Here is a 52,977-nt window from a genome sequence, read left to right on the forward strand (position 1 = left end):
GTGCCCGGCAACGAGGTGCTGACGTTCAACGCCGAGGACGCCAAGGCCAAGTGGGCCGAGGCCGACAAGATCTCCAAGTGGAGCGGCAAGTTCCAGCTCGCCTACAACAACGACGGAGCGGGCAACAAGGAGTTCTCCGAGGCGATGGCCAACCAGATCAAGAACACGCTGGGCATCGACGCTTCGCCGAAGGCCTACCCGACGTTCGACGAGCTGCGCACGGTCGTCACCGATCGCACGATCAAGACCCCGTTCCGTACCGGTTGGCAGGCCGACTACCCGTCGATGCTCAACTACCTGGCACCGATCTACGCCACGGGCGCCGGCTCGAACGATGGTGACTACAGCAACAAGCAGTTCGACAAGCTGATCCAGGACGCCTCGGCGGCCAAGGGTGACGAGCGCTACAAGCTCATCAGCCAGGCGCAGTCGATCCTGCTCAAGGACCTGCCCGCCATCCCGCTGTGGTACCAGAACGCCACCGCAGTGACCACGGAGGACCTCAAGGGCTTCGTGTTCAACTGGAAGCAGAAGCCGGACTACTACGCACTGACGAAGTAGCTCGACCCGCACCACCGGCCGCGGGGGCAGCCCTCACCAGGGCTGCCCCCGCGTGTCGCTTTCAACCTCGGTGGCACCATGGCTCTTGGACCAAGAGCAGGTCGCTCCGGATCCATTCTTCCGACATCCCAGGAGGCCTCGTGTGGTGGTATGTCGCCAAGCGACTGCTCCAGACCATCCCGGTGTTCCTCGGGGCAACGCTGATCATCTATGCATTGGTGTTCTTGCGCCCGGGTGACCCGATCAACGGACTGATCGGCAACAAGCCGGTCTCCCCCGAGGTCAGGGAGGCGATCCGGGACCAGTACCACCTCAACGACACGTTCATCGTGCAGTGGCTGTACTTCCTCAAGGACGTCCTGACCTTCAACCCCGACTTCGTGGGCCTCGACGGCCAGCCGGTCTTCGAGAAGATCAAGAACGCCCTGCCGGTCACCGCGACCCTGGCCGTCATGGCCCTCGCGATGGACGCCGTCATCGGCATCGTCGTCGGCACGATCGCCGGCCTGCGTCGCAACGGCTGGTTCGACTCCGTGACGCTGGTCATCTCGCTGATCCTGCTGTCGATCCCGATCTTCGTCGTCGGCTTCGTCCTGCAGTTCCTGTTCGGTGTCAAGCTCGGGATCTTCCCGGCCACCGTGGGCGGTGACTGGCAGGTGACCGACCTGATCCTGCCGGCCTTCGTGCTCGCGATCGCCAACATCGCGACGACGACCCGGTTGACCCGTACGTCGGTCGCCAACAACCTGAGTGCCGACCACGTGCGTACGGCCCGGGCGAAGGGGCTGTCCAACGGCTCCGTCATCCGCAACCACGTGCTGCGCAACTCGCTCGTCCCGGTCGTGACCTACATCGGGATCAACCTCGGCTCGCTGATGGCCGGTGCCATCATCACCGAGGGCATCTTCAACGTGCAGGGGATCGGCAACCTCGCCTTCTCCGCGGTCAACCGCGGCGACGCCCCTGTCACCGTCACGGTCGTCGCCGTCATGGTCATGATCTACGTGTTCATGAGCCTGATCGTCGACCTGCTGTACGCCGTTCTCGACCCGAGGATCCGTTATGTCTGAGACACGTGAGGGGCAGGAACGCTTCGTCGCCCCGCTGGACGAGACGCCGCTGCGCGCCATCGACGCCGTCGATGTCGACGCGGTGCCCGAGAGCCAGTGGAAGGAGGCCTGGAAGCGGCTGCGCAAGTCGCCGCTGTTCTGGCTGGCCTCCGTCATCATCCTGGTGCTGGCAGTCGTGGTGGCCTTCCCGGGCCTGTTCACCAGCGCCGATCCCACCGCGGCCAAGCTCGGCAACCAGTTCGACCCGCCGAGCGAGGGACACCCCTTCGGCTACAACTTCCAGGGCGCCGACATCTGGGCCCGCACGGTCTACGGTGCGCGGGCGTCCGTCGCGGTCGGCGTGCTCGCGACGTTCCTGACGATCCTGCTCGGCATGGTGACCGGGGCGATCGCCGGCTTCTACGGCGGGTTCACCGACACGATCGTCTCGCGCCTCAGTGACATCTTCTTCTCGATCCCGCTGCTGCTGGCCTGCATCGTCGTCATCTCGGTCATCAACAACGTCTGGGAGGACCGGGGCTTCTGGGGCTCGGTCTTCGTGGTCGTCATGGCACTGGCGTTGTTCGCCTGGCCGCAGATCACCCGCCAGATGCGTGGCGCGGTCCTCGAGGTCAAGAACCTCGAGTTCGTCGACGCCGCCACCGCGATCGGCGCGTCCAAGCTGTCGAACCTGCGCCGGCACATCGTCCCCAACTCCTTGTCGCCGGTCATCGTGTCGGCGACGATCATGCTCGGCGTGTTCATCGTCTCGGAGTCGGCGCTGTCGTTCCTGGGGCTCGGTCTGCCGCAGAACATCGTGTCGTGGGGCAACGACCTGTCCGACGCGCAGAACCAGGTGCGTTCGGGGACCCATCTGGTCGTGATGTGGGTGCCGGCGACGGCCCTGGCCGTCACCGTGCTGGGCTTCGTCCTGCTGGGTGAGGCCGTCCGCGAAGCACTCGACCCGAAGGCGAGGAAGTCATGACCCTGGTAGCCACCAGCACGCACCCCCTGCTCGAGATCAAGGACCTGCGCGTCGGGTTCCGCACCGGCAAGAAGACGGTCCTCACGGCCGTCGACGGTGCCAGTCTCAGCATCTTCCCCGGCCAGACCATCGCGATCGTCGGTGAGTCCGGCTCGGGCAAGTCGACGCTGGCGCACTCGGTCATCGACCTGCTGCCGGGCTCGGGCCACGTCATGGGCGGGCAGATCCTGTTCGAGGGACACGAGATCTCGCACGCCGACCGCAAGGCCGTGCTCGCGCTGCGCGGCTCGTCGATCGGCCTCGTGCCGCAGGACCCCATGTCCAACCTCAACCCGCTGTGGAAGGTCGGCCGCCAGATCAAGGAGGCGCTCGTCGCCAACGGCGTCGCGACCGGCGCGGCGGCGGACAAGCGGGTCGTCGAGCTGCTGGAGGAGGCGGGGCTGCCCGACGCCGAGCGTCGCGCGCTGCAGTACCCGCACGAGTTCTCCGGCGGCATGCGCCAGCGGGCGCTGATCGCGATGGGCCTGGCGGCCCGGCCCAAGCTCCTGATCGCCGACGAGCCGACCTCGGCGCTCGACGTCACGGTGCAGAAGCAGATCCTGGACCACCTCGACACGCTGACCGGCACCCTCGGTGTCGCCGTCATGCTGATCACGCACGACCTGGGGCTGGCGGCCGAGCGGGCCGATCACCTCGTGGTCATGTATCGCGGCAAGATCGTGGAGTCCGGACCGGCGCTGGAGATCCTCCAGGACCCCCGGCACCCCTACACGCAGCGGCTGGTCTCGAAGGCGCCGTCGATCGCCTCGCAGCGGCTGTCGTCGGTCCAGGCACGTGCCGAGGTGCGCGAGCTGGCCGTCCAGACGGCCGCGGAGATCGCCGAGGGGATCGCCCACAGCGACGCCCAGCTCGGCGAGGGCAGCAACGACATCATCGTGGCGCAGAACCTCACCAAGGTCTTCACGCTCCGCGGCGCCAAGCCGTGGCAGAAGGTCGACTTCGCCGCGGTCGACGACGTGTCGTTCCGGTTGCGTCGTGGCACGACGACGGCGATCGTGGGGGAGTCCGGCTCGGGCAAGTCCACCGTGGCCCGCATGGTGCTGGACCTGCTGCCCCCGACGTCAGGCAACGTCGTCTTCGACGGCAGGAACATCCGGGAGCTGCGGTCCAAGGCCGAGAAGCTCCGGCTGCGCCGCCTGATGCAGCCGGTGTTCCAGAACCCGTACGCCTCGCTGGACCCGCTCTACTCGATCTACCAGTCGATCGAGGAGCCCCTGCGCACGCACGACGTGGGGACCAAGAAGGAGCGCGAGGCCAAGGTCCGTGGCCTGCTCGACAAGGTCTCGCTGCCGACGACCGTGATGTCGCGCTATCCCGGCGAGCTGTCGGGTGGCCAGCGCCAGCGCGTCGCGATCGCCCGGGCACTCGCGCTCGATCCCGAGGTCGTGATCTGCGACGAGGCGGTGTCGGCGCTGGACGTCCTGGTGCAGGCGCAGATCCTCGAGCTGCTCAACGACCTGCAGGCCGAGCTGGGCCTGAGCTATCTGTTCATCACGCACGACCTCGCGGTCGTGCGGCAGATCGCGGACGACGTCCTGGTGATGCAGAACGGCAAGGTCGTGGAGGCCTCGACGGTGTCGGCGGTGTTCGACAACCCGCGCGAGGAGTACACGCGCAAGCTGCTCGACGCGATCCCGGGAGGATCGATCTCCCTCGGCGCCTGAGCTCGCCGACGTCCGCCGGCGGGGTCCCGCGCGGCCCTTCCGGGGGCCGTCGTGGGGCCCCGCCGCGTGGCGTCGGGCGAGGGTCCGGGAGGGTGACGAAGTAGTTCCGGTGGCGGATTGACTCGATCGAACATCTGTTCGATCATGGAGCAATGACCGTTGCCGTGGCCCCGTCCCTCAGTGAGCTGCGCGAGCGCGTCAACCAGATGCAGGGCCGCCCCGCCGCCCAGCCGGTCGCGACCCACTCGGCCTTCGAGGGACTGCTGCAGCTGCAGACCGGCTCGAGCTACAGCGTCGACTCGGCCAGCCTGGCGATGGCGCTCATGGCGGGCCCGTCGGCCGACGGCGCGTGGTGCGGTGTCGTGGGGATGCCGGAGCTGGGCCTGGAGGCGGCCGCCGCTGCCGGCGTCGAGCTGCGGCGCACGATCCTGGTCCCGGATCCCGGCGACGCGTGGCTCGAGGTCACCGCGGCGCTGATCGACGTCCTGGGTGTCGTGATGCTGTCGGCCCCCTCGGTGCCCACGGCCAAGGACGTCAGCCGGATCGGCGCCCGCCTGCGGCAGCGGGGCAGCGTCCTGATCGCGCACGGCGACTGGCCGCGCAGCGAGGCGCGGGTCGCGATGCGCGAAGTCGAGTGGGTCGGGGTGGGGCGCGGGCACGGCCACCTGCAGGCCCGCCGGGTGACCGTCGAGGTCCGCCGGGGGACGGCGCCGGCGCGCACCGGCCGGTTGTGGTTCCCCGACGCGGACCAGGTCATCCGCCGGGTCGAGGCCGCCCCCGCGGTCGAGGTCCCGACCCGGCTGCGGAGCGTGTCATGAGCCGCACGATGGTGCTCTGGGCGCCCGACTGGCCGATCGTCGCGATCGACGTGCCGGCCACGACCCCCGCCGCGGTGCTCGACAAGGGGCAGGTGCTGGCCTGCTCGCAGGCGGCCCGGGCCGAGGGCGTGCGCCGGGGGATGCGTCGGCGCGATGCCCAGTCGCGGTGCCCGGGACTGGTCCTGCACGATCACAACGCGGATGCCGAGGCGCGGGCGTTCGAGGCGGTCCTCACGGCGATCGAGGAGCTCAGCCCGGGGGTCGCACCGCTGCGACCGGGACTGTGCGCGATCTCGGTGCCAGCCCGGTTCTACGGCGGCGAGGCCGAGGCGGCGGCGGTCATCGCCGAGCGGCTGGTGGGCCTCGGGGTCTGGGACGTCCGGGCCGGGATCGCCGACGGGCTGTTCGCCGCCGAGCAGGCCGCCCGCCGGGCGCTGGCCCAGGACAGCCTCGTGGTCCCCGCCGGGGGATCGGGGCAGTTCCTGCGGGACCTGCCGATCGACGCCCTGGACGACGCGGACCTGGTCGGGCTGCTGCGCCGGATGGGCCTGCTGACGCTGGGCGACTTCGCCTCGTTGCCGGCCGCCGACGTGCACACCCGCTTCGGCACGCACGGGGCCCTGCTGCACCGCCTCGCCCGGGGCGATGACGCCCAGCCGATCAGCCGCCGGCAGGTGCCGCCGGAGTTCGAGGCCACGCTGATGCTGGAGCCGCCGCTGGAGCTCGTCGAGCCGATCGCGTTCAGCCTGCGCACGACGGCGGAGGGATTCGTCACCGACCTGGCCGGCCACGGGCTGGTCTGCACCACGGTCCTGATCGAGGTCGACTCCGACGGCTCGCTCGCGACGTCGCGGCGATGGATGCACCCGCGCTGGTTCGGGGCGACCGACCTGATCGACCGGGTCCGCTGGCAGCTCCAGGTCGACGGTGCGATCCGGGCCCCGGTCGACGCGGTGCGTCTGATCCCCGAGGTCACCGAGCCGCTGGGCGATCACGCCGACGGCCTCTTCGGCGGCGGCCCGGACGAGCGTGTCGAGCGCGGGGTCGCCCGGGTGCAGAGCATCGTGGGCCACGAGGCGGTCGTGTCGGTCACGGTCCAGGGCGGACGTGGCCCCGCGGAGCGCCGGCTGCTCACGCCCTGGGGCGAGCGGCCGGTGGCGGCCCGCGCGGCGGGGCTGCCGTGGCCCGGGAGCCTGCCGCCCCCCGCGCCGGCGACGGTCTATGCCGAGCCGCGCCAGGCCATGGTCGTCGGCGCCGAGGGGCAGCCGATCGGCGTCACGGGGCGCGGGATCGTGACGGGAGAGCCGGCCCGCTTCCGCGCCGGGGCGACCCAGGACTGGCAGCCGGTCGCGTCGTGGGCCGGCCCGTGGCCCGTCGACGAGCAGTGGTGGGACGAGGCCGCGGCCCGGCGGATCGCCCGCTTCCAGGTCGTCGGCGTCGACGGCAGCGCCTTCCTGATGATCGTGGAGGGCGGCCACTGGTGGGTCGAGGCGTGCTATGACTGACCACCCGAACCGCGAGTGGCGCAATTCGAAGGTTTTGGGACGGCGTGTCGTCCAGATCTGCGCCACTCGGGGACGGGTTTGCGCCACTCGCGGGGGTGGCGTCCCGTGAACTGGAACAACCCGGACATGCCGTGGCGGGAGCTCGAGCGACGGTTGTCGGGACGCACCGAGCCCGACGGCGGCGACGCGCCCGGCTGGTCCCGCAAACGTACGAAGACCGGTCCCAAGGAGATCGAGGGGCCGGCCACGCCGGTCGTCCCCTACGCCGAGCTCCACTGCCACAGCCACTTCAGCTTCCTCGACGGCGCGAGCGGACCGGACGCCCTGGTCGAGGAGGCCATCGGGCTGGGGCTGCACGGCCTGGCGCTGACCGACCACGACGGCTTCTACGGCGCTCCCCGGTTCGCCGAGGAGGTCAGCAAGTACCCCGACCGCGGGCTCCGTACGATCTACGGCGCCGAGCTGTCGCTGGGCCTGCGCGCGCCCCAGAACGGGGTCGCCGATCCCGAGGGCTCCCACCTGCTGGTGCTGGCCCGCGGGGTCGAGGGCTACCACCGGCTCGCCGCGGCGATCACTGACGCCCAGCTGCGCGGGGACGAGAAGGGGCGCCCCGTCTACGACCTCGATGAGCTCGCCGACCGGGGCCGCGACCACTGGGTCGTGCTGACCGGCTGCCGCAAGGGGCACGTCCGCCAGGCGCTCGCGGCCGGCGGGCGGGAGGCCGCGGCCCGCGAGCTCGACCGGCTCACCGGGATGTTCGGCATCGACAACGTCGCGGTCGAGCTGATCGACCACGGCTTCCCGGTCGACAGCGCCGCCAACGACGCCCTCGCCGACCTGGCCCGCGACCACGGCCTCGGGACGATCGCCAGCAACAATGTCCACTTCGCCCGCCCCGCGGCGGGCCGGCTCGCCGCCGTCATGGCGGCGGTGCGCGCCCGCCGCAGCCTCGCCGACATGGACGGCTGGCTGCCGGCCACCGGCGCGGCCCACCTGCGGTCGGGGGCCGAGATGCGCCGGGTGTTCGCCCGCTACCCGGGCGCCGTCGGACGTACCGTCCCGCTCGCCGACGAGCTGGCGTTCGACCTGCGCGCGGCGACCCCCCGGCTGCCGCGCCGTGGCATCCCCGAGGGGCACACCGCGATGAGCTGGCTGCGGGTCCTGGCCGAGCGCGGCATCAAGGACCGTTATGCGTACGACGAGGAGCTCGCGCGCGAGCGCATCGAGCGCGAGCTCGCGGTCATCGAGGAGAAGGACTTCCCGGGCTACTTCCTGATCGTCCACGACATCGTCGCCGAGGCCCGCCGTCGCGGCATCCTGTGCCAGGGCCGGGGCTCCTCGGCCAACTCCGCGCTCTGCTACGCCCTCAAGATCACCGCGATCGACTCGATCAAGTTCGACTTGCCGTTCGAGCGCTTCCTCGCCACGACCCGGGAGGAGGAGCCGGACATCGACGTCGACTTCGACTCCGACCGGCGCGAGGAGATCATCCAGTGGGTCTACGACACGTACGGCCGGCACAACGCCGCGCAGGTCGCCAACGTCATCAGCTATCGGCCGCGCTCGGCGATCCGGGACGCGGCCAAGGCGCTGGGCCACTCGACGGGGCAGCAGGACGCGTGGTCCAAGCAGATCGACGCGTGGGGGTCGATCGGCGCCGAGGACGTCGCGGGCGTGCCGGGACCGGTCGTCGGGATCGCCCAGCAGCTGCTGACGGCGCCCCGGCACCTGGGCATCCACTCCGGCGGGATGATCCTGACCGAGCGACCCATCGGCGAGGTCTGCCCCATCGAGCGCGGCCGGATGGACCGCCGCACGGTCCTGCAGTGGGACAAGGACGCCTGCGAGTACATGGGGCTGGTCAAGTTCGACCTGCTGGGGCTCGGGATGCTGGGCGCCCTCGACCACACGATGCGGATCGTCACGGAGCACCTGGGCGAGCAGTGGGACCTCGACTCGATCCCCAAGGAGGAGGCCGGTGTCTACGACATGCTGTGCCGGGCCGACTCGGTCGGGGTGTTCCAGGTCGAGAGCCGGGCGCAGATCGGGACGCTGCCGCGGCTCAAGCCCCGTCGGGCGTACGACCTGGCGATCGAGATCGCCCTGATCCGGCCCGGCCCGATCCAGGGTGGTGCGGTGCACCCCTACATCCGCCGCGCGATGGGCAAGGAGCCGATCACCTATCCGCACCCGATCCTCGAGAAGGTCCTCGCGCGCACCAAGGGCATCCCGCTGTTCCAGGAGCAGCTCATGCAGATGGCGATCGCGATCGGCGACTGCACGGGCGACGAGGCCGACCTGCTCCGCCGGGCGATGGGGTCCAAGCGCGGGGTCGAGCGGATCGAGTCGCTCGAGCAGAAGCTCTACGCCGGGATGCAGCGGCACGGGCTGAGCAAGGAGGAGTCGGACGTCATCTATCTCAAGATCAAGTCCTTCGCCAACTTCGGCTTCGCCGAGAGCCACGCCCTGAGCTTCTCGCTGCTGGTCTACGCCAGCTCGTGGCTCAAGCTGCACTACCCGGGTGCCTTCCTCGCCGCGCTGCTGCGCAACCAGCCCATGGGGTTCTACTCACCGCAGTCGTTGACCGGCGACGCCCGCCGCCACGGGGTCAAGGTCCTGCGGCCCGACATCGTGCACTCCCGGGCGCAGGCCGACCTCGAGCCGCTCGGCGACGGGGGAGCGACGGGGCGCGACGCGTGCCTCGAGCGGGACCAGCCACCGGTGCCCGACTTCGTCCCCGGCACGCCGGACCCGACGCCGGAGCACCGACGCGACGGCGCCTTCGCCGTACGTCTGGGGCTCGACGAGGTGCAGGGGATCGGGCCGGAGGTCGCGCAGCGGATCGTGGCGGTGCGGGAGGAGCGGCCGTTCCGGGACATGGCCGACGTGTCCCGGCGGGCGGGGCTGTCGGTCGCCCAGATGGAGTCACTGGCGACGGCCGGTGCGTTCGACGCGTTCGGGCTGTCCCGACGACAGGCGCTGTGGAGCGCGGGCTACGCGCAGAGCATCGACCAGCTCGAGGGCACCGCGGTCGAGGCGCCCCCGCCGATGCTGCCGGGCATGAGCGAGGTCGAGATCACGATGGCCGACCTGTGGGCGACCCGGATCTCGCCCGAGACCCATCCGATCGAGCACCTCCGGCCGCTGCTGCAGGGGGAGGGGATCCTGTCGGTCGCCGACTCGTTCGTCGCCGAGCCCGCCCGCCGGGTCAAGGTCGCCGGGCTCATCACCCACCGGCAACGCCCGGCGACGGCCGTGGGGGTCACATTCCTCAACATCGAGGACGAGACCGGGATGCTCAACGTCGTGTGTTCCGAGGCGTTGTGGAAGCGCTACCGGACGGTCGGGCGCAATGCCGCCGGGATGGTCATCCGGGGGATCCTCGAGCGCAGCCCCGAGGGGGTCACCAACCTGGTGGCCGACAAGCTCATGCGGATCGAGGAGGTCTATCCCGAGGCCGGCCGGGCCATCCCCGCCAAGCACCGCGGCCGCGACTTCCAGTGACGGTGACCCCACGCATGGGTCTGCGGACCTGGTCCGCGGTCGACGACGTGTCGATGAAGGTGTCCTACTTAGGGTTGACGTGACTTTAAGTCGCCGCTAGGCTGCCTTAGAGTCACTGTCACCTTAAGTCCGGGAAGGACGGCGTACGACGATGCAGACCTCGATCGACCAGCGGGTGTCCCTCGCGGTCTCGACCGTCATCTTCGCGCTGCGCCCGCATCCCGACACCGGGCTGACGACGCTCTGGCTGCCGCTGGTGCGCCGGATCCGCGAGCCGTACGAAGGGCAATGGGCCCTCCCCGGCGGCCCGTTGGAGGCCCACGAGGACCTCGCCGCCAGCGCCCGCCACACCCTCGAGCGGACGACGGGACTGACCCCCAACTACCTCGAGCAGCTCTACGCCTTCGGCAACGTCGACCGCTCGCCCGACGACCGGGTCGTCTCGATCGTCTACTGGGCGCTGGTGCAGCCGCACGAGGTCGCCCGGGCCGTCGACGGCGAGAACGTCGAGTGGTTCGTCGCCGACGAGCTGCCCCCGCTGGCGTTCGACCACTCCGCGATCGTCGACTACGCCCTGGCCCGACTGCGCGCCAAGATCACCTACACACCCATCGCGCACGCGTTCCTGCCACCCGAGTTCACCCTCGCCGACCTGCGAGCCGTCCACGAGGCCGTCCTGCGGACCACGCTGGACCCGGCCAACTTCCGCCGGCAGGTGCTCGCGACCAAGACCCTCGTCCCCACCGGCACGTGCCTGCAGGGCACGAGCCACCGTCCCCCCGCGCTGTTCCGCTTCGAGGCCGGCGCCTCCATCCCCGCCCCCGAGGAGCGCAGATGAGTTCCGTCAACACCCAGATCGTCGACCAGCCCGCCCAGAGCTGTGACGTCGAGCTCGCGAAGGGGCCGTGGGAGTTCGACACGTTCCCCGGCTACGGCCCCGGCGCGTCGGAGGACGATGTCATCCCCGAGCCGGTCGTCCGTCCCGGCCAGCTCCCCGCGGCCTACCAGCGCATGAGCGACGAGGAGCTGCACGCCAGGATCGTGGCCGCCAAGGAGACGCTCGGCGACCGGCTGGTCATCCTGGGGCACTTCTACCAGCGCGACGAGGTCATCCAGTACGCCGACTTCGTCGGGGACTCGTTCCAGCTCGCCAACGCCGCGCTGACCAAGCCGGACGCCGACACGATCGTGTTCTGCGGCGTGCACTTCATGGCCGAGACGGCCGACATCCTGGCCCGTCCCGACCAGAAGGTCATCCTGCCCAACCTGGCGGCCGGCTGCTCGATGGCCGACATGGCCGACGAGGACTCGGTCGAGGCGTGCTGGGAGGAGCTGACCGAGATCTACGGCAGCGAGCCGGACGCGGACGGCAAGCAGCCGATCATCCCGGTGACCTACATGAACTCCTCGGCCGCCCTCAAGGCGTTCTGCGGCAAGCACGGCGGCATCGTGTGCACCTCGTCGAATGCCGCCACGGTCCTGGAGTGGGCCTTCGAGCGTGGCCAGCGCGTCCTGTTCTTCCCCGACCAGCACCTGGGCCGCAACACCGCCAAGGCGATGGGCATCCCGCTCGAGCTCATGCCGATGTGGAACCCCCGCAAACCGCTGGGCGGCAACACCGAGGCCGAGATCGCCGACGCCCGGGTCATCCTGTGGCACGGCTTCTGCTCGGTGCACAAGCGCTTCACCGTCGCGCAGATCGACAAGGCCCGCGCGGAGCACCCCGGCGTCAAGGTCATCGTCCACCCCGAGAGCCCCATGCCGGTCGTGGACGCCGCGGACGCGGCCGGCTCGACCGACGCGATCCGCAAGTTCGTCATCGCCTCCGAGCCCGGCGACACGATCGCGATCGGGACCGAGATCAACATGGTCAACCGGCTCGCGGCGGAGTTCCCCGATCGGACGATCTTCTGCCTCGACCCGGTCGTCTGCCCGTGCTCGACGATGTACCGGATCCACCCGGGCTACCTCGCCTGGACCCTCGACGGTCTCGTCCAGGGCGAGGTCCACAACCAGATCGTCGTCCCCGACGCGATCGCCACCGACGCCAAGGTCGCGCTCGAGCGGATGCTCGCCGCGCTCCCGAAGTAAAGGACGGCACCATGACCAGCATCATCGTCGTCGGCAGCGGGATCGCGGGCATGACCGCGGCCCTGGAGGCCGTGGACTCGTACGACGTCACGCTCCTGACCAAGGCCGATCTGGCCCAGAGCAACACCAGGTACGCCCAGGGGGGCGTCGCGGTCGTGATCGACGCGATGGCCGACCCGGGCGCGCCCCGGCTGGGCGACACCGTCGAGTCGCACGTCGCCGACACGCTCGTCGCCGGTGCCGGGCTGAGCGATCCCGAGACGGTCCGCATCCTGTGCGAGGAGGGGCCCGAGGTCATCGACGAGCTGGTCGCCCGCGGCGTCCAGTTCGACCGCCGCGACGGCGAGCTGTCCCACGGCCTGGAGGCCGCGCACGCGTACGCCCGCATCCTGCACGCCGGCGGCGACGCGACGGGCGCGGGCATCGCGTACGCCCTGATCGACCGCGTCCGCGAGAGCCGCGTTGTCGTTCGTGAGCAGACCACCGTCGTCGACCTGGTCGTGGAGCGCGGCACTGTCGTCGGTGTCCGGCTGCTCGGCGGCGAGGAGCTCCGGGCAGACGCCGTCATCCTGGCGACCGGGGGAGCGGGGCAGCTCTACCCCTACACGACCAACCCCGAGGTCGCGACGGCCGACGGCCTGGGCATGGCGCTGCGGGCCGGGACGATCGCGGCGGACCTGGAGTTCTACCAGTTCCACCCGACCTCGCTCGATGCTCCCGGCAACTTCCTGGTCTCCGAGGCGGTCCGTGGCGAGGGCGCCGTGCTGATCGACGCCGACGGCAAGCGGTTCATGCTCGACGTGCACCCCGACGCCGAGCTCGCGCCGCGCGACGTCGTCGCCCGTGGCATCGCGCAGCAGATGGCTCGCCAGCCCGGCATCCCGGTGCGCCTCGACGCGACGGCGCTCGGTGCCGAGTTCCTCGCGAAGCGGTTCCCCAACATCGACGCCGCCTGCCGTGCACAGGGCTACGACTGGGGTGTCGTGCCGATCCCCGTCACCCCGGCGGCGCACTACTACATGGGTGGCATCCGCACCGACGAGTGGGGACGCACGTCGGTCCCCGGGCTGTACGCGATCGGGGAGGCCGCGTGCAACGGGCTCCACGGCGCCAACCGGCTGGCGTCCAACTCGCTGCTCGAGGGGGCCGTCTACGGCACCCGGGTCGTCGAGGCGATCAGGGACCCGAAGCCCGTCGTGCCCTTCGCCGACGACTGGTCGGCCCCGCTGGACCTCGACCTGTCCGAGGACCCCGGCGCCGAGGACGTCAGCCGCGCCGACCTGCAGCAGATCATGTGGGACGCCGCCGGACTGGCCCGCACCGGCGCCGACCTCGAGCAGGCCGCCGCCGAGCTCTGTCGGTGGAGGTCGCCCGCGGTGACCGACGCCAAGGCCGCGGAGGATGCCAACCTCCTGGTCGTCGCCCGCGCCGTGATCGCCAGCGCCCTGGCCCGGCAGGAGTCGCGCGGCGGCCACTACCGGACCGACTTTCCGCAGACCGACCCCGCCCGGGCCAACCACTCCTCGATCGCCTCGACCGGAGGCCGGACCCATGCTTGAGCGCCGGCAGATCCAGCGCGTCGTCGACGCGGCCCTCGACGAGGACGCGCCGTTCGGCGACCTGACCTCCCAGACCCTCGTACCCGCCACCGCCGTGGCGCGCGCCGAGCTCGTCGCCCGGGAGCCCGGCGTACTCGCCGGCGCGGACGTCTTCGAGGTCGCGATGACGACCCTCGACCCGGCCGTCAAGGTCACGCTCGAGGCTCGTGACGGCGACAGCTTCGACACGGGGGCCGTCCTGGCCCGTGTGGAGGGGCCCGCCCGCGTGGTCCTGCAGGCCGAGCGGGTCGCGCTCAACCTCGTGCAGCGGATGACCGGCATCGCGACGCTGACCCGGACGTACGTCGAGGCGGTCGCGGGCACCGGGGCGCGGGTCGTCGACACCCGCAAGACCACGCCGGGGCTGCGCGCCCTGGAGCGGCACGCCGTGCGCTGCGGCGGCGGCCACAACCACCGCTACTCGCTGTCGGACGCCGTCATGGCCAAGGACAACCACCTCGCGGTCATCCCCGACATCACCGCGGCGCTGCGGCAGGCCCGGGTCGACCTGCCGCACACGACCCACATCGAGGTCGAGGTCGACCGGCTCGAGCAGATCGACGCGGTCCTGGCCTCCGAGGCGGTCGGGACGATCATGCTCGACAACTTCAGCCTCGACGACCTGCGCGCGGGGGTCGAGCGGATCGCGGGTCGCGCCCTGGTCGAGGCCAGCGGCGGCATCACGCTCGACACGATCGCGGACGTGGCCCGCACCGGGGTCGACGTGATCTCGGTCGGCGCGCTGACCCACAGCGTCCGTGCCCTCGACCTCGGGCTCGACATCACGGTCTCGTGATCTACCTCGACGAGGCCGCCACGACCCCCGTCAAGCGGGAGGTCCTCGAGGCGATGTGGCCCTATCTGGGACCCGAGTTCGGCAATCCCTCGAGCCACCACGAGGTGGGGGAGGCGGCCCGCGAGGCGCTGGAGCGGGCGCGCGCCGACGTCGCGTCGGTCCTGGGCGCCAGGGCCTCGGAGATCACCTTCACCTCGGGCGGCACGGAGTCCGACAACGCCGCGGTCAAGGGCATCGCCCTGGCGTCGACGGGCCGGCACGTCATCGTGTCGGCGGTCGAGCATCCGGCGGTCCTGGAGTCGGCGGCCTGGCTGGGGAGGATCGGCTACGACATCACGGTCCTGCCCGTCCGGCCGGACGGAGGAGTGGAGCCCAGGACGCTCGCCGAGGCCCTGCGGGACGACACCGCGGTGGTCAGCATCCAGCTCGCCAACAACGAGGTCGGCACGATCCAGCCGATCGCCGAGCTCAGCCGGATCACGGGGAAGCGGGGCGTGCCGTTCCACACCGACGCGGTCCAGGCCGCCGGATGGCTCGACCTCGACGTCGACCGACTCGGCGTGCAGGCCATGAGCATCTCGGGCCACAAGCTCGGCGCCCCCAAGGGGATCGGGATCCTCTACGTACGTCGGCGGGTCCCGTGCGAGCCGCTGCTCCACGGCGGCGGTCAGGAGGCCGGACGCCGTTCCGGCACCGAGAATGTCGCCGCGGCGGTGGGCATCGCCGCGGCGCTCCGTCTGGCCGGTGGCCTCGCGGACGACGTCGTGCGGCGCCGGGACGCCTTCATCGCCCGGGTGCTGGCCGAGGTCCCCGGTGCGGAGCTGACCGGCCACCCGGTCGCCCGGCTGCCCGGCAGCGCCTCGTTCGTCTTCCCGGGGCGCAGCGGCGAGTCGATCCTGCTCGACCTCGAGCGTCGCGGCATCGTCAGCTCCAGCGGCTCGGCCTGCGCGGCCGGCAGCGACGAGCCGAGCCACGTGCTGACGGCGATGGGATGTCCCGCCGAGATCGCCCAGACCGCCGTGCGGTTCACCTTCGGCCGCGGCACGACCGCCGAGGAGCTCGATCGCGTGGCCGACGAGCTGGCCGCCCTCGGCGCCTGACACCGGCGTCATCGCGAGGCGAACGCGGAGTGCGACCGTGGCCGGTGCGGCTCGTGCCGGGATGCGACGGGGATCGCCCGACATGCCGTAGGGCCCTTGGTCCCCCTACACTGATCGCGTCTGTGTCAGCCGCGGGGGCGACGATCATCCGGGATCCGGGTGGACGTGTCTGCGCACACCAGGGGGAAGTGCTCGATGGTCAAGGAATCCACGCGCGATTCAGGTGTGTCCGTGCAGGATCGTCAGCGAGATCGCGCCGCCCGCGGAGTGCGCTCACGGTCGGCCGTGGCCTCGATGACGTCCGAGCGTCCCTCCCCGCCGCGACGCCGACGCCCGGCCCTCGCCGCGCTGGCCGTGCTGCTGATCGTGGGCGGTGCCGCCCTCGCCGGTCTGCTGGCCCTGCGGCTGGACTCGCGTGAGCCCGTGCTGATCCTCAAGCAGGACGTGTCGGCCGGTGCCAAGATCACGGCGGACATGCTGGGCACGACCCCCGTCGCGAGCGAGGGTCTGGCCCTCGTCCCGGAGAGCCAGGCGGACTCGGTCATCGGTACGTACGCGCGCTCGGCCCTGTCGAAGGGCCAGCTGCTCGACACGACGGTCCTCACGACGGCGGAGCCGTTCGGCACCAACCAGGTCCAGGTCGGCGTGCCCCTCGTCGACGGGCAGATCCCCCCGGGACTGCGCTCGGGCGACGAGGTCCGCATCGTCCGGCTGGGTGACGGCAACACGCCGGTGCAGCCGCTGGCGGTCGGACTGGTCCTCGGCGCGTCCGGCAGTGAAGAGGGCGGCCTGGCCAGCGGCGGCACCACGACGTCGACCGGGACGGTCCTGGTCCCGGCGCTCGCCGCCGACTCGGTCGTCGACGCCTCGGGCAACGAGCTGCTCGGCATGTCCCTGATCCGCCGCGGTGTCGCCGTCGACGACGCACGCCTCCAGGTGCTCGGGGGCCGCTGATGAGCCTCATCGCCTTCGCCTCGGCCAAGGGCTCGCCGGGCGTGACCCAGACCGTGACCGGGCTCGCCTCGGTGTGGCCGCGTGAGGCCGTCGTCGCCGACCTCGACCCGGTAGGAGGCGACGTGGGGCTGCGCCTGCGCCGCGACGACGGGCTGCCGCTCGACCACGACAACGGCCTGCTGTCCTACGGCGCAGCCCTCCGCGGCGGCAAGGACGCCGCGCTCGACGAGCACCTCCAGGTCGCCGAGAACGGCAACCGCGTGCTGGTCGGCGTGGCCGGTCCCGGCCAGGTGCAGGGTCTGGGACCCGCCTGGCCCTACATCGGTGCCGCACTGCGCGGCTCGACCCCCGACGTGCTGGCCGACTGCGGCCGTCTGGGCCCCGGATCGCCCGTGCTGCCGGTCGTCGAGCGCGCCTCGGCCCTCGTCATGGTCGCCCGGTCCGACGTCGCCGCCCTGTCCCACCTGCGGGAGCGCCTCGTGTGGCTGTCGGAGTCGCTGCGCGCCGGCGGCGGTGACCCCGTGCCGACCGGCGTGCTGCTGGTCGGCGACGCCGGCGACCAGCGCAGCGTCGACGACCTCGCCCGCCTGCTCGCGTCGGGCGGCATCGACGCCCCGGTGCTGGGCACCGTGGCGTACGACCCCAAGACCGTGCGCGCGCTGCTGACCGTGGGGGAGCGGACCCTGCGCCGCTCGCTGTTCGTCCGTTCGCTGCTCGACGTCGCGTCCCGCGTGCAGGCCCTCGTGGCCGTGCGCGAGCCGGTGTGGACCCCCGAGACGGCGCAGGTGGTCTGACGATGGACCAGCTGCTCCTGCGCCGCCTGCGTGAGGACGTCGCCGACAGGCTGTCCCGTCAGCGCCGGGACGATGCCGCCGCCGGGCTGCCCGGCATGACGAGCGAGGACGAGCGGCAGTTCGCCCGCGCCGTCATCGCCCGCGTCCTGGAGGGCCACGCCCGCGCCGAGATCGCGGCGGGTCGCACGCCCCCGGACAACGCCGAGGAGGCCGAGCTCGCCGACGGCATCCACGCCGCGCTCTACGGCGTCGGTCGCCTGCAGCCGCTCCTGGACGATCCCGAGGTCGAGAACATCGACATCAACGGCTACGACAACGTCTTCGTCGGCTATGCCGACGGCGAGGAGCGTCGCATGCCCCCCGTCGCCGAGAGCGACGACGAGCTCGTCGAGCTCGTGCAGGTGCTGGGCGCCTACTCGGGTCTGACGAGCCGTCCGTTCGACACCGCCAACCCGCAGCTGGACCTCCGGCTGCCGGACGGCAGCCGCCTGTCGGCGGTCATGGGCGTCACGCAGCGTCCGTCGCTGTCGATCCGTCGAGCCCGGCTCAGCCGGGTCTCCCTCGAGACGCTGGTCGACAACGGCACCATGACGCCGGACCTGGCGTCGTTCCTCTCGGCCGCCGTCGGCGCGCGCAAGAACATCATGATCGCGGGGGCGACCAACGCCGGCAAGACGACGCTGCTGCGCGCCCTCGCCAACGAGATCGACCCGAGCGAGCGCCTCATCACGGTGGAGCGGGCGCTCGAGCTGGGCCTCGGCGAGTTCGAGGACCTGCACCCCAACGTCGTGTCGTTCGAGGAGCGTCTGCCCAACTCGGAGGGCCGCGGACACATCGGCATGGCCGACCTGGTCCGCCGCTCGTTGCGCATGAACCCCAACCGGGTCATCGTGGGTGAGGTCCTCGGTGACGAGATCGTGACGATGCTCAATGCGATGAGCCAGGGCAACGACGGCTCGCTGTCGACGATCCACGCCAACTCCTCGCTCGAGGTGTTCAACCGCATCTGCACGTACGCGATCCAGTCCGCCGAGCGTCTGCCGGCCGACGCCACGATGATGCTGATCGCCGGCGCGATCGACTTCGTCGTGTTCGTGGAGCGCCGCAACGAGTTCGCGTCCGGTGGAGAGCTGCGCCGCGTCATCACGTCGGTCCGCGAGGTCAACGGTGTCGACGGCCGGGTGCTGTCGAGCGAGGTGTTCGCCGAGGGCCCCGAGGGCGATGCCGTCGCCGCCGCGTCGATCAGCTGCATGGACGACCTGATCCGGGCGGGCTACCGGCCGGCGCTGTTCCACGGGCAGGACGCCTGATGATCTCGACCGACCTGCTGCTCCTCGTCCTGATCGGCGCGGTGATCGGCGCTGCCGTCCTGCTGCTGGTGTGGGCGCTGACGCCGCAGGAGCCGTCGCGGATCGTCGTGCCGTCGACGCTGCTGCCCAGGGTCAAGCGGCTCGGTGCGCGCGTCCCGTTGGCGATCATCGCGGGCCTGGTGCTGCTGGTCCTGACCCGCTGGCCCGTCCTGGCCGTGGCCGGCGGGCTGCTGGTCTTCTTCGGGCCGATGCTCTTCGGCGGCGCGGCCAGCGAGAAGCGGTCGATCTCCCGCCTCGAGGGCCTCGCGGCGTGGACCGAGTCGCTCCGCGACACCATCGCGGGCGCTGTGGGCCTGGAGCAGGCGATCCCGGCGACCGCCTACGCCGCGTCCCCGGCCGTCGCGCCCCAGCTCATCGCGCTGTCGGACCGTCTGCGCGTCCGCACGCCGCTGCCCGTCGCCCTCCAACGGTTCGCCGACGACCTGGACGACCCCAGCGCCGACCTGATCGTCGCGGCGCTGATGCTCAACGCCAAGCTGCGCGGGCCCGGCCTGCGCGACGTGCTGACGTCGCTCGCCGGCTCGGCGCGCGAGGAGCTGGAGATGCGCCGGCGCGTCGTCGCCTCCCGCGCCAGCACCCGGCGCAGCGTCCAGATCGTCGTCGGGATCTCGGTGTTCTTCGTGCTGGGCCTGAGCCTGTTCAACCGTGACTACGTCGAGCCGTACTCGTCGGCGCTGGGCCAGGTCGTGCTGCTGATCGTCCTGCTGCTGTTCGCGGCCGGCTTCGCCTGGATGCGCCGGCTGTCCGTCTTCGAGCTGCCGGCCCGGTTCCTGTTCACCGCCCCGCCGACGACGGTCGGGGGAGTACGCCCGTGATGCTCCTCGTGCTCGTCGCCGGTGCCCTCGCGGGCCTCGGCGCCCTGACCCTGGTCCGCCAGTTCGACCACGGCACCGGCACCGCGGCGTCCGAGCTGGCCCGTCTCGACGCCGCCCGCATGCGTACCCGCGTCCAGGACTCGCTGACCTCGGACCGTCGGCACAGCGAGGAGTCGCCCCGGCTGCGGCGCCTCGGGTCGTCGGTGTGGACCCTGCTCGAGTCCCGCGGCTGGCGGATCCCCGCCGGCGTGCGCGCCAATCTCGCGGTCATGGGCCGGTCGGTCGAGGCGCACCTCGGCATGACGGTGCTGGCCGGCGTCGCGGGGCTGTTCGCCCCGGCCGTGATGCTCGCGCCCGCCGTCGCGATGTTCGGGATGAGCCCGACCATCCCGCTGTGGCTCGCGTTCGTCGGTGCGCTGGGCGGGGCCGTGCTGACCACGGCGCAGCTCGCGACGCAGGCCGGTGAGCGCCGCCGCGACTTCCGCCACGTCGTCGGCGCGTTCCTCGACCTCGTGTCGATGAACCTCGCCGGCGGTCGGGGCGTCCCCGAAGCGCTCGCGTCGGCGTCCCAGCTCAGTGACGGGTGGGCCATGGTCCGCCTGCGCGACACGATCGAGGCGGCCCGGCTGCAGGGCATCACCCCGTGGGCCGCGCTGGGCGACCTCGGCGAGGAGATGGCCGTCGACGAGCTCCGCGACCTCGCCGCCGCCCTGGCCCTCGTGGCCGAGGACGGGGCCCAGGTGCGCGACTCGCTGTCCGCCCGGGCGGCGTCGATGCGTCAGCGCGAGCTGGCCGACACCGAGAGCCGCGCCGCGCAACGGTCCCAGTCGATGCTCGTCGCGCAGCTGCTGCTGTGCGTCGGCTTCCTCATCTTCCTCATCTATCCCGCCATCTCCGAGATCGTCGGCATCTGATGCCACACCCCCACCCAGGAGGAACACCCATGATCACCTCGACGTCCCCGCTCGGCTACCTGCTGCTGCTGCTCGACGTGCACAAGACACGTGCCGCCAAGTCGGAGCGAGGTGCGTCCGCCGTGGAGTGGGTCATCATCGCCGCGATCGTGGTCGGCATCTGCATCGTCATCGCCGGGATCCTCAAGTCGGCTCTCTCGGACGAGGCGAACGAGATCGGCAACGAGATCCGGAACCAGTAGTCATGCGATCGCGACAGCGTCGACAGCGGGAGGAGGGCACCAGCGCCATCGAGCTGGTGCTCTACATGCCGCTGCTGATGGTCGCGATCATCCTGACGGTCCAGTTCGCGCTGGTCTACCTCGGCAACCAGGCGGTCTCCGCTGCCGCCCGGGAAGCCGCGCGCACCGCACGCGTGACGGGTGACGCGGCGGCCGGGCAGGCCCGCGGCTACGACTACGCCCGCGACCTCGGCCGGGGGCTGCTGGCCCGCGTCGACGTGCAGGTCGACCCCGTCGACGACAACACGCAGATGCGCGCGGTCGTGAGCGCCGACGGCGAGCAGCTCCTGCCGTTCATCAGGTCGCCGCGACTCAGCGAAGAGGTCCAGGGGCCCATCGAGCAGTTCATCGAGGACGACGGATGACCCGCCGGCGTCCCCGCACCCGGGCCGACGAGCGCGGCTCGATGGCGGTCGAGGTCGTGCTGCTGGTCCCCGTGCTCTTCCTGTTCCTGCTGCTCGTCATCGTCGGGGGCCGCTACGTCTCGGTCCGCGCCGACATGGAGGCGGCGGCCCGGGACGCGGCCCGCGCCGCGTCCCTCGAACGTACGCAGGGGGAGGCCGAGTCGGCCGCCAGCGCGGCGTCCAGCGCCGCACTCGACGGATTCGCGACATGCAGCATGTCGGACTTCGACGGGCCGTTCGTCGCCGGCGGGTCGGTCGAGGTCGAGATCGCGTGCGACGTGCCCAACGACGGGCTGGGGCTGCTCGGCCTGTCCGGCAGCGTGCGGATGACGGCGTCCGGCGCCGCCCCGCTCGACACCTACCGGCGGACCGGATGAGCGCGCGTCGTGACGAGCGGGGCTCGGCGGCGATCTTCGTCATCGGCATGTCGCTGGTCCTGATCGTCTGCGCCGGGCTCGTCGTCGACGGCGGCCTCGGGATCAACGCCCGGATGCGGGTCGCGGACGACGCCGAGCAGGCGGCACGGGTGGCGGCCGACTCGATCGACGTCGACCTGCTGCGTTCCGGCGGCGGCCTCGTCATCAACGAGCAGCTGGCCCGTCAGCGCGCGGCGTCCTACCTGGGCCGCCGGGGCTACGGGGCGGGCCAGTACGCGATCGACGTCGACGGCAACCAGGTCGACGTCGAGGTCCGGGACACGACCGAGACGACCCTGCTGAAGCTCATCAACGTGGACTCGTACGACGTCCGCGCGACGGCGAGCTCCGTACCCCAGACAGAAGCCGACTAGGCGCGCCCGGCGCGCCCACAGCACACGACCCACAGGAGGATCCATGGACGACGACACCACGGTGCGCGACGACTCCGAGCGATCGACCGACCCGACCAGGTTCGCCACTGCCAGACCCCACGCCAAGGTGGAGCGACACGTCGGCGAGATCGTGGGCTCGGGTGCGGCGCTGCTGGCCCTGCTCATCGGCCTGCCCGTCCTGCTGCTGGTCCTCGCCGGGGCGCCGCCGATCCCGACGAGCCTGCCCACGGTGCGGGACTTCGCCCAGCAGCTGAGCTTCGAGGACCTGCTGACGATCCTCGTGGGGGTCCTGTGGCTGACCTGGCTGTGGTTCGTCGTCTGCGTCGTGGTCGAGGTGCTGGCCGCCCGCCGCGGCGGCCTGGCGCGATCCGTGCCGCTGGCCGGCCCGCTGCAGCGGCTGGCCCGGGTCCTGGTGGGCGCGCTGCTGCTGACCGGCATCATGGCCGGCCAGGCGCAGGCCGTGACCCCCGAGGCGCCCGCCCACACCGGCAGCGTCTCGAGCACCATGACATTCGCCGACGCCGAGCTGCCGACGGTGGCCGTCGCGGACTCCGCCGACACGCCCGCGGTCGCCGACGAGGCTGACCAGGGGATGGTGGGCAAGAAGGTCTACACCGTCAAGGCGCCGAAGAACGGCTACCACGACAACCTCTGGGACATCGCCGAGAAGCACTTGGGCGACGGACGCCGCTACCACGAGATCTACGAGCTCAACAAGGACCACCTGCAGGCCGACGGCCTCAAGATCCAGCTGGCCCGGCTGATCCAGCCCGGCTGGGAGCTGCAGATGCCCGACGACGCCGTCGGCGTCGAGCGGGTGCAGGCGCCGGCCGAGACCCCGGCCGCCCCGGCCCCGGTCGCGCCCGACCGGACGCCCGACCAGGTCGCCGACAACGGCTCGGGCGAGGTCGCGGACGTCGCGGCCGACGACCAGCGCACCGGCTGGATGGTCGGGATCGGCCTGCTGGCCGCGTCGGTCATCGGCGCCCTCGTGGTGCAGCGACGCCGCGGCAACGGCCGCCGCCCCGACGACGAGGCGCTCGAGCTGGAGGGCGGCCTGACGGTCGCGGCGTCGCCCGCCCGCGTCGAGCGTCTCGACCACGTCCTGCGGACCCTGACGGCCACGTGCCGGCAGGCCGGGGTCAACCCGCCGCCCGCCTACGGCGCGATCATCGACGACGAGTCCGTCGAGCTGCTGCTCAGCCCGGCCCAGACCGAGCCGGTCGCCGGCTGGGAGGCCCACGACAACGGTCGCCGCTGGCGGACCGAGGCGCCGGTCGACGGCCCCACGCCCTCCGAGGCCGTGCCGTACCCCGCCCTCGTCGGCCTCGGCATCGATCCCGACGGTCGCGACGTGCTGGTCGACCTGGAGTCCGCCGGCGGCATCGTGGCGGTCACGGGCGATCCCGGCGTGGCCGAGCAGGTCGCGGCAGCGGTCGCGGTCCAGGCCGCGACGGCGCCGTGGTCCGACACGGTCCGTGTCGTCGTGTCGGACCTCCCCGACGGGATCGCCGAGGTCGGCGACGCCCGGCTGCGGGTCGCCGACCTGGCCGACGAGCTCGACGGCTTCGAGCAGCAGATCGACCTGTGGCGTGACGGTGTCCTGACCGGACGCGTCGGCCGCCGCAGCTCCGCCACGACGCAGCTCGTCGTGAGCGGCCGGGTCCCGAGCCCGGAGATCGCCGAGCGGCTGGGTGCCCTCACGGGCGCCGGGCGTCAGGCCTTCTCGGTGCTGGTCGCCGGGGACCACGCCGGCGCCCGCTGGCGCCTGCAGGTCGACGAGCACGGCACCCTGACGGTCCCGCTGCTCGGCCTGACCCTGACCGCCAACCGGGTCAGCCCGGCGCAGGTCGAGGCCGTCGCCGAGCTGTTCGCCGCGGCCCGCGAGGTCGACCACCCCGACGAGGGGGACCGGGTGTCGATCACCGAGCCGCTGCGCGGTCACGACGACTCCGCCTGGGCGGCCGCCTCGCGCCGGGTCGGCGTCCTGGGCGTGCTCACGGTCCAGGGAGCCGGGGCGCTCGCCGACGAGCGCAGCGAGCTCGCCACCGAGCTGGTCGCCTACCTGGCGCTGCACCCCGAGGGCGTCCACCCCACGGTCCTGGCCGGTGCGCTGTGGCCCCGCGGTGTCACGGCGGACGTCCGGGACGCGACGATCGAGCGTACGCGCAGCTGGCTCGGCACCGCCGTCGACGGCTCGCACGTGCTGCGGGCCGACGCCGACGGCCGGCTGTCGCTGTACGACGGGGTCGTGTGCGACTGGGACTGCGCCCGCAACCTCTTCCTCCGGGCCCGACGCGCACCGGCCCACCGTGAGGAGGCCGAGCTCCTGCGTCGCGGCCTCCAGCTCGCGCGGGGCCACGCGTTCGCGCAGGTGCCGCCCGGCCGCTACGGCTGGGTCGCGCAGGAGGACATCCCGCGCACCGTCACCCGGGTCGTCGTCGACGCGGCGCTGCGCCTCGTGGACCTGCTGGCCGAGGGCGAGCCTGACGGCGCCGCGCAGGCCGCCCTGGCGGGGCTCCGGGTCAGCCCCGGTGACCAGCGCCTGTGGCGGGCGCTCGTCCGGGCCCGCTACGACGTGTCGGGCGTCGCGGGCGTCCAGCAGACGCTCACCGAGATGGCCGACGGGATCCGCAGCGCGCCGCTCGAGGCGGAGACCGAGGCCCTGATCAACGAGCTCATGCCTGACGTCGGAACCCTCGCGACCGGCAGCTGACGCGGGGGTTGCGCCCGCTGACGCGCGACTCCCCGAGGGTGACGCGTGGGTCGCGCCGGGTGACGCGTGGGTTGCGTCCCCGCGCAACCCACGCGTCAGCGTGCCCAACCCACGCGTCAGCGGGCGTAACCCACGCGTCAGCGGGCGTAACCCACGCGTCGGCGGGGGTCAGGAGGGGAGGGGGGCCTGGATCGTGCGGAGGACGCCGTCGCCGAGGTTGGTCAGGACCCGGCCGGCCTGCGTCTGGGCGCCGATCGAGCTGCGCGGCATGCGTACGCCGATCAGCTCGCCGTCGCTGGTGCCCTGCGGCGAGATGACGACGCCCTGGCGGCCCTTCATCTCCACCTGCCACCCGCTGAAGCCGCTGCCGACCTCGCCGGAGTCGCCACCCAGGACGATGCCGCGGCCGATGTCGCCACAGATGCGCTGCAGGGACTTCAGGTAGTCCTTGGCGTCGATGTCCTTGAGCAGCTCGCCGTCGTCGATCAGCAGCACGACGGGACCGTCGCCGTCCTCGATCAGCGGCTTGAGCTCGGCCTCGGTCAACGCGCTCGACGTCAGCACGGTGCGTACGCCGTCGCGTCCCGCGAGGTCGCGAAGCGGTGAGGGGCGCGGCGCCGCGATCACGAGCTCGGTGCCACCCCGCAGGAGCGACTCGGCGACCGACAGCAGCACCGTCGAGCGGCCGGACCGCGGTGGCCCGGCGACGATTGCGACAGGGGTCCGCGACAGGTCCAACCCGACGGCCGTCAGCTCGTCCCCGCCGACGCCGACCATGGCCCACAGGGGCTGCGGCTCGGTCGTCTCCCGCATCGTCCAGGCCTCGTCGAACGTGATCCGCGTCGGCAGGACGTCGACCCGGAACGGTCGGGCCGACCGCGGGACGGCGGCGTGCCGCTCGACGGACTCGGCGGCAATCGCCCGGAGGTAGCCGGCCTGGGCCTGACCGCTGGTGTCCTCACCGAGCAGCGCGAACTGCAGCTCGAGCCCCGTCTCGGAGCGGAAGCCGCGGCCCTCGGGGATGTCCTCGGGCATCTTGCGAGGCTGCAGCCCGAGCAGCGAGTAGTCGGCGCGATCGGGCAGGCGCAGGCCGATCTTGTCCTCGATCAGCGAGCCCATCCGGGTGTTGGACAGCTGCCGGTCGCCCGTGATGACCAGGTGGATACCGGCGGAGGCGCCCTCGCGGAGGAAGTTCTGCACCTGCTCCAGCAGGGTGCCGCCCTCGAGCTCGGCGAGCCCACCCAGGAAGCCCTCCCACCGGTCGAGCAGCACGACGATGTGCGGCGGCCGCTCCGCCTCGTCGACGGAGGACCGGAGCTCGCCGAGGTCGGCGTAGCCGTGCGCGGCGAGCATCTCCTGACGACGCGCGAGCTCGGCGGTGAGGCGGCCGAACAGGCGGGTCGCCCGGTCGGTCTGCGTGCGCTGCACGATCGCGCCGCAGTGCGGCAGGTCGGCGAGCGCCAGCAGCGCGCCGTTGCCGCAGTCGAGACCGTAGAGGTGGACGTCGGCGGGGCTCACGAGCTGCGCGATCGAGCCGGCCATCGTGCGCAGCGCCTGGGAGCGCCCGCTGCGGGGGCCGCCGACGATCGCGAGGTGCGAGAACGTCGAGAAGTCGATCGCGGCGTGCCGGCGGGCCTGCTCGGCGGGCAGGTCCTCGATCCCGAACGGGATGACTGGCAGCCGCGGCGCGGTGGCGGCTGCGGCCTCGGCGACCAGGTCGTCCAGCTGGACCGTCGTGGTCAGGGCGGGCAGCCACGGGCTGTGCTGGGGCGGCAGGGCGAGGTCGGTGTTGGCCTGGCGCACGGCCTCGACGAGCACCGTCAGGTCGGTGACCTCGGCGTCGTCGACGACGGCGGCGCGCGGACGGACGGGAATCGCCTGGGGCAGCTCGCCGAGCCCGAGCTGGGCGATCCACGGGGGTGCGGTCGCCGAGCTCACCGCGCCGGGACGGCGGCCACCGACGCGGCCCGACTGGAACGGCACGAGCGAGTTGGCGCCCAGTCGTACGTACGCCCGGCCGGGGGTCGCCTTGGAGATGTTGCCCGCGTCGGGGGCGTCGATGACGTCGGAGCTCTCCGAGCCGTCCGTGACGCGCAGCGCGATGCGGAGGTTGGTGTTGGCCCGGATCTCGGGGGAGACGACGCCGCCGGGGCGCTGGGTCGCGAGGATCAGGTGGATGCCGAGCGAGCGGCCACGTTGGGCGATGTTGACCAGGCCCGTGACGAAGTCCGGCAGCTCGCGGGCCAGCGACGCGAACTCGTCGATCACGATCAGCAGGCGGGGCATCGCGGCGAGCTCGGGCCGCTTGGCCTGCAGGTCGACGTAGTCCTCGATGTCCTTCGCGCCGGCACCGGCCAGCATGTGCTCGCGGCGGTTGAGCTCGGCGCCCAGGGACACCAGCGCCCGCTCGACCAGGTGGGTGTCGAGGTCGGTCACCATCCCGACGGTGTGGGGCAGGTCGACGCAGTCCTTGAACGCCGCGCCACCCTTGTAGTCCACCAGCACGAACGTCATGCCGTCCGGCCGGTTCGCGACCGCGAGCGAGGCGACGATGGTCTGCAGGAGCTCGGACTTGCCGGCTCCCGTCGTGCCGGCGACCAGGCCGTGCGGTCCGTCCCGTCGCAGGTCGATCGAGAACGGCCCGTCGAGCGAGATGCCGACGACGGCCTCGGTCGAGCGCGGGCTGAGCGACCACCGGGCCCGGATGAGCTCGGCAGTGGGCGGCTCGATCGCCATGACCTCGGTGAGGCGGCACGCCGCCGGGAGCACGGAGTCGTCGTCGCCCCCGGAGATGTCACGCAAGGGCGCGAGCGACCGGGCGACCCGGGAGAGCCACGCGGGCTCGACCAGGTCGGGGATGATGTCGTCCACGACCGTGACCCGCTGCTGGCGCAGCGTCACGCCGCGCGGGGTCTCCAGGACGACCGCGGCGGCCTCCTCGGGCAGCAGCCGCTCGTCGGTGTCGAGGCAGATCGCGTAGATCCCGTGCGCGGGTCCCTGCTTGAGCAGCGCCACGACGCCCGGCAGCGAGCGGAGCCGGCGGGCGCCGTCGAAGACCACCACGATGTCCGGGCCCAGCCGCGGCCTGGAGGAGCCGGACTTGCCGGCCGCGGCACCCTGCCGCGCGGCGAGCGCAGCGGACAGCTCGGCGATGCGGCGGGCGCACGTCTCGGTGTCGACGCCCAGGGTCACGACGGTGTCCTGGCCGAACTGCGGCCGGGCGTGGGGGAGCCAGCGCAGCCACTCCCACGCGGGTGCGCCCTCGGCGTCGGTCAGGACGTACACCTGGGTGTCGCTGGGGCTCTGCAGCGTCGCGAGCTGCGCGACGGCCCACGTGCAGATGCGGCGGGGCAGGTCGCCACGCCCGGCGATGCCGACGACACCGCGCTCGGCCAGTGGCAGGGCGACCGGGACGTCGTACGCCGGCCGCACCGTCCGGCGCTTGTGCTCCATCTGCTCGGGGTCGTCGACCGTGACCTCCGACTCCAGGTCGCCGACGCCGATGCGCACCGAGAGGTAGTCGGGGTCGGTGATGCGACGCTCCCACAGCCGGGCGCGAGGACCGCTGGCGATCAGCAGCGTCAGTGCCGGGTCCGGCGCCTCCATGCGGCGGGCGACCCGCTCGTCGACGACGGCCTGCTCGATGTCGCCCTCGACCTGCTCCTTCTTCTGCTTGTAGTCGGCGAGCTGCTGGCGGTGCGTCTGCTTGCCCTGCTTCTTGCCCTGCAGGTAGGAGCCGAGCATCATCATCGGCGAGAACGCCGCCATCGTCAGCATGTACCAGCGGCCCGTGATCACCGCGAGGCTCACGCCCATCACGACCGGGAGCATCATCGTCAGCCAGGGCAGGCCGCTGCGGTTCTGCTCGCGGGGCGTTGCGGGAAGCTTGAACGACGTGGGGCGCTCGGGCGGCAGCAGGCGGGGCGGCCGGTTGTAGTCGATCCACCCCGGCTCGGGGCTGTCCTCCAGCGCCGCGTCGGGCACGTCGATCGTCTCGAGCTCGAGGCGTACGTCCCCGATCGTCAGCTGCGAGCCGACCGGCCAGGCGGTGTCCACCTCGGGCAGGACCTCCCGGTCCAGCGCCAGTGGCGGGTCGGCGTGGGGGATCGTCTCGGCCAGCGCGTCGGCCGCCCCGCCCATGGCCCGGACCGTCACGGCACCGTGGATGTCGACGACGACGGCCGCGACCAGCGGCGGGACCCGGTCGTCGTGCAGACGGATCGTGCAGCCCGGGTCGGTGCCGACACCGGCCTCGCCGACCGACAGCCGGTGCACCGCTCCGGCTCCCGAGCCGGACACCACGCGGATCTCGACCAGGCCCTCGGGCTCGTCCACGACCGACGCCGCCCGGTCGTCGATCGTGATGAACGAGCCGCTCTTGATCCCGGAGTCGGCCACCGGGACGGCCGGGTCGAGCGCCTGGCCGCGCAGGTAGAGCACGTGCCGCGGGGCGTCGGTGACCGCGACGACGCGGCTGTCCCGGCGCGAGGCCAGCGAGATGACGTCGGAGTCGAGCACCGCCGGGGCGACGGGCTGCGCCGTCAGTGCGTCGACCAGGTCCGACACGGGCGCCGCGTCGTCGGCGTCGATCACGACGTGCCGGACGTTGCCGGAGTGAGGGTTGGCAATGGTCACTTCGACACGCATGCGAGCCAGCATAGGTTGGCGCGTCGGTGCAGCACGAGTCGACGAGCCCGCTTCGTGACAGCCTGACGATTGCCCCGTCTCCACGGGATGACCCGTCGCGCGATGTCCGTTAGGGTCATACCCATCAAGCCGGGTGTTGTTCCGGAGGCCCGCAGCGGCCGTCGGGGGGCCGGCATCCCTAGCGAAAGGCAGTTCCATGGCGAACGTCAACGTCACCTACGAAGACATGCGCGGTGCAGCGACCAACCTCAAGGGTGGTCAGCACGAGATCGAGGGCACGCTCGACAAGCTCAAGTCCCTCGTCGAGGAGCTGGTCAGCGGCGGATACGTCACCGACAAGTCCTCCAAGGCGTTCAACACCTCCTACGAGGAGTTCAACAAGGGCGCACGCCAGTGCATCGAAGGTCTGACCGGCATGGGCGAGTACCTCACGAAGGCCGCCCAGGCCCTCGAGGACACCGACGAGCAGCTCGCGTCGGCCCTCAACGGCTGATCCCAGCACTGCCGCCGACGGCACAAGCTCGACGAGGGCACCCGGGGACTCCCGGGTGCCTTCGTCATTCCCGCCCCACCGTCGGCAAGCAGACACCGGGCACCGGTTGCCCTACGTTGGGCACATGGGTATCGGGGGAGATCCGCAGGACGTCCGCGCGGTGGCACGACGCATACGGTCGTGGGCCGACGAGGTCGACGACGACGCGACCTCGGTCCGGCAGGCCAAGCAGATCGACTGGAAGAGCACGGCGGCGTCCTCGTTCGTCGAGAAGATCGAGACCCGGTGCGACGAGGTGACGGCGGTCGCCGAGTCGATGCGGGACGCTGCCGACGCCGTCGACCACCTCGCCGACGTCCTCGAGGACCGGCAGGACACCCTGAACGACCTGCTGGAGAAGGCCGGCAAGACGCTGGCCGACGCCGAGGACATGGTGCGTGACGGGGTCACCGACCTGATCGGCGGTGTCACCTCGCTGGCCGACGAGGCCAGGAAGAAGGCCGAGGACCTCAAGGACGGGCTGGTCGACGGCGGCAAGAAGCTCCTGGGAGGTGTGCTGTGAGCCCCACCTTCAGCCGCATCGACGGCGTGCCGCGCGTCCGGCTCGACGAGCCCGACTGGGCGTCGGTCGTCGCGGCAACGGGCGTGCCGGCCGCCGCGCTGGGCGCGCTCACCCCGTTGACCGCCGACGACGCCGAGGCCGACCCGACGATGGTCGCGGCCGCAGCGCTGGCGCTGGGCTCGGCCCGCGTGCGCGTGGACGTCACGACGGTGTCGGGGGACCGCGGCGTCGTGGCGAGCCTCGGCAGCGACGGGACGACATCGGCCATCGCCAACCGCATCCTGGTCCTCCCCGGTGGCGGTGAGCCGACCCGGCTCGCGCCCGGCGTGGAGCTCAGCGTGCTCGACCAGCGGCACCTGCTCATCGAGGTCATGCGCCTGGTGCCGCCCGACCCGCCGCTCGCCCCGGACGACCCGGGACCGGTCGTGGCACTTCCGCACACCGACGCCCTGGTGCTGACCGAGGCCGTCCGCTCCGGCGACGACGCGGTCGCCCGCCAGGTCGCGACGGAGCAGGGCTGGGACGAGGTGCCGCCGGTGCTCGAGGCGCTCGCGGACGAGGTGCGGGCCAACGTGACCGTCGCGCTGCGGGTCGAGGGGCGCGAGACCGTCGTGCTGCGCCGCTGGCTGCAGACCGAGCTCGGCTGGGTCGGTCTCGCGATCACCGACGGCGAGGCGGTCCACACGCCCTGCACCCGGGAGGGCCTGGCCGACGAGCTGCTCTACTCGCTGACCGGCGCGTTCGAGACGGCACTGGCAGGAGCTGGTCTGGATGGGTGACGGCGGCGGCATCGAGGTCAGTGGCGGAGCCGGTGGCGTCACGGCCCACTACGACGACATGTTGAGCTACGCCGACGTGCTGGACACGGCCGGCGACGGCCTGCGCACCGCGAGCGGGCGCGTGGGCGGTCTGATCACGAGCGGCGACATCGCGCAGGCGGTCGTGCTGTGCCCGGTCGAGGTGGCCCAGGCCGAGGGCGCGATGGTCGCCGCGGCGACCGGGTCCTCGGGCGCGCTGTGGGCCGGCGGTGAGCTGGAGGTCACGGCCCGCTACCTGCGTACGTCGGTCAGTGCCTACCGGCTCGTCGACGAGAAGCTGGCGCAGCTCGAGGAGCTCGGTGCGGACGCCGCGGGGTTCGCCCTCGGCGTGGCGTTGCCGGGACTCGCGCTGCTGGGCGGCGCGGGCTACCTCGCGGTCAAGAGCAATCCGCTGCTGCAGGCGTTGCTGGACGCCGCGGGGGTCGAGGAACCGACCCTCGCCGACCTGCAGGAGACCCTCTACGACAACCCGTGGCTGCTGGAGGCGTTGACCCGCATGGCCCCGAGCCTGATCCAGGGCACGAGCTTCACGCTGGCCGGGCTGCTCGGGCCGGCCGGCACCGCCGCGTTGATCGCGGCCTCGGGCGGCAACTGGCCCTCGACGGACTATCCCTCCGCGATCGCGGGGCTGCTGTCGATCGCGGGGCTCGCGGGCATGTTGGAGGACACCGGCGAGTTCACGGTCGACCGGGTGCCGGGTGATGCCGGCCAGGTCGACATCACCCAGGAGAACATCGTCGCCTCGATCTTCCGCGGGCAGAGCGAGGCGAGCAACGAGCCGGGCCAGGTGCAGGTCATCGAGGTGCCCCAGCCCGACGGCTCGTCGTCGTACATCGTGCAGATCCCCGGGACCCAGGAGTGGGACCCGGCCCGCGGCGACAACCCGATCGACCTGACGACCAACGTCAACCTCATGGCGATGCAGGGCAGCACCGTCATGGAGCAGCAGGTGGCCGACGCGATGGAGGCAGCCGGGATCAAGAAGGGCGATCCGGTGATGATGACGGGGCACAGCCAGGGCGGCATCACCGCCGCCGCGATGGCCAGCGACCCCGACATCCAGGCGCGCTACAGCATCACGAGCATCGTGACGGGGGGATCCCCGATCGGCCGGTTCGACATCCCGGACGGTGTCTCGGTGCTGTCGCTGGAGCACGACCAGGACGTCGTGCCGATGCTCGACGGCGTCGAGAACCCGGACCGCCCCAACTGGGTCACGGTCAACCGCGAGCTCAGCGATGCCGAGGGGACCGACGAAGGGGTGCGCGGAGCGGGTGCGGCCCACTCCGTGCCCAACTACACCAAGACCGGCACCGAGGTCGACGCCTCGAGCTCGGCGACCCTCGAGCAGTGGCGCGAGGACAACGCCCAGTTCATGGGCGAGGACGCCGAGATCACCCGCTACCAGATCTCCCCGGTGGGTTGAGGATGCGGACCACGATCATCGCCGTCCTGCTGGGGCTCCTCCTGGCGGTCTCGTCGGGCGGGTGCACGAAGGACGATGATGGTCCCGTGAAGCCCGACTACACCCCGCTCGCCGACACCGAGCTCGTCCGGCAGATCGAGGCGGTCCCGGGCGTCGCCGCGGTCGACGTGAAGTTCCGGAAGTCGTTCACCGACGGCACCGGCTACTACGGGACGATCACGGTCGACGAGGACGCCGACGCCGCCGCTGCCCTCGACCACACCTACGCGATCCTGCGACAGGGTCGTTTCGACGTCGTGATCACGGTGTCCGCCCGGCAGGGCAGGAAGGTCGTCTTCAGCGATGCCTTCGGCCTGGCCGCGGGCGTCGAGCCCGACCTGACGGAACGCTACGGACCGCAGCCCGGCGACGGGAAGCCGCCGGCTTCCGGCGGTTGAGCCGCGCTCGGGGGCGGCGACTACGCTGGGAGGGCGATGACCGAGCCACGCCCCACGACGTACCTCGACCATGCGGCGACGACGCCCATGGTCCCCGAGGCGATCGCGGCGTTGGCCGCGCAGATGGCCGTGACCGGCAACGCCTCGTCGCTGCACGCCTCGGGCCGCGCCGCCCGGCGTACCGTCGAGGAGGCCCGTGAGCTGATCGCCGAGCGGTTCGGCGCCCGGCCCAGCGAGGTCGTGTTCTGCTCCGGCGGCACGGAGGCCAACAACCTGGCGATCAAGGGTCTCTACTGGTCGCGGCGGGCCCAGGACCCCGCCCGCCGGCGCATCGTGTTCAGCTCGATCGAGCACCACGCGCTCCTCGACCCGGTCACGTGGCTCGCGAAGCACGAGCACGCCGACGTCGAGATGACCCCCGTCGACAAGCACGGCCGGATCCTGGTCGACGACCTGCGCGCCGCGGTCGAGCGGGACCCGGCGAGCATCACGGCCGTCACGACGATGTGGGCCAACAACGAGATGGGCACGATCCAGCCGATCGCCGACGTCGTGGAGATCGCCCAGGCGTACGACATCCCTGTCCACAGCGACGCCGTGCAGGCCGCCGGCTACCTGCCGCTCGACTTCGCCGCCAGCGGGCTCGACGCCATGACGATCACGGCGCACAAGCTCGGGGGACCGGTCGGTGTCGGCGCCCTCGTCATCGGCCGGGAGATCGACGCGACCCCGCTGCTGCACGGCGGTGGGCAGGAGCGGGACCTGCGCTCCGGCACGGTGAGCGTCCCGCTGATCGCCGCGTTCGCCGCCGCCGTCGACGTCACGCTGGACCGGCAGGCCGAGATCGTCGCGCGGATCGAGTCGCTGCGCCGCCGCCTCGTCGAGGGCATCGTCCGGGTCGTCCCCGACGCGATCGTCAACGGTGACCCCGAGCCGGGGCCCGAGCACCGCCTGCCCAACATCGCGCACGTGACGTTCCCGGGCTGCGAGGGCGACGCGATGCTGATGCTGCTCGACGCGCAGGGGATCGAGTGCTCGACCGGCTCGGCGTGCGCTGCCGGCGTGCCCCAGCCCAGCCACGTGCTGCTCGCCATGGGCTACGACGAGGTCGCGGCACGCGGATCGCTGCGGTTCAGCCTCGGCCACACCTCGACCGAGGCCGACGTCGACCGGGTCCTCGCGGCCCTGCCGGCGGTCCACCAGCGGGCCCAGCGGGCCTCGCTGGTGCGGAGCTCGTCGTGAGGGTCGTCGCCGCCATGTCGGGCGGGGTCGACTCCGCCGTCGCTGCCGCGCGGGCGGTCGACGCGGGGCACGATGTCACGGGCGTCCACCTCGCGCTGAGCCGCAACCCCCGGTCGTACCGGTCCGGCGCCCGCGGCTGCTGCTCGATCGAGGACGCCGGCGACGCCCGACGTGCCGCCGACCAGCTCGGGATCCCGTTCTACGTGTGGGACATGAGCGAGGAGTTCGCCGACAACGTCGTCGACGACTTCATCGCGGAGTACACCGCCGGACGCACGCCCAACCCGTGCCTGCGCTGCAATGAGAAGATCAAGTTCGCCGCAGTGCTCGACCGGGCCCTGGCGCTGGGCTTCGATGCCGTCGCGACCGGCCACTACGCCCAGCTGGAGACCGCCGCGGACGGCACGATCGAGATGCACCGGGCGATCGACATGGGCAAGGACCAGTCCTACGTCCTGGGCGTCCTGACGCAGGAGCAGCTGGCGCACTCGCTGTTCCCCCTCGGTGACACGACCAAGGACGTCGTGCGCGCCGAGGCCGCGCGCCGGGGCATCCAGGTCGCGACCAAGCCCGACAGCCACGACATCTGCTTCATCCCCGACGGTGACAACGCCGGCTGGCTCGGCGAGAAGCTGGGCCCGAAGCCCGGGACGATCGTCGACGAGGACGGCACGGTCCTGCGCGAGCACGACGGGGCGTACGCGTTCACGATCGGTCAGCGCCGCGGCCTGCGCCTCGGGATCCCCGCCGACGACGGCAAGCCCCGGTTCGTCCTGGACATCGAGCCGGTCAGCGGCACCGTCACGGTCGGCTCCCGCGAGGCGCTCGCGGTCGACGCGCTGGAGTGCATCAAGCCCCTGTGGTGCGGGGCCGCCCCGACCGGGACGCTCAACTGCACCGTCCAGCTGCGGGCCCACGGCGACGAGCACCGGGCCCGGGTCATGGTGTCCGGCCCCGACGTCCGGGTCGAGCTGATCGACCCCGCCTCCGGCATCGCCCCGGGCCAGGCCTGCGTCATCTACGCCGGCACCCGCGTCGTCGGCTCCGCCACGATCTCCGCCACGACCCGGGTGGCGGTGCACTAGCGTCCACCTCGGGCTTCCTCGGCGTCGGCGCGGTGCGCTGGCGTCCAGCTCGGCGGCAGAAGTGGATGCCAGTGCACCCGCCCCCACGGGTCGGTGGACGCCAACGCACCACCCACCCCACAGACAGGACCTCACATGGCGCTCGCCACCGGCATCGGCTCGATGCCCGGCACGGACTTCGCGGAGTCGCTGCGCCTCGTGCTCGACACCGTCGGGGACCTCCCGTACGTCCCCGAGCTCCCGGCGCGTGGCGTGCACGCCGGGATGATCGGCCGGACCCTGGCGGTCCTGGACGGGCTCCACGCCGACCTGCAGCCGGACGGCTGGCGGATCGGAGTGGGGGAGGGCGCCGACCTGCGCCGGGCCCGGTCGCTCCTGGCCCAGGACCTGGACGTCGCCGAGGAGCTCGCCGGCACCCGGCAGGGCCCGCTCAAGCTCCAGGTCACCGGCCCGATGACGCTGGCCGCGACGGTCGAACGGCCCCGCGGTGACAAGATGCTCGCCGACCACGGCGCCCGCCGGGAGATCAGCGAGTCCCTCGCGCAGGGGCTGCGGACCCACGTCGCGGACGCCCGTCGCCGGTTCCCGGGCGCCGACCTCGTGGTGCAGGTCGACGAACCGGCGATCACGGCGGTCCTCACCGGCGGGATCCCCACGGCGAGCGGGTTCTCCCGTCACCGCAGCGTCCACCCGCCGGAGGCCGACGCGCTGCTGCGCACCGTCGTCGAGGCGATCACCGACTCCGGTGCCCGCGCCGCAGTCCACTCCTGCGCGCCGGACGTGCCCGTCGAGCTGCTGGCCGGGGCCGGGTTCAGCGCGATCTCGTTCGACCTCGGGCAGGTCCGCCCCGCCGACGTGTGGGCGGAGTCGTTCGAGCGGGGCGTCGACCTGTGGTTCGGTGTCGTCCCGTCGACCGACACGACGGGCGTCACCGGCAAGGCCCTGGCCGAGCGAGTCGCGACGTTCTTCGGCCACTTCGGCTTCGACCAGGAGACGTACGCGCCCCGGCTCGTCGTGACCCCCACGTGCGGCCTGGCCGGGGCGTCACCGGACTGGGTGCGCGCCGCGCTCGGCGGGGCGTACGAGGTCGCGGAGCGCCTGTCGGGCCACTGAGGTCGTGACGCGTCCGGCCGAGCAGGAAACCGTCGCGGGTCGAGGATAAAGTCGAGGCATGGCGAGCGACGACGACCTCCGGCAGCAGCACAAGCAGCTGTCGGAGACGATCCAGGAGCACCGAGAGCGCTACTACGTCGACGACTCGCCGACAGTGTCGGACGCCGAGTACGACCAGCTGATGCGCGAGCTCGAGGGGCTGGAGGACCGGCTTCCCGAGCTTCGCACCCCGGACTCGCCGACCCAGACCGTCGGTGGGTGGGCCTCGTCCTCGTTCGAGGCCTACGAGCACCGCGAACGCCTGCTGAGTCTCGACAACGCCTTCTCGGTCGAGGAGCTCGAGGCGTGGCACGCCCGCATCGTCAAGGAGGGTGTGTCGGACGCCGAGTTCCTGTGCGAGCTCAAGGTCGACGGGCTCGCGATCTCGCTGACCTACGAGAACGGTCGGCTGACCCGGGGCGTCACGCGAGGTGACGGCCGGGTCGGCGAGGACGTGACCAACAACGTCCGCACGATCAAGGTCATCCCGCACGAGCTGACCCCCTCGGACGACTACCCGGTCCCGGCCTATGTCGAGGTCCGCGGCGAGGTGTTCTTCCCGACGCAGGAGTTCGAGGACTTCAACCGGGCCTGGGCCGAGTCCGGGAAGACCCCGTTCTCCAACCCCCGCAACGCCGCGGCGGGCACGCTGCGGATGAAGGACGCCTCGGTCACCGCGGGGCGTCCGCTGTCGATGGTGTGCCACGGGCTGGGCTACCGGGAGGGATTCACGCCGACCCGGCAGAGCGAGGCCTACACCGCGCTCAAGGCCTGGGGGCTGCCGACCAGCGACCGGGCCAAGGTCGTCAAGGACCTGGCGGCGGTCGAGGAGTTCATCGAGCACTACGGCGAGCACCGGCACGACGTCGTCCACGAGATCGACGGCGTCGTGGTCAAGGTCGACCAGGTCGATCGGCAGCGACGCCTCGGCTCGACCTCGCGGGCACCCCGCTGGGCGATCGCGTGGAAGTACCCGCCCGAGGAGGTCAACACCCGACTCCTCGACATCACGGTCAACGTCGGGCGCACGGGTCGGGTGACCCCGTTCGGCGTCATGGAGCCGATCCGGGTCGCCGGCTCGACGGTGCAGATGGCGACGCTGCACAACCAGCACGAGGTCAAGCGCAAGGGTGTCCTGATCGGCGACATGGTCGTGCTCCGCAAGGCCGGCGACGTGATCCCCGAGATCGTCGGCCCGGTCGTGGCGCTGCGCGACGGCACCGAGCGTGAGTTCGTCATGCCGACCCACTGCCCGTCCTGCGGCACCGAGCTCGCGCCGGCGCGCGAGGGTGACAAGGACATCCGCTGCCCCAACACCCGGTCCTGCCCGTCCCAGCTGCGGGAGCGCCTGACGCACGTCGGCAGCCGCGGGGCGTTCGACATCGAGGTGTTCGGCTGGGAGGGCGCGACGGCGCTGCTCGACGCCGACGTCCTGGTCGACGAGGGCGGCCTGTTCGCGCTGACCGAGGAGCAGCTGCTGAGGGTCCCGCTCTACACCCGTGCGGCCAAGAAGAAGGAGATCGAGGCCGGTGCCGCGGAGCGGGTGCTCAGCGCCAACGGCATCGCACTGCTCAGGAACCTCGAGATCGCCAAGACGCAGCCGTTGTGGCGGGTGCTCGTGGCGCTGTCGATCCGGCACGTCGGCCCCACGGCCGCGAGGGCGCTCGCGACGCACTTCGTGACGATGGACGCGATCCAGGAGGCGTCGCTCGAGACCCTGTCGGCGGTCGACGGCGTCGGACCGACGATCGCCGAGGCGGTCATCGACTGGTTCGCGGTCGACTGGCACGAGGGGATCGTCCGGCAGTGGCGCGACGCCGGGGTCGTGATGCGCGACGAGCGCGACGAGTCGATCGTTCGTACGCTCGAGGGCCTGACGATCGTCGTGACGGGCTCGCTGGAGCGCTTCACCCGCGACTCGGTCAAGGAGGCGATCATCGCCCGCGGGGGCAAGGCCTCCGGCTCGGTGTCCAAGAAGACCGACTACGTCGTGGTGGGGGACAACGCCGGGTCCAAGGCCGACAAGGCCGAGGAGCTCGGCCGACCGATCCTCGACGAGGAGGGCTTCGAGAAGCTCCTGGCCGAAGGTCCACCTGCGGTCGAGGCCTGACCGTCATACTGGACCCATGCTGCAGATCCGCCCGAGCTGCGAGTGCTGCGACCGCGACCTCGCCCCGGACTCGACCGACGTCCTGATCTGCACCTACGAGTGCACGTGGTGTCGCGAGTGCGCCGAGACGGTCCTGCACGGTGTGTGCCCCAACTGCGGCGGTGAGCTCGTGCGCCGTCCCATCCCCTCGGCCCGGCGGCTGGCCCAGGACCCGCCGTCGACCGAGCGCGTGTTCAACCCCGACTGCCGGCCGGTGCGCGCGTGAACGACGCCGATCTCGTGCGGGCCGTGCAGGCGATCTTCGACGCCGACGATCCCGCCGACGGCATCGACCGCAGCGACGGCCTCGGCGAGGACCACCGCATCGAGTCCCTGCGCGTCGTGGCGGGTGAGGACGGCTTCGACGATCTCGAGGTCACGGTCGCCGTCGACGGACGACGCGTCGTCTCGCGGCTCCTGTTCGACCGGGCCTGGCGGGCCGAGAGCGGCCTCGACGACCCGCCGGCGTACGCCGCCTTCGTCGTCGCGAGGTGGCGCTCGGCCCGGATCGACGGAGCCCGGTCGACCGGCGCGCCGGCACCGGATCCCGTGACGTACGCCGAGCTCGAGCACGCCCTGCGCCGACGTCACGCCGGGGCCACGCGCACCCGGTTCGGCGTGCTCGAGGGGGTCGGCGAGGACGGCGAGCCGTTCTTCGTCCACGTGACGCCGCGGGAGTGGCGCCAGTTCGCCGCGGACCGCCCCGACCCGGTCGGGGACCTCGAGGAGAGGATCGACGCCCGCTGGGACGACGAGGCGCACATCGTGTTCTTCCGCGGCGACTTCCACCGCTCGATCCGGGCCGAGCTGCCGCCGGTCCGCAGCATGCTGCTGCGCGAGGACGCGAGCGGCTAGTGCCTCCTCGCTCACCGCTCCCGCCGCGCCACGGGCTCGGCGCGGCCTGGTTGCGCACGCCCGACCGCGACGAACCGTGGCCCGAGCCGTGGCCCACGATGGGGGCGTGGCTCCGGCACCGGCTGCCCGAGCGGGTCGACGTCACGCAGATGCTGTCCGCCGAGCGGTTCGTGTACGACACGGGGCTCCCGGTCGCGGAGGGGCACGCCTACGAACCGCACACGTTCGTGTGGTTCCACCGGGACCTGCCCGACGAGGCGCAGGTCCCCGGCCGGATCCACGTCGTGCACCGCGACGAGCGGCTCGTCGTGGTCGACAAGCCGGCGTTCCTGTCATCGATCCCGCGGGGTCGGCACGTCCGGCAGAGCGTCGTGGTCCGGCTCCGGGACGAGCTGGGGCTGCCCGAGCTGTCGCCCCTGCACCGGCTGGACCGGGTCACGTCGGGGCTGCTGATGCTCGCCACCGAGCGGCGCTGGCGGGGCGCCTACCAGTCGATGTTCCAGGACGGCACGGTCCGCAAGACGTACTGGGCGCTGGCGCCGCTGCGCGCCGACCTCGAGCTGCCTGTCGTGATCCGCAACCACGTGACGAAGCGTCGTGGCGTGTGGCAGGCGGAGGTCGTGCCGGGTGCACCGGTCAACGCCGAGACCGAGGTCGTGCTGGAGCGGACCGTCGGTGACCGTGGCGTCTACCGGCTGACCCCGTCGACCGGCCGCACCCACCAGCTGCGGATCCACCTGGCCGGGCTGGGCATCCCGATCGTCGGCGACCCGCTCTACCCGACCGTGCTCGACATCGCGGTCGACGACTTCGCGGTCCCGCTGCAGCTGCTCGCGGGGGAGCTGTCGTTCACGGACCCCGTCGACGGGACGCAGCGCGCGTTCCGCAGCGTCCGGTCCCTGCCGCTGACCGCGGACTGAGGAGCCGGACCTAGCGCTCGTCGCGCAGGAGGGCGCCGAACACCGTGATCGCGACGACCGCGAAGCCGATGCCCCACCACACGAGCCCGCCCGCGGCGGCGTACAGCGCGACGGTGAGGAACAGCATGACCTGGACGACGTACCGAGTGGGGTTGTCGAGACGCCGCACCGAGGTCGGTGCCATCCACTGCGCCCAGATGCCGACCGCGACCATCGCGAGGAAGACCCCGACGGCCCAACCCTGCCACCCGTCGGCGAAGCCGTGGCCGGCCAGGACCAGCAGCACGACCATCGCCAGCTCGATGAGGAAGGCGATGGCGTCGAGCGGACCAAGGTCCACAGGCTTCTCGGGAGGCACCCCCACAACCTAGTGGCTGCTATTTTTCGGCCATGACCGAGTCGCCGCGGCCCCGCCCCGTGATCCTGCTCGTCGCGGGCGGGTGGAGCCATGACGTCCTCGCCGACGAGTTCACCAGCCGGTACTCCCGGGACTACGACGTGCGCGTCGTGACGGACGTCCTGACGGTCACCGACGTCGCGGCACAGATCATCGCCGGCGGCCAGCCGATCGCGCTGATCGGGGTCGACTTCGGCCTGGAGATCAACGCGATCGACGTGCTCGACGTGCTGCGCAACGTGGCACCCAGCAGCCGGCGGATCGTGCTGGTCAGGATGGGGGCGTTCCAGCGTGCCCTCGACGAGCTCCGGCTTGCACTGGCGGTGGGTCGTCTCGACACGTACCTGCTGATCCCGCAGGGCCCGCGCGACGAGGAGTTCCACACCGCGATCGCGGAGTACCTCTCGGAGTGGGCCACGTCGACCTCGACGCCGGAAGTCGCAGGCGTGCGGATCGTGGACGACGGCAACCAGCTCGAGGTCGCCGGCATCCGGGACTTCCTCGACCGCATGGGTGCGCCGTGGACCCGCTACCACCCCGACAGCCCGGTCGGCCGGGAGATCCTCGCGGAGGTGGGGGAGGACGCGCCGCTGCCGATCGTGTCCGCCTTCAGCCGTCCGCCGCTCGCCGGCGCGACTGATCGGCTCGTCGCGTCGACGTTCTACGGCTCGCCGGCAGACCTCGGCGAGGACTACGTCGCCGATCTGCTGATCGTCGGCGCCGGCCCGGCCGGCCTCGCCGCCGCGGTCTACGGGGCCTCCGAGGGGCTGCGAACCGTGATCCTGGAGTCCGAGGCTGTCGGCGGCCAGGCCGGCACCAGCTCGATGATCCGCAACTACCTGGGCTTCCCCCGCGGGGTATCGGGGATGCGCCTGGCGTTCCGCGCCCGCCTGCAGGCCACGCGGTTCGGGGCGCGCATCTTCACCGGGCGCTCGGTCGAGGGCCTGCGCGTGGGTGACCTGCACGAGATCGCGTACGACGGGGGTGTCATCCGGGCCCGGTCGGTGCTCGTCGCGTGCGGTGTGGACTATCGGCGTTTGGGCGTCCCGGCGCTGGAGGAGCTGGTCGGGCGCGGCGTGCACTACGGCGCGGCGTCCAGCGTGGCCCGCGAGATGGAGGGCCGGGACGTCTTCATCGTCGGCGGCGGCAACTCGGCGGGCCAGGCCGCGGTGCACCTCGCGAGGTTCGCCCGGGCGGTCACGATCATCGTGCGGCGGGCAAGCCTCGAGGAGACGATGTCGGCCTACCTCGTCGAGGAGATCCGTACCCACCGCGCGATCCACGTGCGGACCGGCTCGCGGATCGTCGACGGCGGCGGCGACGCCCGGCTGCAGTGGATCGACCTGGAGTCGGCGGGGTCGGTCGAGCGGCTGGACGCCGACGGGCTGTTCCTCCTGCTCGGCGCCGAGCCGGGCTGCGACTGGCTGCCCGCGGAGGTCAGCCGGGACGAGCGGGGCTTCGTGCTGACGGGGCGCGACATTCCCAGGGCCGCCTGGCGCGACGGCCTGCCACCGGCCCCGCTGGAGACCGCCGTGCCGGGGATCTTCGCCGCGGGCGACGTCCGGGCGGGGTCGATGAAGCGCGTCGCCTCGGCGAGCGGCGAGGGCGCCGGCGCGGTGTCCCAGGTCCACGCCCACCTCGCCCCGGCACCCCGCTGAGGGTGGTGTTCGCCGGGAAGCCGTGACTAACCTGCTCCCAGCGCTCGACGGCTCCACGCTGTCACCGAGGATGAGGGATTGGGTCGTTGGCGCTGCCGCCAACCTTCATCGTCGGTCGCCTCGCCGCCGAAGGGTGAGGACCTGAGGTAGCGGAAGCAACCGCGAACGCTCATCTCCGGGACTGGCGACCAGTGCGGGGCCTGACGTTCTGACGAACACGCCGTCGGCATGTCTGCGAGAACGTCAGGCCCAGCGCCGAGCTAGACCCCGATGCGCTTCGCGATGCTCGCGGCGAGCTCGGCGGGGCGCTCGTCGGGGATCCAGTGGCTGGCGCCCTCGTAGACCTCGAGCTCGTACGGACCGGTCACGAACTGGGGCGTCAGCTCGGCCCCGCGACGGACCAGCGCCGCGTCGCGGTCGCTCCAGACGTACGTCGTCGGGACCGACACCTTGCGGCTGAACGCCCCGGGCGACAGGAACATCGATCGGTAGTAGCCCAGCCCGCCCTTGAGCGCGCCGTCGGCGATGATCTCCTCGCGGAACGTGCCGATCATCGACCGGGTCATGCCGGCCCCGCGCAGGAGCCTCTCGCCGGCGCCGTTGCGGCGGCTCAGCAGGTGCTCGGGCACGAACGGCAGCTGGAACAGCAGCATGTAGTACGACTTCAGGGCCTGCGAGCTGCTCAGCATCGACCGCACGAACGCCCCGGGGTGCGCGACCGACACCGCGGTCAGCGAGCTGATCCGGTCGGGGTGGCCGGCCGCGACGGACCACGCGACCGCCGCGCCCCAGTCGTGGCCGACGAGGTGGACCGGGCCCGGCCCGATCCGGTCGATCAGCGCGAGGACGTCCGAGACGAGGCCCTCGACCCTGTAGGCGAACCGGGAGGACGGCCGGGCGCCGGGGGAGTAGCCGCGCTGGTCCAGGGCGTACGTCCGCAGGCCCTGCTCGTTCAGGCGCTCCGTCACGCCGCTCCACGACGTGGCCCGCTGGGGAAACCCGTGGAGCAGCACGACGGGTGTCCCGTCGAGGGGGCCGGTGTCGATCACGTCGAATGTGTAGGGGCCCTTGGTGAACTGGGAGATCCGCGTCGTCATGTCCGACATCCTGACAGAGAACGTGGTTATCCGGCAGGCGTGATGCCCGGTCGGGCGGCCGGTCGCCGGTCACTAGGATGGATCAGCAGCCCCCGCACCCCACCCGCAAGGAATCGCATGTCTGAGCCCGACAAGGGTATTTCGCGAGACGACGTCGTCCATCTGGCCGGCCTCGCCCGCATCGACCTCAGCGAGGCCGAGCTCGAGCACCTCGCCTCCGAGCTTCCGGCGATCCTGGACTACGTCGCCAGCGTCCAGGAGGCGGCCGGCGACGACGTACCGGCGATGAGCCACCCCGTCCCGGTCGACAATGTCTTCCGTGAGGACGTCGTCCGCCCGAGCCTGAGCCCCGAGGCCGCCCTCGCCGGCGCCCCCGCGTCCGATCAGCAGCGGTTCCTCGTCCCGAAGATCCTGGGGGAGTCATGACAGACCTCACTCGGTTGACCGCCGACCAGGTCGCGCGCGGGCTCTCCGCCGGCGAGTTCACCTCCGTCGAGGTGACGCAGGCCAGCCTGGACCGCATCGCCGCGGTCGACGGTGACCTCCACGCCTTCCTGCACGTCGACGCCGACGGCGCCCTCGCGACCGCCCGTGGCATCGACGACCGCCGCGGCAAGGGCGAGCAGCTGTCCTATCTCGCCGGTGTGCCGATCGCGGTCAAGGACGTCCTCGTGACCCAGGGCATGCCCACGACGTGTGGCTCCAAGATCCTCGAGGGCTGGATCCCGCCCTACGACGCGACCGTGACGGCCAAGATCAGGGCCGCCGGACTGCCGATCCTCGGCAAGACCAACATGGACGAGTTCGCGATGGGCTCGTCGACCGAGCACTCCGCGTACGGTCCGACCCGCAACCCCTGGGACCGCACCCGCATCCCCGGCGGCTCGGGCGGCGGTTCCGCCGCGGCCGTGGCGGCATTCGAGGCGCCCCTCGCGGTCGGCACCGACACCGGCGGCTCGATCCGCCAGCCCGGCGCGCTGACCGGCACGGTCGGCGTCAAGCCGACCTACGGCGGCATCAGCCGCTACGGCCTCGTCGCGATGGCGAGCAGCCTGGACCAGGCCGGTCCCGTCACCCGCACGGTCCTGGACGCGGCGCTGCTGCACGAGCTGATCGCCGGCCACGACCCGATGGATTCCACCAGCATCCCCGAGCCGGTCCCGGCCGTCGTCGCGGCCGCGCGCCGCGCCGACGTCAAGGGCCTCAGGATCGGCATCGTCACGGAGCTGGGCGGCGAGGGCTTCCAGCCCGGCGTCCGCGCCCGCTTCGACGAGGCCGTCGAGCTGCTGGCGTCCGCCGGCGCCGAGGTCGTCGAGGTCTCGATCCCGAGCCTCAACTACGCCCTGGGCGCCTACTACCTCGTGATGCCGAGCGAGGCGAGCAGCAACCTCGCCAAGTTCGACGCGATGCGCTACGGCGTCCGCGTCCCCCCGGCCGGGGTCGACGACCCCAGCGCCGAGCAGGTCATGTCGTCGAGCCGCGACGCCGGCTTCGGCGACGAGGTCAAGCGCCGCATCATCCTGGGGACGTACGCCCTGTCGAGCGGTTACTACGACGCCTACTACGGCTCGGCGCAGAAGGTCCGCACGATCCTCGCCCGCGACTTCACGGCGGCCTTCGCCGACGTCGACGTGCTGGTCTCGCCGACGTCGCCCACCACGGCGTACCCGCTGGGCGAGAAGCTCGACGACCCGCTCGCGATGTACCTCGGTGACGTCGCCACGATCCCGGCCAACCTGGTCGGCATCCCCGGTCTGTCGCTCCCGGTCGGCCTCGCCGACGAGGACGACCTGCCGGTGGGGCTGCAGTTCCTCGCCCCGCAGAAGGCCGACGACCGCCTCTACAACGCCGCCGCCGCGCTCGAGCGACTGCTCGAGGACACGTGGGGCGGCACCCTGCTCGCGAAGGCACCCCAGCTGGAGGACGTGCGATGACTGAGACCCTGGTGCCCGTGGACGAGGCACTGACCCGCTACCAGCCCGTCCTGGGTCTCGAGATCCACATCGAGCTCAACACCGCGACCAAGATGTTCTGCGGCTGCCCCACCGAGTTCGGTGCCGAGCCCAACACGCAGGTCTGCCCCGTGTGCCTGGCGCTGCCCGGCGCCCTGCCGGTCGTCAACGAGAAGGCCGTCGAGTCCGCGATCCGCATGGGCCTGGCGCTCAACTGCGAGATCGCCGAGTGGTGCCGGTTCGCGCGCAAGAACTACTTCTACCCGGACATGCCGAAGAACTTCCAGACCTCGCAGTACGACGAGCCCATCGCGTTCGACGGCTACGTCGACGTCGACGTCGACGGTGAGACGTACCGGATCGAGATCGAGCGCGCGCACATGGAGGAGGACACCGGCAAGGCGCTGCACGTCGGCGGCTCCAGCGGCCGCATCCACGGCGCCGACTTCTCGCTGGTCGACTACAACCGTGCGGGCATCCCGCTGATCGAGATCGTGACCCGCACGATCGAGGTGCCGGGCGACAAGGCCGCCGCCGTCGCCCGTGCCTACGTCTCGTACGTCCGCGACCTGATCGGCGGGCTCGGCGTGTCCGACGTCCGCATGGACCAGGGCTCGCTGCGCGCCGACGTCAACCTGTCGCTCAAGCCCAAGGGCTCCGACGTCCTCGGCACCCGCTCGGAGACCAAGAACGTCAACTCGTTCCGCTCCGTCGAGCGGGCCGTACGCTACGAGATCTCGCGTCACGCCGGCATCCTCGACGCCGGCGGCAAGGTCGTGCAGGAGACACGGCACTTCCAGGAGGACACGGGCACGACCCTGCCCGGACGCGAGAAGTCCGACGCCGACGACTACCGCTACTTCCCCGAGCCCGACCTGGCGCCGGTCTCGCCGTCGCGCGAGTGGGTCGAGGAGCTCCGGGCGACGCTGCCCGAGCCGCCGGCCGTGCGCCGCGCGCGCCTGCAGGCCGACTGGGGCTTCTCCGACCTCGACATGCGCGACACGATCGGTGCCGGCGCGCTGGACCTGATCGTCGCGACGGTCGAGGCCGGCACGACGCCGCAGGCCGCCAAGAAGTGGTGGCTGGGGGAGATGGCGCGGCGCGCCAACGAGACCGGCCACGACCTCGACGCGCTCGGGATCACGCCGGCCCAGGTCGCTGAGATCCAGGCCCTGATCGACTCCAAGCGGATCAACGACAAGCTCGCCCGGTCGGTCTTCGACGGCGTCATCGCCGGCGAGGGCACGCCGGAGGAGGTCATCGTCGGCCGGAAGCTCGAGGTCGTGTCGGACGACGGTGCGCTGGGCGACGCCGTCGACCGGGCCATCGCGGGAGACCCCGACGCGGCGCGGAAGGTGCGCGACGGCAACCTCGGTGTGGCTGGCGCGCTGATCGGGGCGGTCATGAAGGAGATGCGCGGACAGGCCGACGCCGGGCGTGTCCGCGAGCTGATCCTCGAGAAGCTGTCCTGACGGCACGGGCCTGGACCGGCACCTCCATCTGCGTGAAGTTCGCCGCTTCGTGCCGCTTGCGGTCATACTAGGGCCGGGAGAGCAGGACGAAGGTCCTGCCGTGAGGGAGTACGAAGTCATGAACAACTCTGTTGTGCTCACGCGCCGCCGCGTGGCAGCACTGGCCACCGTCGCGACGGTGGTCCTGGGCAGCGCGCTCGCGACCGGCCAGACCGCGCAGGCCGACGTCGCCGCGTCGAGCGGTCGGACGGCCGCGGTCGCCGCGCCGTCATCGGCAGTGACCGTTGCCAGCTACAACGTCCGCAAGATCTACTCGACAGCCGACTGGGGCAACCGTCGTGTGGCCGTCGCCGACAACATCAAGAGCGCAGCGCCCGACGTCATCGGCCTGTCCGAGGCCACCCCCAAGACCTGGGCAGGCAACGGCCGCAGGCAGTGGGCCGATCTGCTCGCCCTGATGGGCAAGCCGTACGCCCTCGCCACCAAGGGATCGGACTCCAGTGGTACCCAGCTCGCGTACAACAGCAGTCGCCTGTCCGTCGCCAGCAGCGGTGTGAAGGTCCTGTACAAGAAGGGCTCGGCCCGCCGCTACGCGGTGTGGGCGGTCTTCAAGGACAGGCTGAGCGGCAAGGCGTTCTTCGCGGTCACGACCCACCTCGAGCCGGGCTCGCAGACCAACAGCGGGTACAACACGGTGCGGATCAAGCAGGCGCGGCAGGTGCGCGACCTGGCGAAGGTCCGCTCCGGGGGCCGTCCCGTGGTGATCCTCGGTGACATGAACTCGAGCCGCGCCGCGAAGCCCTACAACGGCCAGTACAAGGTGTTCACGGGCGCGGGGTACGTCGACCCGCTCGACAATGCCAAGGCCACGTGGGACGTGGGCCGCAACGCGATCGCTGAGAACATCGTCGACGCGCAGTACAACACCGCGAACCACTTCTCTCGCCAGGCGCCGCGCACCAAGCTGCCCATCGGCACGCACATCGACTACCTGTACGTGTCGCCCGGCATCCGGGTCGAGACGTGGCGTCAGGTGGTCTCGGTCGACGCGGACGGCACCTTCGTCGGCACGATCCCCTCGGACCACAACATGATCGAGATGCAGGTGCACCTGTCCTGATGGGCGACGGCCAGGCCTCCCCGGGAAGCCGGCGCCCTTCTGAGGCTGGCCTGACCACGGGGGAGCGGGTCTACCGTCGGGGATAGACCCGGCCAGGAGGCCCGCATGACCGTCATCGATCTCCCCGAAGTCCACACCTGCTCCGTCGAGGGGTGTTCCTACAACAGCGATGCGGCGTGCCACGCCGGCGCCATCACGGTGTCCGGCTCGCAGGCCGCCTGCGGCACGTTCATCGACATCGGCGCACACGGCGGGCTCAGCAAGACGCTCGCCAAGGTGGGCGCCTGCCACCGCACCGACTGCACCCACAACGACAATCTCGAGTGCGCCGCGGCGTCGATCACGGTCGGCCCGGGCGCGGACGCCGCGGACTGCCTGACGTACCAGCCCGCCTGACGGTCAGCCGACGCGCACGAGCAGCTGCTTGAGCTCGTCCAGGACGACGTCGGGGTGCTCGACCGTGACGAAGTGGGTCGCGTTGAGCTCGCGGTAGCGCGAGCCCTTGACCCGCCGGGCGGCCGTCAGCATGTCGCGGGCGCCGGTGAAGATGTCCCACTTCCCGGCGACGAACGTCACCGGGATGTCGATCTCGCTGAGCGAGACCCGCGCGTGCTTGGAGACGCTGAGCGCCAGCTTGGCGTACCAGGCGGGGTGGGTCGTGAAGAACTCCTGCAGCAGCACGCGCAGCTCCGCGGTGTCGGCAGATGGGCTGATCAGCCGGGTGCGGCGGATCGCGTTGGTCGTGGCGTTGGTCCACGGCAGCTTGCGGGTCAGGGGCGCGAACGCATGGCCGGTCACGGTGGCCGACCGGACGAAGCCCACCATCAGGGCGCGCGACAGGACCGGCGGTAGGCGCAGGGGAGCCAGCATCGTGGAGAACGTGTTGCCCGGGACGCCGGCCACGGCCAGGATTCCGGTGACACGCTCGGGGTGGCGGGTCGCCAGCTCGAATGCGATCGTGACCCCGGTCGACCAGCCCGCCACGACGCAGGACTCGATGCCGGCGTCGTCCATCACGGCGGTCGCGTCCTCGACGAAAGAGTCAAGGTCGACCCGGCCGTCGCTGGGCCGCTCCGAGCCGCCCGTCCCGCGATGGTTCCAACCCACGACGCGCACGCCGCTCTCGGCGCGCAGCAGGGACGGCCAGGCGTGCGGATTGGTGCCCAGGCCGTTCGAGACCAGGACCGTGGGGCCATCGCCGTCGTTGGTCCACGCCCGGATGCTCGTGCCGTCGGCGCTCGTGACGTCGTAGTAGCGGATCAGCGGCGTGGAGGGGGGAGTCACGCGCTGAATTGTCCATGGCGGCGTGGATCGCTGCAATCCCGGTCGCCGCCCGCCTCAGCCGACCCGGGCCAGGACCGCCTCGACGAACCGCTCGGCGCCGCCGTCGGACTGCGGCAGGAACACGCTCGGTTCGGCCAGCTCGAGCTCGATGAGCTGCGGTGACCCGTCGGGCGCCGTCACCAGGTCGATGCGGGCATAGAGCGGGGGCTCGTCGAGGCCCAGGATCTCGCAGGTCATGTCGATGACGGACGCGGACAGGGCGAGCTGCGCGTCGCTCGGCGTGCGCGGCGTGATCGACTCGCGGCTGTCGCGGTCCTGCACGACGCCCTCGCCGGGGGCGAGCAGCGCGCCCTTGCGGATCGCGTGGGAGAAGATCCCGTCGAAGAGCAGCATCGCGGTCTCGCCCTCGTCGTCGACCGACGAGACGTACGGCTGGGTCATCGAGGTGCGGCCCGCGCCGATGAGCTCCGCGCTGTGCGCCCACACCTCGTCGCGGGTGCCCCAGCGGGCGGTGTCCCGAGAGCCGGCGGAGATCGTCGGCTTGACGACCCACTCCGCGTGATCGCCGATGTCCTCGCCGGGGCCGACGTCCCAGCGGGTCTCGATGATCGGCACGCCGGCGTCCTGCAGCTGCTCGAGATAGACCTTGTCGGTGCTCCACGCCAGCACCTCCGCGGAGTTGTGCAGCCGGGGGACCGCCTCGGCCCAGGCGAGGAACTCCTCGCGCCGCGCGACGTAGTCCCAGCACGACCGCACGACCACTGCGTCGTACGCTGCCCAGTCCACGCCCGCGTCGTCCCAGACGACGATCTCGGCGTCGGTGCCCGCGGCGCGCGACGCCTCGAGCAGCAGCGGGAGGTCGGGGTCGATGGTGCGGTAGTCCTGACTGGTCACGAAGGCAAGGCTCATGAACCCAGTCTAAGCATGAAGCACGGCGCTTCATTATTGTGTTTTGAAGCAAATCCCTTCACTATGGAGAAATGAACCCAGACGCTTCATCTCGATTCGCGGTCATCGGGGACCTCGTGGGCTCGCGGGAGCACGCGTCGCGGGCGGAGGCGCAGCAGCACCTCCTGACCGCGCTGGCCGTCGTCAACGACCTGGTGCCCTCGCTCCAGCCACTGGAACCGACGATCGGCGACGAGCTGCAGGGTGTCTACGCGGACCTCCACCAGGCGCTGACCGCCACGGTGCTGGTCCGGCTCGCGCTGCCCGAGCCGATGGACTGCAGGTTCGGCATCGGGGTCGGAGCGGTCGAGATCGTCGGTACGTCCAACTATGGTCTGACCCAGGACGGCCAGGCATGGTGGTCGGCGCGGGAGGCCATCGACACGGCGAAGGCCAAGGGCCGGCAGGCTCCGGGCCTGCGGACCTGGCTGGTGCGTCAGCCATCGGGAGAGGGGGACATCGTGAACGCCTATCTGCTCGTGCGCGACCAGCTCGTCAGCGACTTCGACGGTCGCCAGCGCCGGATCGCGCTCGCCGAGCTCCACGGCAAGTCGCTGTCGCAGATCGCGGAGGAGGAGGGCATCTCGACCTCCGCGGTGTCCCAGCGCCATCGCGGCGGCATCAGCGTGCTGCTCGAGTCGATCGGCGAGGTGCCCCGATGAGCGCCCTCGCGGTCCTGCTCGCCGCCGTGGGCGCCGCCGATCTGGTCCGCCGCTGGAAGATCCCCGTCGGCGTGCTCGTCGTCGTCGCGGGCCTGCTGCTGCTCGGTGCCGGCTGGCACACCCTGTGGTTGGCGGTCGTGCTGGGCATCGTGGTCGTCGCCTGGGTCGTCTCGGCGGCGGGCGACTTGTCCGTCGGCACGGGGCTGCTCGCGGCTGTCGCCGTGGTGCTGGTGGTCGTCTCGGGCGACCTGACGTTCGACGACGCGCCGATCCAGGGGTGGTACGACGACCTCGCCGTCCCGCGGCTGGACACCGTGCCGCTCGACCGGGCGGCCCTGGGTCTGGGGGTCGTGCTCTTCCTGACGACCGCGGCCAACGTCGTGGTCCGTCGCGCGCTCTCGGCGATGGGGCCGCGGGTCCTGGCCCAGGAGAACGACCTCAGGGGAGGGCGGGTGCTCGGCCCGCTCGAGCGATGGTTCGTGTTCGCCTGCGCCGTGACCGGCAACCTCGCGGCGATCGCCGTGGTCGTGGCGGCCAAGGGCATCCTGCGGTTTCCCGAGATCTCCCGCGACCAGCCGGACGGTCTGCGGGCCGAGTACGTCCTGGTGGGCAGCTTCGTCAGCTGGGGACTCGCGCTGGTGCTCGTCCCGCTGTTCTGAGGACCTCCGCGAACGAGCGCGACACGCCGCGCCGTAATCTTGGGGGCATGCCTCCCGAGAACGAGATCGACATCAAGCCGCGCAGCCGCACCGTCACCGATGGCCTCGAGGCCACCGCGTCGCGAGGAATGCTCCGCGCCGTGGGCATGGGTGACGACGACTGGGAGAAGCCGCAGATCGGCGTGGCCTCCAGCTGGAACGAGATCACCCCCTGCAACCTGTCGCTCGACCGCCTCGCGAAGCGGGCCAAGGAGGGCGTGCACGCCGGTGGGGGATACCCGCTCGAGTTCGGCACGATCTCGGTGTCCGACGGCATCTCGATGGGGCACGAGGGCATGCACTTCTCGCTCGTCAGCCGCGAGGTCATCGCCGACTCGGTCGAGACCGTCATGATGGCCGAGCGCCTCGACGGATCCGTCCTGCTCGCCGGTTGCGACAAGAGCCTGCCCGGCATGCTGATGGCCGCGGCCCGCCTCGACCTGGCCAGCGTGTTCGTCTACGCCGGGTCGATCATGCCCGGCAACGTCGACGGCAAGGACGTCACGATCATCGACGCCTTCGAGGCCGTCGGCGCGTGCCTCAAGGGCCTCATCTCCCGCGAGCAGGTCGACAAGATCGAGCGCGCGATCTGCCCCGGCGAGGGCGCGTGCGGCGGCATGTACACCGCCAACACGATGGCATCGGCCGCCGAGGCGCTCGGCATGAGCCTGCCCGGCTCGTCGGCACCGCCGGCCATCGACAGCCGCCGTGACGAGTTCGCGATCGCGTCCGGCGAGGCCGTCGTCGAGCTGCTCCGCAAGGGGATCACGGCACGCGACATCATGACCAAGCCCGCGTTCGAGAACGCGATCGCGCTCGTCATGGCGCTCGGCGGCTCGACCAACGCGGTGCTGCACCTGCTGGCGATCGCCCGCGAGGCCGAGGTCGATCTGAGCCTTGCGGACTTCAGCCGCATCGGCGACAAGGTCCCGCACCTCGGCGACCTGAAGCCCTTCGGCCGCTACGTCATGAACGACGTCGACAAGGTCGGCGGCATCCCGGTCATCATGAAGGCGCTGCTCGACGCCGGCCTGATGAACGGCGACTGCCTCACCGTCACCGGCAAGACCATGGCCGAGAACCTCGCGCACATCGAGCCCAAGGTCGACGGCG

The 52,977-nt window shown here is 71.8% G+C and carries 47 protein-coding genes and 1 pseudogene; 43 read left to right on the forward strand and 5 right to left on the reverse strand.

Features of this window, described 5'->3' with window-relative positions:
• From JWQ91_RS06640 to JWQ91_RS06745, 22 genes and pseudogenes are all read left to right on the forward strand, one after another.
• Nucleotides 1–561: pseudogene (locus tag JWQ91_RS06640) on the forward strand (ABC transporter substrate-binding protein); the annotation flags it as partial.
• A gap of 140 nt (nt 562–701) precedes the next feature.
• Nucleotides 702–1,631 carry an ABC transporter permease gene (locus JWQ91_RS06645; RefSeq protein WP_297782073.1) on the forward strand — a complete coding sequence of 310 codons (930 nt, stop codon included), beginning with the start codon at nt 702–704 and terminating at the stop codon, nt 1,629–1,631.
• A complete protein-coding gene (locus tag JWQ91_RS06650) occupies nt 1,624–2,595 on the forward strand; it encodes an ABC transporter permease (protein WP_297782074.1) in 972 nt (323 codons plus the stop codon). The genes JWQ91_RS06645 and JWQ91_RS06650 overlap by 8 nt, the downstream gene beginning before the upstream one ends.
• A complete protein-coding gene (locus JWQ91_RS06655; protein ID WP_297782075.1) occupies nt 2,592–4,319 on the forward strand; it encodes an ABC transporter ATP-binding protein in 1,728 nt (575 codons plus the stop codon). Before JWQ91_RS06650 ends, JWQ91_RS06655 begins: the two co-directional genes overlap by 4 nt.
• Nucleotides 4,320–4,471: 152 nt before the next feature.
• Nucleotides 4,472–5,137 (forward strand): hypothetical protein, encoded by a 666-nt coding sequence (locus JWQ91_RS06660; protein WP_297782076.1) that lies wholly within the window; start codon nt 4,472–4,474, stop codon nt 5,135–5,137.
• Nucleotides 5,134–6,642 carry a DNA polymerase Y family protein gene (locus tag JWQ91_RS06665; protein ID WP_297782077.1) on the forward strand — a complete coding sequence of 503 codons (1,509 nt, stop codon included), beginning with the start codon at nt 5,134–5,136 and terminating at the stop codon, nt 6,640–6,642. The genes JWQ91_RS06660 and JWQ91_RS06665 overlap by 4 nt, the downstream gene beginning before the upstream one ends.
• 105 nt (nt 6,643–6,747) lie before the next feature.
• Nucleotides 6,748–10,146: an error-prone DNA polymerase gene (locus tag JWQ91_RS06670; protein WP_297782078.1), complete on the forward strand. Its 3,399-nt coding sequence runs from the start codon at nt 6,748–6,750 to the stop codon at nt 10,144–10,146.
• Between the two features lie 151 nt (nt 10,147–10,297).
• Complete coding sequence (locus JWQ91_RS06675) at nt 10,298–10,984, forward strand: NUDIX domain-containing protein (protein ID WP_297782079.1); 687 nt, start codon at nt 10,298–10,300, stop codon at nt 10,982–10,984.
• Entirely contained in the window at nt 10,981–12,237 is a 1,257-nt protein-coding gene (nadA, locus tag JWQ91_RS06680) for a quinolinate synthase NadA (RefSeq protein WP_297782080.1), read from the forward strand. Before JWQ91_RS06675 ends, nadA begins: the two co-directional genes overlap by 4 nt.
• Nucleotides 12,238–12,248: 11 nt before the next feature.
• Nucleotides 12,249–13,796, forward strand: a complete 1,548-nt coding sequence (nadB, locus tag JWQ91_RS06685; RefSeq protein WP_297782081.1) for an L-aspartate oxidase — start codon at nt 12,249–12,251, stop codon at nt 13,794–13,796.
• On the forward strand, nt 13,789–14,631 hold the full coding sequence (gene nadC, locus JWQ91_RS06690) for a carboxylating nicotinate-nucleotide diphosphorylase (RefSeq protein ID WP_297782082.1): 843 nt from the start codon (nt 13,789–13,791) through the stop codon (nt 14,629–14,631). Before nadB ends, nadC begins: the two co-directional genes overlap by 8 nt.
• Nucleotides 14,628–15,731, forward strand: a complete 1,104-nt coding sequence (locus tag JWQ91_RS06695) for a cysteine desulfurase family protein (protein ID WP_297782083.1) — start codon at nt 14,628–14,630, stop codon at nt 15,729–15,731. Before nadC ends, JWQ91_RS06695 begins: the two co-directional genes overlap by 4 nt.
• Nucleotides 15,732–16,025: 294 nt before the next feature.
• The gene (locus JWQ91_RS06700) at nt 16,026–16,685 is read left to right on the forward strand and encodes an SAF domain-containing protein (protein ID WP_297782117.1); all 660 of its coding nucleotides are present in this window, start codon (nt 16,026–16,028) and stop codon (nt 16,683–16,685) included.
• Complete coding sequence (locus JWQ91_RS06705) at nt 16,685–17,479, forward strand: hypothetical protein (protein WP_297782084.1); 795 nt, start codon at nt 16,685–16,687, stop codon at nt 17,477–17,479. The genes JWQ91_RS06700 and JWQ91_RS06705 overlap by 1 nt, the downstream gene beginning before the upstream one ends.
• Before the next feature lie 2 nt (nt 17,480–17,481).
• Nucleotides 17,482–18,789 (forward strand): ATPase, T2SS/T4P/T4SS family, encoded by a 1,308-nt coding sequence (locus JWQ91_RS06710; protein WP_297782085.1) that lies wholly within the window; start codon nt 17,482–17,484, stop codon nt 18,787–18,789.
• Nucleotides 18,789–19,664 (forward strand): type II secretion system F family protein, encoded by an 876-nt coding sequence (locus JWQ91_RS06715; protein WP_297782086.1) that lies wholly within the window; start codon nt 18,789–18,791, stop codon nt 19,662–19,664. Before JWQ91_RS06710 ends, JWQ91_RS06715 begins: the two co-directional genes overlap by 1 nt.
• Complete coding sequence (locus JWQ91_RS06720) at nt 19,664–20,578, forward strand: type II secretion system F family protein (RefSeq protein ID WP_297782118.1); 915 nt, start codon at nt 19,664–19,666, stop codon at nt 20,576–20,578. The genes JWQ91_RS06715 and JWQ91_RS06720 overlap by 1 nt, the downstream gene beginning before the upstream one ends.
• Nucleotides 20,579–20,607: 29 nt before the next feature.
• On the forward strand, nt 20,608–20,820 hold the full coding sequence (locus JWQ91_RS06725; protein ID WP_297782087.1) for a hypothetical protein: 213 nt from the start codon (nt 20,608–20,610) through the stop codon (nt 20,818–20,820).
• 2 nt (nt 20,821–20,822) lie between these two features.
• A complete protein-coding gene (locus JWQ91_RS06730) occupies nt 20,823–21,224 on the forward strand; it encodes a TadE/TadG family type IV pilus assembly protein (protein ID WP_297782088.1) in 402 nt (133 codons plus the stop codon).
• Nucleotides 21,221–21,640 carry a TadE/TadG family type IV pilus assembly protein gene (locus JWQ91_RS06735; RefSeq protein WP_297782089.1) on the forward strand — a complete coding sequence of 140 codons (420 nt, stop codon included), beginning with the start codon at nt 21,221–21,223 and terminating at the stop codon, nt 21,638–21,640. Before JWQ91_RS06730 ends, JWQ91_RS06735 begins: the two co-directional genes overlap by 4 nt.
• Nucleotides 21,637–22,053, forward strand: coding sequence for a pilus assembly protein TadG-related protein (locus JWQ91_RS06740; protein WP_297782090.1), 417 nt, complete (start codon nt 21,637–21,639; stop codon nt 22,051–22,053). The genes JWQ91_RS06735 and JWQ91_RS06740 overlap by 4 nt, the downstream gene beginning before the upstream one ends.
• Before the next feature lie 43 nt (nt 22,054–22,096).
• The gene (locus JWQ91_RS06745; protein ID WP_297782091.1) at nt 22,097–24,790 is read left to right on the forward strand and encodes a hypothetical protein; all 2,694 of its coding nucleotides are present in this window, start codon (nt 22,097–22,099) and stop codon (nt 24,788–24,790) included.
• A gap of 168 nt (nt 24,791–24,958) precedes the next feature.
• Here the strand turns inward: JWQ91_RS06745 and JWQ91_RS06750 are convergent, their stop codons facing one another.
• Nucleotides 24,959–29,437, reverse strand: coding sequence for an FtsK/SpoIIIE domain-containing protein (locus JWQ91_RS06750; RefSeq protein ID WP_297782092.1), 4,479 nt, complete (start codon nt 29,435–29,437; stop codon nt 24,959–24,961).
• A 196-nt stretch (nt 29,438–29,633) separates the two neighbouring features.
• Here JWQ91_RS06750 and JWQ91_RS06755 point away from each other — a divergent pair, with 196 nt between their 5' ends.
• The 12 genes from JWQ91_RS06755 (at nt 29,634) to JWQ91_RS06810 (ending at nt 40,576) form a co-directional block, all read left to right on the forward strand.
• Nucleotides 29,634–29,930, forward strand: a complete 297-nt coding sequence (locus tag JWQ91_RS06755; protein WP_297782093.1) for a WXG100 family type VII secretion target — start codon at nt 29,634–29,636, stop codon at nt 29,928–29,930.
• A gap of 124 nt (nt 29,931–30,054) precedes the next feature.
• The gene (locus tag JWQ91_RS06760) at nt 30,055–30,492 is read left to right on the forward strand and encodes a putative T7SS-secreted protein (protein WP_297782094.1); all 438 of its coding nucleotides are present in this window, start codon (nt 30,055–30,057) and stop codon (nt 30,490–30,492) included.
• Nucleotides 30,489–31,271, forward strand: coding sequence for a hypothetical protein (locus JWQ91_RS06765; RefSeq protein ID WP_297782095.1), 783 nt, complete (start codon nt 30,489–30,491; stop codon nt 31,269–31,271). The genes JWQ91_RS06760 and JWQ91_RS06765 overlap by 4 nt, the downstream gene beginning before the upstream one ends.
• A complete protein-coding gene (locus tag JWQ91_RS06770; protein ID WP_297782096.1) occupies nt 31,264–32,736 on the forward strand; it encodes a hypothetical protein in 1,473 nt (490 codons plus the stop codon). Before JWQ91_RS06765 ends, JWQ91_RS06770 begins: the two co-directional genes overlap by 8 nt.
• A gap of 2 nt (nt 32,737–32,738) precedes the next feature.
• On the forward strand, nt 32,739–33,173 hold the full coding sequence (locus tag JWQ91_RS06775) for a hypothetical protein (protein WP_297782097.1): 435 nt from the start codon (nt 32,739–32,741) through the stop codon (nt 33,171–33,173).
• 36 nt (nt 33,174–33,209) lie between these two features.
• Nucleotides 33,210–34,415: a cysteine desulfurase family protein gene (locus tag JWQ91_RS06780; RefSeq protein WP_297782098.1), complete on the forward strand. Its 1,206-nt coding sequence runs from the start codon at nt 33,210–33,212 to the stop codon at nt 34,413–34,415.
• Complete coding sequence (gene mnmA / locus JWQ91_RS06785) at nt 34,412–35,500, forward strand: tRNA 2-thiouridine(34) synthase MnmA (protein ID WP_297782099.1); 1,089 nt, start codon at nt 34,412–34,414, stop codon at nt 35,498–35,500. Before JWQ91_RS06780 ends, mnmA begins: the two co-directional genes overlap by 4 nt.
• A 135-nt stretch (nt 35,501–35,635) precedes the next feature.
• The gene (locus tag JWQ91_RS06790) at nt 35,636–36,613 is read left to right on the forward strand and encodes a methionine synthase (RefSeq protein WP_297782100.1); all 978 of its coding nucleotides are present in this window, start codon (nt 35,636–35,638) and stop codon (nt 36,611–36,613) included.
• A 58-nt stretch (nt 36,614–36,671) separates the two neighbouring features.
• Nucleotides 36,672–38,762: an NAD-dependent DNA ligase LigA gene (gene ligA, locus JWQ91_RS06795; RefSeq protein ID WP_297782101.1), complete on the forward strand. Its 2,091-nt coding sequence runs from the start codon at nt 36,672–36,674 to the stop codon at nt 38,760–38,762.
• 16 nt (nt 38,763–38,778) lie between these two features.
• Nucleotides 38,779–39,027, forward strand: coding sequence for a DUF1272 domain-containing protein (locus JWQ91_RS06800; protein WP_297782102.1), 249 nt, complete (start codon nt 38,779–38,781; stop codon nt 39,025–39,027).
• Nucleotides 39,024–39,656 carry a hypothetical protein gene (locus tag JWQ91_RS06805; protein ID WP_297782103.1) on the forward strand — a complete coding sequence of 211 codons (633 nt, stop codon included), beginning with the start codon at nt 39,024–39,026 and terminating at the stop codon, nt 39,654–39,656. The genes JWQ91_RS06800 and JWQ91_RS06805 overlap by 4 nt, the downstream gene beginning before the upstream one ends.
• A 98-nt stretch (nt 39,657–39,754) precedes the next feature.
• Nucleotides 39,755–40,576 (forward strand): pseudouridine synthase, encoded by an 822-nt coding sequence (locus JWQ91_RS06810; RefSeq protein ID WP_297782119.1) that lies wholly within the window; start codon nt 39,755–39,757, stop codon nt 40,574–40,576.
• A gap of 10 nt (nt 40,577–40,586) precedes the next feature.
• On the opposite strand, the gene JWQ91_RS06815 is transcribed toward JWQ91_RS06810, so the two are convergent.
• Nucleotides 40,587–40,934, reverse strand: a complete 348-nt coding sequence (locus tag JWQ91_RS06815; protein ID WP_297782104.1) for a YrdB family protein — start codon at nt 40,932–40,934, stop codon at nt 40,587–40,589.
• A 32-nt stretch (nt 40,935–40,966) separates the two neighbouring features.
• On the opposite strand from JWQ91_RS06815, the gene JWQ91_RS06820 reads away from it, so the two are divergent.
• Complete coding sequence (locus JWQ91_RS06820) at nt 40,967–42,631, forward strand: FAD-dependent oxidoreductase (protein ID WP_297782105.1); 1,665 nt, start codon at nt 40,967–40,969, stop codon at nt 42,629–42,631.
• Between the two features lie 260 nt (nt 42,632–42,891).
• On the opposite strand, the gene JWQ91_RS06825 is transcribed toward JWQ91_RS06820, so the two are convergent.
• Nucleotides 42,892–43,728: an alpha/beta fold hydrolase gene (locus tag JWQ91_RS06825; protein ID WP_297782106.1), complete on the reverse strand. Its 837-nt coding sequence runs from the start codon at nt 43,726–43,728 to the stop codon at nt 42,892–42,894.
• A 117-nt stretch (nt 43,729–43,845) separates the two neighbouring features.
• Between JWQ91_RS06825 and gatC the strand changes: the two genes are divergently transcribed.
• The 5 genes from gatC (at nt 43,846) to JWQ91_RS06850 (ending at nt 48,668) form a co-directional block, all read left to right on the forward strand.
• Nucleotides 43,846–44,154, forward strand: coding sequence for an Asp-tRNA(Asn)/Glu-tRNA(Gln) amidotransferase subunit GatC (gene gatC / locus JWQ91_RS06830; protein ID WP_297782107.1), 309 nt, complete (start codon nt 43,846–43,848; stop codon nt 44,152–44,154).
• A complete protein-coding gene (gene gatA, locus JWQ91_RS06835) occupies nt 44,151–45,662 on the forward strand; it encodes an Asp-tRNA(Asn)/Glu-tRNA(Gln) amidotransferase subunit GatA (RefSeq protein ID WP_297782108.1) in 1,512 nt (503 codons plus the stop codon). Before gatC ends, gatA begins: the two co-directional genes overlap by 4 nt.
• Nucleotides 45,659–47,152, forward strand: a complete 1,494-nt coding sequence (gene gatB, locus JWQ91_RS06840) for an Asp-tRNA(Asn)/Glu-tRNA(Gln) amidotransferase subunit GatB (protein ID WP_297782109.1) — start codon at nt 45,659–45,661, stop codon at nt 47,150–47,152. Before gatA ends, gatB begins: the two co-directional genes overlap by 4 nt.
• A gap of 118 nt (nt 47,153–47,270) precedes the next feature.
• Nucleotides 47,271–48,272 (forward strand): endonuclease/exonuclease/phosphatase family protein, encoded by a 1,002-nt coding sequence (locus JWQ91_RS06845; protein ID WP_297782110.1) that lies wholly within the window; start codon nt 47,271–47,273, stop codon nt 48,270–48,272.
• 105 nt (nt 48,273–48,377) lie between these two features.
• A complete protein-coding gene (locus JWQ91_RS06850) occupies nt 48,378–48,668 on the forward strand; it encodes a DUF1540 domain-containing protein (RefSeq protein ID WP_297782111.1) in 291 nt (96 codons plus the stop codon).
• A 3-nt stretch (nt 48,669–48,671) separates the two neighbouring features.
• On the opposite strand, the gene JWQ91_RS06855 is transcribed toward JWQ91_RS06850, so the two are convergent.
• On the reverse strand, nt 48,672–49,556 hold the full coding sequence (locus JWQ91_RS06855; protein WP_297782112.1) for an alpha/beta hydrolase: 885 nt from the start codon (nt 49,554–49,556) through the stop codon (nt 48,672–48,674).
• Nucleotides 49,557–49,610: 54 nt separating this feature from the next.
• The gene (locus JWQ91_RS06860; RefSeq protein WP_297782113.1) at nt 49,611–50,465 is read right to left on the reverse strand and encodes a hypothetical protein; all 855 of its coding nucleotides are present in this window, start codon (nt 50,463–50,465) and stop codon (nt 49,611–49,613) included.
• A 71-nt stretch (nt 50,466–50,536) separates the two neighbouring features.
• Here JWQ91_RS06860 and JWQ91_RS06865 point away from each other — a divergent pair, with 71 nt between their 5' ends.
• The 3 genes from JWQ91_RS06865 to JWQ91_RS06875 form a co-directional block, all read left to right on the forward strand.
• Nucleotides 50,537–51,166, forward strand: coding sequence for a SatD family protein (locus tag JWQ91_RS06865; RefSeq protein WP_297782114.1), 630 nt, complete (start codon nt 50,537–50,539; stop codon nt 51,164–51,166).
• Complete coding sequence (locus JWQ91_RS06870; RefSeq protein WP_297782115.1) at nt 51,163–51,825, forward strand: hypothetical protein; 663 nt, start codon at nt 51,163–51,165, stop codon at nt 51,823–51,825. Before JWQ91_RS06865 ends, JWQ91_RS06870 begins: the two co-directional genes overlap by 4 nt.
• 47 nt (nt 51,826–51,872) lie before the next feature.
• Nucleotides 51,873–52,977: dihydroxy-acid dehydratase (locus JWQ91_RS06875; protein ID WP_297782116.1), on the forward strand; the 1,105-nt coding region annotated here is incomplete at its 3' end.

This window comes from Aeromicrobium sp. (assembly GCF_025965075.1).
Taxonomy (GTDB): domain Bacteria; phylum Actinomycetota; class Actinomycetes; order Propionibacteriales; family Nocardioidaceae; genus Aeromicrobium.

What these genes read in the sequence shown, in the direction of transcription:
- JWQ91_RS06745 (WP_297782091.1), top strand. Translation starts at nt 22,097, where the DNA reads ATGGACGACGACACCACGGTGCGCGACGACTCCGAGCGATCGACCGAC.
- JWQ91_RS06710 (WP_297782085.1), top strand. Translation starts at nt 17,482, where the DNA reads ATGGACCAGCTGCTCCTGCGCCGCCTGCGTGAGGACGTCGCCGACAGG.
- JWQ91_RS06800 (WP_297782102.1), top strand. Translation starts at nt 38,779, where the DNA reads ATGCTGCAGATCCGCCCGAGCTGCGAGTGCTGCGACCGCGACCTCGCC.
- JWQ91_RS06780 (WP_297782098.1), top strand. Translation starts at nt 33,210, where the DNA reads ATGACCGAGCCACGCCCCACGACGTACCTCGACCATGCGGCGACGACG.
- JWQ91_RS06770 (WP_297782096.1), top strand. Translation starts at nt 31,264, where the DNA reads ATGGGTGACGGCGGCGGCATCGAGGTCAGTGGCGGAGCCGGTGGCGTC.
- JWQ91_RS06665 (WP_297782077.1), top strand. Translation starts at nt 5,134, where the DNA reads ATGAGCCGCACGATGGTGCTCTGGGCGCCCGACTGGCCGATCGTCGCG.
- JWQ91_RS06850 (WP_297782111.1), top strand. Translation starts at nt 48,378, where the DNA reads ATGACCGTCATCGATCTCCCCGAAGTCCACACCTGCTCCGTCGAGGGG.
- JWQ91_RS06760 (WP_297782094.1), top strand. Translation starts at nt 30,055, where the DNA reads ATGGGTATCGGGGGAGATCCGCAGGACGTCCGCGCGGTGGCACGACGC.
- JWQ91_RS06860 (WP_297782113.1), bottom strand. Translation starts at nt 50,465, where the DNA reads ATGAGCCTTGCCTTCGTGACCAGTCAGGACTACCGCACCATCGACCCC.
- JWQ91_RS06705 (WP_297782084.1), top strand. Translation starts at nt 16,685, where the DNA reads ATGAGCCTCATCGCCTTCGCCTCGGCCAAGGGCTCGCCGGGCGTGACC.
- JWQ91_RS06650 (WP_297782074.1), top strand. Translation starts at nt 1,624, where the DNA reads ATGTCTGAGACACGTGAGGGGCAGGAACGCTTCGTCGCCCCGCTGGAC.
- JWQ91_RS06825 (WP_297782106.1), bottom strand. Translation starts at nt 43,728, where the DNA reads ATGACGACGCGGATCTCCCAGTTCACCAAGGGCCCCTACACATTCGAC.
- gatA (WP_297782108.1), top strand. Translation starts at nt 44,151, where the DNA reads ATGACAGACCTCACTCGGTTGACCGCCGACCAGGTCGCGCGCGGGCTC.
- JWQ91_RS06700 (WP_297782117.1), top strand. Translation starts at nt 16,026, where the DNA reads ATGACGTCCGAGCGTCCCTCCCCGCCGCGACGCCGACGCCCGGCCCTC.
- ligA (WP_297782101.1), top strand. Translation starts at nt 36,672, where the DNA reads ATGGCGAGCGACGACGACCTCCGGCAGCAGCACAAGCAGCTGTCGGAG.
- JWQ91_RS06725 (WP_297782087.1), top strand. Translation starts at nt 20,608, where the DNA reads ATGATCACCTCGACGTCCCCGCTCGGCTACCTGCTGCTGCTGCTCGAC.
- gatB (WP_297782109.1), top strand. Translation starts at nt 45,659, where the DNA reads ATGACTGAGACCCTGGTGCCCGTGGACGAGGCACTGACCCGCTACCAG.
- nadC (WP_297782082.1), top strand. Translation starts at nt 13,789, where the DNA reads ATGCTTGAGCGCCGGCAGATCCAGCGCGTCGTCGACGCGGCCCTCGAC.
- JWQ91_RS06790 (WP_297782100.1), top strand. Translation starts at nt 35,636, where the DNA reads ATGGCGCTCGCCACCGGCATCGGCTCGATGCCCGGCACGGACTTCGCG.
- JWQ91_RS06655 (WP_297782075.1), top strand. Translation starts at nt 2,592, where the DNA reads ATGACCCTGGTAGCCACCAGCACGCACCCCCTGCTCGAGATCAAGGAC.
- JWQ91_RS06750 (WP_297782092.1), bottom strand. Translation starts at nt 29,437, where the DNA reads ATGCGTGTCGAAGTGACCATTGCCAACCCTCACTCCGGCAACGTCCGG.
- JWQ91_RS06775 (WP_297782097.1), top strand. Translation starts at nt 32,739, where the DNA reads ATGCGGACCACGATCATCGCCGTCCTGCTGGGGCTCCTCCTGGCGGTC.
- JWQ91_RS06675 (WP_297782079.1), top strand. Translation starts at nt 10,298, where the DNA reads ATGCAGACCTCGATCGACCAGCGGGTGTCCCTCGCGGTCTCGACCGTC.
- JWQ91_RS06845 (WP_297782110.1), top strand. Translation starts at nt 47,271, where the DNA reads ATGAACAACTCTGTTGTGCTCACGCGCCGCCGCGTGGCAGCACTGGCC.
- nadA (WP_297782080.1), top strand. Translation starts at nt 10,981, where the DNA reads ATGAGTTCCGTCAACACCCAGATCGTCGACCAGCCCGCCCAGAGCTGT.
- JWQ91_RS06735 (WP_297782089.1), top strand. Translation starts at nt 21,221, where the DNA reads ATGACCCGCCGGCGTCCCCGCACCCGGGCCGACGAGCGCGGCTCGATG.
- JWQ91_RS06715 (WP_297782086.1), top strand. Translation starts at nt 18,789, where the DNA reads ATGATCTCGACCGACCTGCTGCTCCTCGTCCTGATCGGCGCGGTGATC.
- JWQ91_RS06730 (WP_297782088.1), top strand. Translation starts at nt 20,823, where the DNA reads ATGCGATCGCGACAGCGTCGACAGCGGGAGGAGGGCACCAGCGCCATC.
- JWQ91_RS06810 (WP_297782119.1), top strand. Translation starts at nt 39,755, where the DNA reads ATGGGGGCGTGGCTCCGGCACCGGCTGCCCGAGCGGGTCGACGTCACG.
- JWQ91_RS06865 (WP_297782114.1), top strand. Translation starts at nt 50,537, where the DNA reads ATGAACCCAGACGCTTCATCTCGATTCGCGGTCATCGGGGACCTCGTG.
- JWQ91_RS06660 (WP_297782076.1), top strand. Translation starts at nt 4,472, where the DNA reads ATGACCGTTGCCGTGGCCCCGTCCCTCAGTGAGCTGCGCGAGCGCGTC.
- gatC (WP_297782107.1), top strand. Translation starts at nt 43,846, where the DNA reads ATGTCTGAGCCCGACAAGGGTATTTCGCGAGACGACGTCGTCCATCTG.
- nadB (WP_297782081.1), top strand. Translation starts at nt 12,249, where the DNA reads ATGACCAGCATCATCGTCGTCGGCAGCGGGATCGCGGGCATGACCGCG.
- JWQ91_RS06740 (WP_297782090.1), top strand. Translation starts at nt 21,637, where the DNA reads ATGAGCGCGCGTCGTGACGAGCGGGGCTCGGCGGCGATCTTCGTCATC.
- JWQ91_RS06820 (WP_297782105.1), top strand. Translation starts at nt 40,967, where the DNA reads ATGACCGAGTCGCCGCGGCCCCGCCCCGTGATCCTGCTCGTCGCGGGC.
- JWQ91_RS06870 (WP_297782115.1), top strand. Translation starts at nt 51,163, where the DNA reads ATGAGCGCCCTCGCGGTCCTGCTCGCCGCCGTGGGCGCCGCCGATCTG.
- JWQ91_RS06720 (WP_297782118.1), top strand. Translation starts at nt 19,664, where the DNA reads ATGCTCCTCGTGCTCGTCGCCGGTGCCCTCGCGGGCCTCGGCGCCCTG.
- JWQ91_RS06755 (WP_297782093.1), top strand. Translation starts at nt 29,634, where the DNA reads ATGGCGAACGTCAACGTCACCTACGAAGACATGCGCGGTGCAGCGACC.